At 65.4% G+C, this 44,280-nt stretch carries 43 protein-coding genes and 1 pseudogene (1 of these 44 running past the window's edge); 25 read left to right on the top strand and 19 right to left on the bottom strand.

Annotation, left to right across the window (positions count from 1 at the left end):
* The first annotated feature begins 370 nt into the window (after positions 1 to 370).
* Both QM590_RS11940 and QM590_RS11935 read left to right on the top strand, forming a co-directional pair.
* Positions 371 to 1,363 carry a type IV toxin-antitoxin system AbiEi family antitoxin domain-containing protein gene (locus QM590_RS11940; protein WP_269594990.1) on the top strand — a complete coding sequence of 331 codons (993 nt, stop codon included), beginning with the start codon at positions 371 to 373 and terminating at the stop codon, positions 1,361 to 1,363.
* A gap of 89 nt (positions 1,364 to 1,452) precedes the next feature.
* Positions 1,453 to 1,722 (top strand): hypothetical protein, encoded by a 270-nt coding sequence (locus QM590_RS11935; protein WP_068055411.1) that lies wholly within the window; start codon positions 1,453 to 1,455, stop codon positions 1,720 to 1,722.
* Here QM590_RS11935 and QM590_RS11930 read toward each other — a convergent pair.
* Positions 1,715 to 3,628: a dipeptidyl-peptidase 5 gene (locus QM590_RS11930; RefSeq protein ID WP_269594991.1), complete on the bottom strand. Its 1,914-nt coding sequence runs from the start codon at positions 3,626 to 3,628 to the stop codon at positions 1,715 to 1,717. The genes QM590_RS11935 and QM590_RS11930 overlap by 8 nt on opposite strands.
* Before the next feature lie 100 nt (positions 3,629 to 3,728).
* Between QM590_RS11930 and QM590_RS11925 the strand changes: the two genes are divergently transcribed.
* A complete protein-coding gene (locus QM590_RS11925) occupies positions 3,729 to 3,956 on the top strand; it encodes a DUF3263 domain-containing protein (RefSeq protein WP_149407371.1) in 228 nt (75 codons plus the stop codon).
* 4 nt (positions 3,957 to 3,960) lie between these two features.
* Here QM590_RS11925 and QM590_RS11920 read toward each other — a convergent pair whose 3' ends face one another.
* The gene (locus QM590_RS11920; RefSeq protein ID WP_269594992.1) at positions 3,961 to 4,665 is read right to left on the bottom strand and encodes an SOS response-associated peptidase; all 705 of its coding nucleotides are present in this window, start codon (positions 4,663 to 4,665) and stop codon (positions 3,961 to 3,963) included.
* Positions 4,666 to 4,752: 87 nt separating this feature from the next.
* On the opposite strand from QM590_RS11920, the gene QM590_RS11915 reads away from it, so the two are divergent.
* Both QM590_RS11915 and QM590_RS11910 read left to right on the top strand, forming a co-directional pair.
* The gene (locus QM590_RS11915) at positions 4,753 to 6,003 is read left to right on the top strand and encodes a pyridoxal phosphate-dependent aminotransferase (protein ID WP_094686906.1); all 1,251 of its coding nucleotides are present in this window, start codon (positions 4,753 to 4,755) and stop codon (positions 6,001 to 6,003) included.
* A gap of 225 nt (positions 6,004 to 6,228) precedes the next feature.
* On the top strand, positions 6,229 to 7,590 hold the full coding sequence (locus QM590_RS11910; RefSeq protein ID WP_269594993.1) for a YibE/F family protein: 1,362 nt from the start codon (positions 6,229 to 6,231) through the stop codon (positions 7,588 to 7,590).
* A gap of 70 nt (positions 7,591 to 7,660) precedes the next feature.
* Here the strand turns inward: QM590_RS11910 and ald are convergent, their stop codons facing one another.
* Positions 7,661 to 8,743 (bottom strand): alanine dehydrogenase, encoded by a 1,083-nt coding sequence (ald, locus tag QM590_RS11905; RefSeq protein ID WP_269594994.1) that lies wholly within the window; start codon positions 8,741 to 8,743, stop codon positions 7,661 to 7,663.
* A gap of 116 nt (positions 8,744 to 8,859) precedes the next feature.
* Here ald and QM590_RS11900 point away from each other — a divergent pair, with 116 nt between their 5' ends.
* Positions 8,860 to 9,384, top strand: coding sequence for an Lrp/AsnC family transcriptional regulator (locus tag QM590_RS11900; RefSeq protein WP_068055430.1), 525 nt, complete (start codon positions 8,860 to 8,862; stop codon positions 9,382 to 9,384).
* A 6-nt stretch (positions 9,385 to 9,390) separates the two neighbouring features.
* Here QM590_RS11900 and QM590_RS11895 read toward each other — a convergent pair whose 3' ends face one another.
* Together QM590_RS11895 and QM590_RS11890 are read right to left on the bottom strand one after the other, a co-directional pair.
* Complete coding sequence (locus QM590_RS11895) at positions 9,391 to 11,361, bottom strand: Hsp70 family protein (RefSeq protein WP_269594995.1); 1,971 nt, start codon at positions 11,359 to 11,361, stop codon at positions 9,391 to 9,393.
* Between the two features lie 175 nt (positions 11,362 to 11,536).
* Positions 11,537 to 12,937: a DUF7159 family protein gene (locus tag QM590_RS11890; RefSeq protein ID WP_269594996.1), complete on the bottom strand. Its 1,401-nt coding sequence runs from the start codon at positions 12,935 to 12,937 to the stop codon at positions 11,537 to 11,539.
* 268 nt (positions 12,938 to 13,205) lie between these two features.
* Here QM590_RS11890 and QM590_RS11885 point away from each other — a divergent pair, with 268 nt between their 5' ends.
* From QM590_RS11885 to QM590_RS11830, 12 genes are all read left to right on the top strand, one after another.
* Complete coding sequence (locus QM590_RS11885; protein WP_032396368.1) at positions 13,206 to 13,463, top strand: acyl carrier protein; 258 nt, start codon at positions 13,206 to 13,208, stop codon at positions 13,461 to 13,463.
* A 4-nt stretch (positions 13,464 to 13,467) separates the two neighbouring features.
* Entirely contained in the window at positions 13,468 to 14,622 is a 1,155-nt protein-coding gene (locus QM590_RS11880; protein WP_269594997.1) for an acyl-CoA dehydrogenase family protein, read from the top strand.
* Positions 14,622 to 15,569 (top strand): amino acid--[acyl-carrier-protein] ligase, encoded by a 948-nt coding sequence (locus QM590_RS11875; protein ID WP_149407378.1) that lies wholly within the window; start codon positions 14,622 to 14,624, stop codon positions 15,567 to 15,569. Before QM590_RS11880 ends, QM590_RS11875 begins: the two co-directional genes overlap by 1 nt.
* Positions 15,570 to 15,612: 43 nt before the next feature.
* Positions 15,613 to 17,385 carry an alpha/beta fold hydrolase gene (locus QM590_RS11870; RefSeq protein WP_269594998.1) on the top strand — a complete coding sequence of 591 codons (1,773 nt, stop codon included), beginning with the start codon at positions 15,613 to 15,615 and terminating at the stop codon, positions 17,383 to 17,385.
* Positions 17,382 to 19,079 (top strand): lipopolysaccharide biosynthesis protein, encoded by a 1,698-nt coding sequence (locus QM590_RS11865; protein WP_269594999.1) that lies wholly within the window; start codon positions 17,382 to 17,384, stop codon positions 19,077 to 19,079. Before QM590_RS11870 ends, QM590_RS11865 begins: the two co-directional genes overlap by 4 nt.
* Entirely contained in the window at positions 19,076 to 20,362 is a 1,287-nt protein-coding gene (locus QM590_RS11860) for a hypothetical protein (protein ID WP_269595000.1), read from the top strand. The genes QM590_RS11865 and QM590_RS11860 overlap by 4 nt, the downstream gene beginning before the upstream one ends.
* Positions 20,359 to 21,069 carry a DUF998 domain-containing protein gene (locus tag QM590_RS11855; RefSeq protein WP_094686911.1) on the top strand — a complete coding sequence of 237 codons (711 nt, stop codon included), beginning with the start codon at positions 20,359 to 20,361 and terminating at the stop codon, positions 21,067 to 21,069. Before QM590_RS11860 ends, QM590_RS11855 begins: the two co-directional genes overlap by 4 nt.
* Positions 21,066 to 22,046 (top strand): glycoside hydrolase family 16 protein, encoded by a 981-nt coding sequence (locus tag QM590_RS11850; RefSeq protein ID WP_269595001.1) that lies wholly within the window; start codon positions 21,066 to 21,068, stop codon positions 22,044 to 22,046. The genes QM590_RS11855 and QM590_RS11850 overlap by 4 nt, the downstream gene beginning before the upstream one ends.
* 47 nt (positions 22,047 to 22,093) lie before the next feature.
* Positions 22,094 to 23,380: a glycosyltransferase family 2 protein gene (locus QM590_RS11845; RefSeq protein WP_255183129.1), complete on the top strand. Its 1,287-nt coding sequence runs from the start codon at positions 22,094 to 22,096 to the stop codon at positions 23,378 to 23,380.
* Positions 23,361 to 25,610: a hypothetical protein gene (locus QM590_RS11840; RefSeq protein WP_269595002.1), complete on the top strand. Its 2,250-nt coding sequence runs from the start codon at positions 23,361 to 23,363 to the stop codon at positions 25,608 to 25,610. Before QM590_RS11845 ends, QM590_RS11840 begins: the two co-directional genes overlap by 20 nt.
* A gap of 84 nt (positions 25,611 to 25,694) precedes the next feature.
* The gene (locus QM590_RS11835; protein WP_269595003.1) at positions 25,695 to 25,931 is read left to right on the top strand and encodes a hypothetical protein; all 237 of its coding nucleotides are present in this window, start codon (positions 25,695 to 25,697) and stop codon (positions 25,929 to 25,931) included.
* Positions 25,928 to 26,890: a glycosyltransferase family 2 protein gene (locus QM590_RS11830; RefSeq protein WP_269595004.1), complete on the top strand. Its 963-nt coding sequence runs from the start codon at positions 25,928 to 25,930 to the stop codon at positions 26,888 to 26,890. Before QM590_RS11835 ends, QM590_RS11830 begins: the two co-directional genes overlap by 4 nt.
* Before the next feature lie 43 nt (positions 26,891 to 26,933).
* On the opposite strand, the gene QM590_RS11825 is transcribed toward QM590_RS11830, so the two are convergent.
* Entirely contained in the window at positions 26,934 to 29,354 is a 2,421-nt protein-coding gene (locus tag QM590_RS11825; RefSeq protein ID WP_269595005.1) for a glycosyl hydrolase 2 galactose-binding domain-containing protein, read from the bottom strand.
* Entirely contained in the window at positions 29,351 to 30,355 is a 1,005-nt protein-coding gene (locus QM590_RS11820; RefSeq protein ID WP_149407385.1) for a DUF1839 family protein, read from the bottom strand. The genes QM590_RS11825 and QM590_RS11820 overlap by 4 nt, the downstream gene beginning before the upstream one ends.
* A gap of 358 nt (positions 30,356 to 30,713) precedes the next feature.
* Here QM590_RS11820 and QM590_RS11815 point away from each other — a divergent pair, with 358 nt between their 5' ends.
* Positions 30,714 to 31,652, top strand: a complete 939-nt coding sequence (locus QM590_RS11815) for an endonuclease/exonuclease/phosphatase family protein (protein ID WP_149407386.1) — start codon at positions 30,714 to 30,716, stop codon at positions 31,650 to 31,652.
* Positions 31,653 to 31,674: 22 nt separating this feature from the next.
* Here QM590_RS11815 and QM590_RS11810 read toward each other — a convergent pair whose 3' ends face one another.
* Positions 31,675 to 33,033 (bottom strand): DUF7159 family protein, encoded by a 1,359-nt coding sequence (locus QM590_RS11810; RefSeq protein ID WP_149407387.1) that lies wholly within the window; start codon positions 33,031 to 33,033, stop codon positions 31,675 to 31,677.
* Between the two features lie 142 nt (positions 33,034 to 33,175).
* On the opposite strand from QM590_RS11810, the gene QM590_RS11805 reads away from it, so the two are divergent.
* Both QM590_RS11805 and QM590_RS11800 read left to right on the top strand, forming a co-directional pair.
* Positions 33,176 to 33,685, top strand: coding sequence for an arsenate reductase/protein-tyrosine-phosphatase family protein (locus QM590_RS11805; protein WP_149407388.1), 510 nt, complete (start codon positions 33,176 to 33,178; stop codon positions 33,683 to 33,685).
* 90 nt (positions 33,686 to 33,775) lie between these two features.
* Positions 33,776 to 34,174: a hypothetical protein gene (locus tag QM590_RS11800; RefSeq protein WP_149407389.1), complete on the top strand. Its 399-nt coding sequence runs from the start codon at positions 33,776 to 33,778 to the stop codon at positions 34,172 to 34,174.
* Positions 34,175 to 34,189: 15 nt separating this feature from the next.
* Here QM590_RS11800 and QM590_RS11795 read toward each other — a convergent pair.
* Positions 34,190 to 34,835, bottom strand: a pseudogene (locus QM590_RS11795) (ATP-binding cassette domain-containing protein).
* Between QM590_RS11795 and QM590_RS11790 the strand changes: the two are divergent.
* Positions 34,723 to 35,103 carry a hypothetical protein gene (locus tag QM590_RS11790; protein WP_262498563.1) on the top strand — a complete coding sequence of 127 codons (381 nt, stop codon included), beginning with the start codon at positions 34,723 to 34,725 and terminating at the stop codon, positions 35,101 to 35,103. The pseudogene QM590_RS11795 and the gene QM590_RS11790 sit on opposite strands and share 113 nt — an antisense overlap.
* Here QM590_RS11790 and QM590_RS11785 read toward each other — a convergent pair.
* Genes QM590_RS11785 through QM590_RS11775 form a run of 3 tightly spaced genes read right to left on the bottom strand, consistent with a single transcriptional unit; the run spans position 35,087 to position 36,821 of the window.
* Complete coding sequence (locus QM590_RS11785; protein WP_262498552.1) at positions 35,087 to 35,977, bottom strand: ABC transporter ATP-binding protein; 891 nt, start codon at positions 35,975 to 35,977, stop codon at positions 35,087 to 35,089. The genes QM590_RS11790 and QM590_RS11785 overlap by 17 nt on opposite strands.
* A gap of 31 nt (positions 35,978 to 36,008) precedes the next feature.
* Positions 36,009 to 36,464, bottom strand: a complete 456-nt coding sequence (locus QM590_RS11780; RefSeq protein WP_149407390.1) for an ATP-binding protein — start codon at positions 36,462 to 36,464, stop codon at positions 36,009 to 36,011.
* Between the two features lie 21 nt (positions 36,465 to 36,485).
* A complete protein-coding gene (locus tag QM590_RS11775; protein WP_410482258.1) occupies positions 36,486 to 36,821 on the bottom strand; it encodes an STAS domain-containing protein in 336 nt (111 codons plus the stop codon).
* Between the two features lie 125 nt (positions 36,822 to 36,946).
* Here QM590_RS11775 and QM590_RS11770 point away from each other — a divergent pair, with 125 nt between their 5' ends.
* Positions 36,947 to 37,351 carry a fluoride efflux transporter FluC gene (locus QM590_RS11770; RefSeq protein WP_269595006.1) on the top strand — a complete coding sequence of 135 codons (405 nt, stop codon included), beginning with the start codon at positions 36,947 to 36,949 and terminating at the stop codon, positions 37,349 to 37,351.
* Positions 37,348 to 37,713: a CrcB family protein gene (locus QM590_RS11765; RefSeq protein ID WP_149407392.1), complete on the top strand. Its 366-nt coding sequence runs from the start codon at positions 37,348 to 37,350 to the stop codon at positions 37,711 to 37,713. The genes QM590_RS11770 and QM590_RS11765 overlap by 4 nt, the downstream gene beginning before the upstream one ends.
* A 10-nt stretch (positions 37,714 to 37,723) precedes the next feature.
* Here the strand turns inward: QM590_RS11765 and QM590_RS11760 are convergent, their stop codons facing one another.
* The 7 genes from QM590_RS11760 to QM590_RS11730 form a co-directional block, all read right to left on the bottom strand.
* Entirely contained in the window at positions 37,724 to 38,299 is a 576-nt protein-coding gene (locus QM590_RS11760) for a YdcF family protein (RefSeq protein ID WP_149407393.1), read from the bottom strand.
* Positions 38,300 to 38,349: 50 nt separating this feature from the next.
* The gene (locus tag QM590_RS11755) at positions 38,350 to 38,556 is read right to left on the bottom strand and encodes a hypothetical protein (protein WP_094640793.1); all 207 of its coding nucleotides are present in this window, start codon (positions 38,554 to 38,556) and stop codon (positions 38,350 to 38,352) included.
* A 79-nt stretch (positions 38,557 to 38,635) separates the two neighbouring features.
* Positions 38,636 to 39,370, bottom strand: a complete 735-nt coding sequence (locus QM590_RS11750) for a MerR family transcriptional regulator (protein WP_149407394.1) — start codon at positions 39,368 to 39,370, stop codon at positions 38,636 to 38,638.
* An 80-nt stretch (positions 39,371 to 39,450) separates the two neighbouring features.
* On the bottom strand, positions 39,451 to 40,986 hold the full coding sequence (locus QM590_RS11745) for a flavin-containing monooxygenase (protein WP_149407395.1): 1,536 nt from the start codon (positions 40,984 to 40,986) through the stop codon (positions 39,451 to 39,453).
* Positions 40,983 to 41,903 (bottom strand): ferritin-like domain-containing protein, encoded by a 921-nt coding sequence (locus QM590_RS11740; protein WP_149407396.1) that lies wholly within the window; start codon positions 41,901 to 41,903, stop codon positions 40,983 to 40,985. The genes QM590_RS11745 and QM590_RS11740 overlap by 4 nt, the downstream gene beginning before the upstream one ends.
* 1 nt (position 41,904) lies before the next feature.
* Positions 41,905 to 42,783, bottom strand: a complete 879-nt coding sequence (locus QM590_RS11735) for an SDR family NAD(P)-dependent oxidoreductase (protein WP_149407397.1) — start codon at positions 42,781 to 42,783, stop codon at positions 41,905 to 41,907.
* On the bottom strand, positions 42,780 to 43,787 hold the full coding sequence (locus tag QM590_RS11730) for an alpha/beta hydrolase (RefSeq protein WP_269595007.1): 1,008 nt from the start codon (positions 43,785 to 43,787) through the stop codon (positions 42,780 to 42,782). Before QM590_RS11730 ends, QM590_RS11735 begins: the two co-directional genes overlap by 4 nt.
* A gap of 112 nt (positions 43,788 to 43,899) precedes the next feature.
* Here QM590_RS11730 and QM590_RS11725 point away from each other — a divergent pair, with 112 nt between their 5' ends.
* Positions 43,900 to 44,280, top strand: partial view of a ferredoxin--NADP reductase gene (locus tag QM590_RS11725; RefSeq protein ID WP_149407496.1) — the 5' end (the start) only. It continues 708 nt past the right edge of the window; the window shows 381 of its 1,089 coding nt (coding positions 1-381); its start codon is at positions 43,900 to 43,902; the stop codon falls past the right edge of the window.

Below are 44,280 nucleotides of genomic sequence, written 5' to 3'. Positions count from 1 at the left end.
ACTGCCGAGCAGGGGCGCGCACTCGTCAGTAGGGGTGTGAGGTCCACTCCCACGAAGCACCAGCTGAGGCGTCGACCACCGAGGCACCAGCCGAGGCGTCGGACACTGCGGGTGAAGCCGACGATCGCACGCCACCCAAGCCGAAGGCCGGTGGACTCGGATTCGCTCCGGGTGCCAAGGTTCCGGGTCGCCGGAAGTAACCTCACACCCCTTTTACCGACTGCGCGCCCTTGCTCACTGCCGAGCAGGGGCGCGCACTCGTCAGTAGGGGTGTGAGGTCCACTCCCACGAGTTATCCACAGGCAGCGAGTTATCCACAATCGGCCACTGGGGGCTTGTCGAATGCGATTGCGCCCGAAAGCATTTCTTCATGACCCGCATCGTCTCGCGATCCGACGCACTCTCCCGCGGAATTTCCGACGCAGAGTTGCAGCGCTACTGCCGAACGCGAGCATGGCGTCGACTCCGTCCCGGACGGTTCGTCAGCAGAGACGAATTCGACGCCCTGCCCAGGGAAGACAAGCATCGAGTGATCGCCGAGGCCGTGTTCGACGCGACCATCGCCCCCGATGCCGTTGTCAGCCATGTGAGTGCGGCTGTCTTCCACGGTCTCGATGTGTGGAATGCCGACCTGAGCCGGGTGCACATCACGCGCAATCGCGCCCGGGGCGGAGGTCGGAGCAGTGCCGTTCGCGCAGTGCACACCTCGCCGTACACCGACGAGGAAGTCGTGGATTTCGACGGCGTTCGGGTCACCGCTCTGGCGCGCACAGTTGCCGATTGCGCTCGCTCACTTCCGTTCGAGACGGCTGTCTGTATCGCGGACTTCGCGGCGAGAGCACGCGGACTCGCTGCCGAAGATTTTGTCGCGGCACTAGATTCGTGCCCGAACCATCCGGGCAATCGGCTGGCGCGTCGGGTTGCGGAGTTCATGGACGGCCGGTCCGAGAGTGTCGGGGAATCACGCGCCCGTGTGGTGCTGCATCATCTCGGCTACACCCCACAGCTGCAGGTACCGATCACGGATTCCCGGGGCTTCGTCGGGCGCGTGGATTTCGATCTGCCCGACATCGAGACTGTTCTCGAATTCGACGGCAAGGTGAAGTACGGGCGCTACGTGCCCGAGGGTAAATCTGCGGCCGATGTGTTGTGGGAAGAGAAGCGCCGCGAGGATCGCATTCGCGCAACCGGCCGTCAGGTGGTGCGAATTGCCTGGTCGGATCTCGATCGTCCCGAGCTCGTCGACCGGATGATCCGCGATGCTGCCGACAGAGCCGGCCGACGCCACCGAGCGACCTTTCTACCGACCGCGCGCCCGTCCTCGCATCGAAATGCAGGCGCGCACCCTGCACAAGCGGTGTGAGGTTCCCGCGAACCCCCCTCGGAAGTAGCCGAATCGGACATCGTGAGTATGGTCGGACGCGAAGGCGTACCGACAAGTAGGGAGCAGGCATGACCGACGACGCGGACAAGCTCTTTCGCCGCTACGACGAGTGGTGGACGGCTCTGTCGCCGGACGACCGAGCGCACGTCGAGCAGTGTTGCGAATCCGGCCGCACCGACGAGCGCCTATGTGCACTCATCCTCGAGAACGACGGTCCGTCGAAGGCAGCGTTCGAGGTGGGCAGCAAGTTGTCCGAGGGCAACAGCAAGTACTGCGCGATCCCCAGTGCACTCCTCGAGTTTCTGGAAGCGAAGCGCGCGCACCCACCACTCAGCTAGAGGGACGCCACAGCTGCAGCTCGGGGATTCCGGGCGGCGTGAACCCCATGACCTGGCCGTAGAAGGACAGTTCGGATTCGCGTGCGTTCACCTGCGTTTCCAGTTTGCGGAACCCGTGTGACTCGCCCGCATAAGCCAGGTAGGCGTGCGGTATCCCCTTGCTCACCATGGCATCTCGGAATCGTTCGGCCTGCGACGGCGGCACGATCGGATCGTCGAGCCCCTGCAACAACAGCACTGGGCAAGAGAGTCCGTCGACGTTGTTCACCGGTGCCCGGGTTCGGTACAGATCGATGGCCTCCGGCAACGGTCCGATGAGCCCGTCGATGTAGCGCGACTCGAAGTCGTGGGTCTCGGCGACGAACAGCTCGAGCTCCGCCACTCCGAAGTACGATGCGCCGCAAGCGAACACATCGGACGACGTCAGCGCAGCCAAGACCGTCCACCCGCCCGCGGAGCCACCTTCGATCGCCAAGCGATTCGGGTCGGCGAGTCCACTGTCGGCCAGCCCCTGCACCGCGGCGATGGTGTCTTCGACGTCGACCACTCCCCACTGCCCGCGCAGCCGGTTGCGGTATTCGCGGCCGTACCCACTGGAACCGCCGTAGTTCACATCGACGACGCCGATGCCGCGGCTGGTGAAGTAGGCGAACAACGGATTCAGAGCGGGTGCCACGTGCGCCGTGGGGCCGCCGTGGACGAAGGCTACGTACGGCGGCAGTTCACCGTCCAGCCCTTCGTAGTCGGGGTTGCGCGGCGCATAAGCGATGGCGTGCACCTCACGGTTCGGCCCCTGGAACGTCACCTGACGCCCCTCGGGCAGGTATGCACTGTCGGGTACGGACTCGAAACCCGAACGCACAGAAGTCAGTTCACGAGATTCGAGGTCGAGTGCGAACAGCGCGCTTGCCACGTGTGCTCCGCCACCCTTGATCAGCACGGTCGAGCCGGAGCGCCCACCGAGCCCCACCGAGGTCATACCGTCGAGCGCGATGTCGTCCAGCACTCCGGACGCAGGGTCGAGCACCGCAAGGGTGTCGGTGCCGACGGTCCGCACGGTGAGCAGTGTCCCGTCGTCCAGTACCTCGTACCAACTCGATCCCAACCGCCACAGCGGAGCACCGAAGTCCGCGTCCAGCGTCAGCAGCGGCGTGACCGACCCGTCGAGCGTGACCGAATACAGGTTCCACCAACCGCTTCGGTCACCGATGGCGTACAGCGACTCGTCGTCGATCCATTCGGGCTGCAGCACAGATTCCTCTGTCGAGCCGAGTAGAACCGTCCAGGACGACGGATCGGCCAGCGAGGCAACGCGCAGTTCGGTTCCGTCCCATGGCATCTGCGGGTGGTTCCACGCGATCCAGGCGATGCGGGTGCCGTCGGGTGACAGTCTCGGGAACGCAAGGAAGTCCGAACCCGCCACCAGCGAGCGCACCCCGCCGCCGCCGAGATCGATGGCCACGATGTCTCGGGACACCGCGCCTGCGTCGTGCATCTCGCGAACTGCGATCACGTCGGTGCCGACCACCGAGAGGTCCGCGTACCGAATGCTCGACGCCACAGCCGGTTTCGGAGTCAGCGGCACGGGTGCGCCGCCGGGGGTGAGTCGGTAGACGCGTTGATCGGAGAACTCGGCGAACACCAGGTCGCCGTCTGCCGTCGCAGTCCAGGCTCCCCCGCCGTATTCGTGGACGCGGGTGCGGGCGTTGAACGGTGCGGGCAGAACCGGCTTCACTTCTCCGTCGACATACCGGCAGATGGCCGTTCGGCCTTGTTCGGCGGGCCGCAGTTCCGACCACCAGATCTCACTGCCGACGAAGCGCCCGCCCTCGACGGGGTGGCCCGCCGACGACAGATCTGCTGCGGTGATGGGCGAGGGCCAGGATCCGAAGGCGAGAGCAGTCACGCCGTCCACCCTAGTGAACTGACGTGCACGTAACGCGTTGTTCACCGGCCCTTCAATCATGACCCGGATGATGGGAGTCGAGTAGCACTAGGGGGACACCATGCGCCGGACCACTACCCATTCGGTGGACCACGAAATTCTGACCTTCGGCCGAACCTGGCGGGGATACGGCGGTGGCAGCGACGAGGACATCTACGTGGCATTCGGCATCGACGCGCGTACCTACTTCCAGCGATTGCGTCGCATCCTGGATTCGCCGGTCGCCGAGGACCTGTCCCCGGACGAGCGGTCCGCGATCGCCGACATCTGCCGATTGCGCCTCGGCTGAGCAGCTACACCGGCACCAACAGTTCGGGACTGTTGTTCTTCACGCTGTTGACGGCGGTGCTCACCTCGTAGGGCTCGAGCCGCGGCTCGGGGATGGCCGCCAACAGATCCTGCACGTCGCCGAGATCGGTCACAGTGGGGTCGAGCCAGCTCGAGCGCAGCTCCGGCGGAAGCACCACCGGCGAGCGATCGTGAATGTGCCCGAGCGCATCGGCTGCAGGCGAGGTGAGCACGGTGACCGACCAGACCCACCGATCCTCGTCGTCCTCGGCCTTGGTGGGGTCTCGCCACAGCTCGTACAGGCCGGCCATCGCGAGCACGCCTTCCGTATGCAGGAAGTACGGCACTTTGCCGCCGTCGCGCTTCTCCCATTCGTAGTAGCCGTCGGCGGGCACGATGCATCGTCGACGGCTCGCCGCCTTCTTGAACGACGGCTTCTCGGTGATGGTCTCCGACCTGGCGTTGATCAGTCGAGAACCGATTTTGGCGTCTTTCGCCCACGAGGGGATCAGGCCCCAGCGCACCGACCGCAGTTGTCGCACGGCGTCGGCCTCGGGTTCGTCCTTCGGCGCGCGCTCGATCACCGTCCGGACCGTCTGGGTGGGGGCCACGTTGTACGACGGCGGCACCTCCGCACCGACGGTCTCGGCGATGTCGAAAACCGCCTGCAGGTCACTGTCACTCCGGGTACTGGCATACCGTCCGCACATGGAACGAGATTGTTCCACCCGCCACCGACATGTCGGACGAAACAACCTCGTGGAATTACGTGGCACCCACCTGGCACGATGTGACGGGTGACCACTCCGCAGATCCACTCCCAGCCGCGTTACCGCACGTTGCAGCAGTCGACCAAGCTGCAGAACGTGCTGTACGAGATCCGCGGACCGGTACACGCCCATGCCGCCCGGCTCGAGGCGGAGGGGCACCGCATCCTCAAGCTCAACATCGGTAACCCTGCCCCGTTCGGGTTCGAGGCCCCCGATGTGATCGTGCGGGACATGATCGCGGCGCTGCCGGTGGCACAGGGATACTCGGAATCGAAGGGCATTCTGTCCGCTCGGCGCGCCATCGTCACCCGATACGAGCTCGAACCGGGTTTCCCCGAGCTCGACGTCGACGACATCTATCTCGGCAACGGAGTCTCCGAGCTCATCACGATGACGATGCAGGCCTTGCTCGACGACGGTGACGAGGTACTGATCCCGGCCCCGGACTATCCGCTGTGGACGGCGATGACGACACTGTCCGGCGGCAAGGCCGTGCACTACATGTGCGACGAGGAGAACGGGTGGAACCCCGATCTGGCCGACATCGAGTCCAAGATCACCCCGAAGACCGTCGCCCTGCTGGTGATCAACCCCAACAACCCGACGGGCGCGGTGTACTCGAAGGAGGTGCTGCAGGGCATCGTCGATCTGGCGCGCAAGCATCAGCTGCTGTTGCTGGCGGACGAGATCTACGACCGGATCCTCTACGACGACGCCCAGCACACCTCGCTGGCGAGTCTGGCTCCCGACCTGCTCTGCCTGACGTACAACGGACTGTCCAAGGCGTATCGAGTGGCCGGTTACCGCGCCGGCTGGCTCGCGATCACCGGACCGAAGAAGCACGCCGCAGGATTCATCGAAGGTATCGACCTTCTCGCGTCGACGCGACTGTGCCCCAATGTGCCTGCGCAACATGCCATTCAGGTCGCACTCGGTGGCTATCAGAGCATCGAGGATCTGATCCTGCCCGGCGGCCGTCTGCTCGAGCAGCGCGACGTCGCATGGGAGAAACTCAACGCGATTCACGGCGTCTCGTGCGTCAAACCGCGGGGTGCGCTGTACGCGTTTCCGCGACTCGACCCCGAAGTACACGAAATCTACGACGACGAAAAGCTGGTCCAGGACCTGTTGCTGCAGGAGAAAATCCTCGTGGTTCAAGGCACCGGATTCAACTGGCCCGGCCACGATCACATCCGCATCGTGACTCTGCCGTGGGCGCGAGACCTGGCGGTGGCGATCGAGAGGTTCGGTAACTTCCTCGCGTCGTACAAGCAGTGACGCCGGAAGTTACTCGAAAGTAGTTGAAAGTGATGCACAAAACATCGGCGTGATCCCGCCTCGGCGACGAATGATCTGTACATTGGCGGACGGCACTTCGGTGCCCGCGAGCCCTGGTCGTCCCCTCCCCCCCGGGTCGGTCAGGTGGTGGCGGGGGACGCCCCCCTGCTCCCCGCCACCGAGCTCCTCGCATCTGTCACCAACCTGGCCCCGTACTAGCCTTGCATGGTGGAACCACACGGCAATCCTCCCGACGGCACCAAGCCGAGCCTCGACTCCTACGCTGGCCACGGGCACGGGCACGGCCACAGCGATACTCCGGTTCCGTTGGGACCGGTGGCGGCCAAGGTGGTCGTCGGACTGTTGGTCGCCATTGCCATCGCCGTGATCGGTGGTGCGATCGCTCTGTGGCCGAGCCAGCAGAGCGTCGACATCCCGTTGCCGTTCCAGACCTCCGGCGGTGGCGCAGTGTCCACCGAGGCGGGCACCATCACCTCGCAGAGCATCGGGCCCTGCGGAAGTCCCGACGCCGGAAGACCGTTCACCGGTGACCCGACCCCCGCGGTGAACGACTCCTACGAATGCCAGCGCAGCATCGTCGACATCACCACGGGCGAGGACGCGGGCAAGCGCACGGTACTCGAGATCGCTCCGGGGCCCGGGCAACCGACTCTGAGTGCCGGCGAGGACATCCGGTTGGTCGTGCAGACCGACCCTGCCGGTGGAGTCCGCTACTCCTTCAACGACTATTCCCGCGGGCTACCGTTGGCGCTGATCGTAGGCGTGTTCGCCGTGGTCATCTGCGTCGTCGCCCGCTGGCGGGGATTCCGCGCACTGGTCGGCCTGCTCATCGCGTTCGCCGTGCTGGTCGTGTTCATGCTGCCCGCCCTGCTCGACGGTGCACCCGCCATTCCGGTGGCCCTCGTCGCCGGTGCGGTGATTCTGTATGCCGTGCTCTATCTGGCGCACGGGGTGAACCTTCGGACCAGCTCGGCGCTGCTGGGCACCCTCACCTCGATGGCGGTGGCGGCAGTGCTGTCGTACGTCGCCATCCGCATGACCCACCTGACCGGATTGTCCGAGGAACAGAACACCGCCGTACAGACGTACATCGGCAACGTCAGCGTCACCGGTCTACTGTTGGCCGGCTTCATCATCGGCTCGCTCGGTGTGCTCAACGACGTGACGATCACGCAGGCGTCCGCGGCTTTCGAGCTCGCCTCGGTGGACGAGACGGCGTCGCGGCGCGAGATCTTCACCGCCACGATGCGGGTGGGTCGCGATCACATCGCCAGTACCGTCTACACCCTCGTGCTCGCCTACGCCGGTGGCGCACTGCCGCTGCTGCTGCTCTTCAGCGTCGCCGACCGGTCCATCCAGGACGTGCTCACCGGCGATTCGGTGGCCATCGAGATCGTCCGCTCCGCAGTCGGCGGTGTGGCGCTTGCCCTGTCGGTTCCGCTGACCACGGCGATCGCCGTGCTGTTGGCCCGCCCCATCAACGTGGGCGGGCCCTCCAACCGAGCGCAGCGCCGGGCGACGGCACCCACCCGCAAGAGCAGGCGCTCCGGCCGTCACAGCGCGTGAGCGGCTCCGCCGCATGTGAGCAGAACTTCGTAGCAGGAGCCGAACTTCCGTGCACGTGCGGCGCAGCCGCTCAGGCGAACGCAGCGGCGACGGTCTCCGACAGCAGTGCACCGTTGTGCGTGCTCAGGCCGGCTTTGAGACCCGGGTCCGCCTCGCAGGCAGCTTCCCAGCCCTTGTCGGCGAGTGCGACGACGTACGGCAGGGTGGCGTTGGTGAGCGCGTAGGTGGACGTGCGCGGTACGGCACCGGGCATGTTGGCGACGCAGTAGAACACCGACTCGTGCACCTTGTACGTGGGATCGGCGTGGGTGGTGGCGTGCGAATCCTCGAAGCAGCCGCCCTGATCGATGGCGATGTCGACCAGAACCGAACCCGGCTTCATACGCTGAACCAGACTGTTGGACACGAGCTTCGGTGCCTTCGCTCCGGGCACCAACACTGCGCCGATGACGAGATCCGCTGCGAGAACGGCCTGTTCGAGCTCGTAAGCGTTGGATACCAGAGTTTTCACCGCACCGCGGTACTGATCGTCGATGGCGCGCAGCGCCTTCACATCGAGATCGAGCACGGTGACGTCGGCGTGCATGCCGAAAGCGATTGCGGTGGCGTTCCTTCCGGACACGCCGGCTCCGATCACCACGACGTTGGCGGGGCGGACTCCGGGAACTCCGCCCATCAGAACTCCGCGCCCGCCTTCACTGGACATCAGGTGGTAGGCACCGGCCTGCGGCGCGAGGCGTCCGGCAACCTCACTCATCGGGGCGAGCAACGGCAGGGAACCGTCTGCAGCAGTGACTGTTTCGTAGGCGATGGCGGTGGTACCCGACTCGAGCAGCGCATCGGTGCACGGCTTGGACGCCGCGAGGTGCAGGTAGGTGAACAGCACCTGCCCCTTCCTCAGGCGTGAATACTCCTCGGCGATGGGTTCTTTGACCTTCAACAGCAGGTGCGCAGACTCCCAGACCTCGGCGACATCGGTGAGAATCTGCGCTCCGGCGGCCTTGTAGTCGGTATCGGTGAACGACGAACCGGCTCCTGCCTCGGTTTCGATGATCACTTCGTGTCCTCGCGAGACCAGTTCGTGCACGCCTGCCGGGGTGATGGCCACCCGGTATTCGTGGTTCTTGATCTCGCGTGGAATTCCGATCTTCATGGCGGCCTCCTCGGTGGCGGGTGATGTGAAGCCGGGGCTCCATCCGTGTAGGCCAACTATGAATTATCTACGAAATACCCGCAACGGAAGTGAATATAATTCTGTACAATCCCAGAATGGTGAGCAATAGTTCGTTCGAGACGGGTGAAGCGGGGTCTCGGTCGAACGATGTTCGGTCGGTGCCACTGGACCGAATCGACCACATCCTGCTCGACGAGCTCCGCCGCGACGCCCGTACACCAAACAACGCGCTCGCTGCCGCGGCCGGGATCGCACCGTCGACCGCACTGGCGCGGGTTCGTGCTCTGGTCGAACGCGGCGTCATCCGCGGCTTCCACGCCGAGATAGACCCCGAGGCACTCGGCCAGGGCATTCAGGCCATGATCTCGGTTCGGCTGCAAGCAGATGCTCGACGACGCATCAGCGAATTCGGTTCGAAGATCGCCTCACGGAAGGAGACGCTGAACATCTACTTCATTGCCGGTGCGGACGACTTCCTGGTGCATGTGGCAACCGTCGACACCGCCACTCTTCGCGACTTCGTCGTCGAGAATCTCAGCGCCGACCCTGCTGTGGCCGCTACCGAGACCATCCTGATCTTCGAGCACATCAGGCCGCGAAACACTCACGGAGAGAAGTGAATCGGGTCAGGGAGCGGGCGGAGCGATCGGCGGGAAACCGGGCAGCGTGAACTCCGGGAAGCCTGGTATCAGCGGTGGTGGCTGCTGCGTCGTCGGAGGAACGGTCTCGACGGGTGGCAGCGGAGCAGGCTCGGCCGTGGTCGTGGTCGTCGTCGGCTCCGGCGTCCACGGCTCCTGGTAGACCTCGGTCTCCGGTGGCACGGTGGTCGGTTCGACCGTGGTTTCCGGTGCAGGTGCGGGCGGCGGCAACACCGGCGCTGGTGTCACCGACGTGGGCGGCACCGTGGTGGTGGCAACGGGAGCTTCGGTCTGGTTCCGACTGACCGAGGTGTCGACCACCTGCGGTGTGTTCTGCTGGGTGATCATGAACGCGGAGCCGCCCACCACCAACGCGAGACCGAGCGCGAGAACACCTCCGGTGCGGAGCTTGCGCCGAGCCCGGGTGCGGTCGTCCTCGCCGTCGTCGTCGTCGTAATCGGCGTCGAGCCAGTAGACGTTCTTCAGCTGGAACGGAACCGGCTTGCCGTCGTCTGCTGCCTCGGGCCTGGCAGCAGAGTTCTCGGCAGACGAATCCCCCGTGTTCGCGCTCAACGCAACGACCTCCCCGTCGACCCGCGCCCCCTGCACGTGGCCGTCGAGAACATCTTCCACCACCGGTGAGGTCTCCGGAACCGAATCGACTGCACCGGATTCGGCGGAGTCGGTGAACCTCGAGGAAGCGAATTCTCCCGAGGTACCGGCGGAATCGGCCGGGACTTCTGACGCCGGGCCTTCTGACGCCGGGCCTTCGGACACCGGCACTTCGGACACCGGCACCTCGGACACCGTGTCCTGCGAGTGCGCGCCGACCGCTCCCGCCGCTATCCAGGGACGGGCCGGAACAGGACGCGCCGGCGAGGGAGCGGGGACAGGCACACCGGGCGCGGCGTGCTGGGACTCGGTATTCGCCGGAACCGGACGGACCGGCGCGGGTAGCGGCGGCGGCACCGGCACGGAAGCCGGTTCCGAGCGGACCCGCGACGTGGGTTCGGTGGTCATCGGCGCAGCGGACGTCGCCGGCCGATTCGGTGCCCGTCTCGTTCCGGTTCGCGTGCGTGAATGCGGCCGAGCGGCCAGTGCCGCTCCACGTGCAGCGACGGTCTCGGGCTCGGTCGGCACGATCGACGGGAGTTCGAGCAGTGGTCCGACGCGTTTCTGCACGATCGGCATGCGAGCTCCACCGCCGATCAGTACGACGGCGTCGATCGGAACGTTGGCACCGATCATCACGTCGCGCGCGAACTCGATGGCCTCGTCGAGCAGGTCGGTGATGAGCAGCTCGAAGTTCTCTCGGGAGAGCAGGATCATGCCGCTGGCGTCGGGCAGACATACCGCGTCCTGAGTGGACAAGCGTTCCTTGGCAATTCGGCAGCGCTTCTCGAACAACGCCATGTCGGGGTCGGTCGGCTGCTTGCCGAGGCGTTGGAGCTGATTGTTGCGCACGTAGGCGTCGAGCAGATCTCCGCTGTACGCACCGGATCGCTGCGAGGCGATGACGGTGCGCTGGACCAGGTCCACGACGCTGACGGTCAGTCCGGAACTTCCGAGGTCGAAGAGGGCGACGGAATTGCAGTTGCGGGCTTCGCCCGTTGCCGCCAGGTACTCGACGACGGCCTCCACCTCGGGGACCAGGTGGTAGTTGTGCAGGCGCGCACCGCTGAGGGCAGCATGCAGCGCGTCGGCCTGGCGGGGGTCGCGGTAGGCGACGCCGGTGGCCAGTTCGGGCTCGCTCTCGGCTGCGGCACCGATCGATTCGGCGGCCAGATGCGGAAGGTCTCCGCCGACGCTGTCGATGAGTTCGTTGCGGAAGAACAAGGGCCGGTCGATGTCGGTGACCAGGCCGGATGGGTCGCCGACGGGTGACCCGAACTGTTCGGCTCGGGGCTGCGCCGTGCGCACGGCTCGGGTCCCCATGGACACCCCAAGCAGCACAGTCACAGTTGTCGGCCTCATTTCGATCGGCAGTTGTCTTCGGACGCGGTCCACCTCGTCCAGAGCGCCAGGCTACCGCTTCGGCCGAATCGGCGGGGCGCGCGCCCCGGCGGTGGGCGGAGCCGGGCGCAGTGAAACCGGTCGCGCTCCCCACCCGGTTGGCTCGAACCGGACCCGAGGTCTATTCCGGCAGCTCCGGATCGACAGTCGGTAGGTACAGCTCGCCGGCGTAGGTGAACTCGCGCTCGTACAGGTCCGCGTCGGACAATCGAGCGGGCCCGAGCACCGGCAGCTCGGCGGGTCCCGGATCGACCCCGTCGGCCGGACCCGCGACGGCAGAAAGCGCAGCGGCGAACGTGGAATCGGTGGGAATCTGCTGGTCGATCAGCGGAGTGGGCGGCGGTGTGTTTCCCCGGGTGAACACCAGTCCCATTACCGCGACGATCAGCAGACTCACGGCGGCGAGCACGGACGCATCCCGAATCGACCAGGTGCGTCGGCCGCGGCGAACCGGCTCGGCGACGACCCCCGGCTCGGGTGCCGCGGGTTCGAGCACCTCGGGCTGCAGGAGTGCAGGTTCGTCGAGGTCGATGTCTGCCGGGGCCGTGTCGAAGGTGGTCGACGGGATCGTCAGATCCTCGGTCGCGAGTTGGTCGACGGTGAGGCCGTCGACCATCCACTCCTCGACGGTGTCGAAGTCCAGCATCTCCGGCTCGGCGAGCATCTCGGGCGCATCGAGCAGTTCCGATGCATCGTCCGGGACGGTGATGATTCCCACATCGGCATGAAGAGAGCCGTCGAAAGGGGTTTCGGCGGGCCTTTCGTCGAGTGCCGCGCCCTCGGCGATGGCCATTGCAGGGTCGTCCGGCACGTGGACGGGAACGTTCCACTTGTCCTCGATGATGGTGCGCACCGCGGGGATGGCTGCACCGCCGCCGATCAGCAGTACGGCATCGGGTGCCTGCTTGGAGGCCCAGTCCAAGGCGTCGGAGACGAGCGGTGTGATCTCTCGCTCGAATTCCTTTCGGCTGAGCAACATCGGGCCGCGGTTGGGTGCCCGGACGCCGACCGACGAGCTCACCAACTCCTTGAGCTCGCGGAAGAAGGCCTGGTACTCCTGATCGCCCTCGGGGCCGACCGGAGCCGGCAGAATGCCCTTGGCCATCACGATGCCGCGGACCACCTCGTCGAAGCGGTCACCGCTGATGTCGACGGTGCGTGCGGTCCACTCGACGTACTCTCCCGCGACATCGAGTGCGGTGGCCGAAAGCCCCTTCTTTCCCAGGTCGACGACCAGGACGTAGTCCTTGTCGGCCAGTTCCGGAACGGTGCGGGCATAGGCGAGCAGGGCGCGGGACTCCTCGACCATGCGAGCTTTCGGCACGGTGCCGTCGCCGAGGGTCTCCAGCAGCGCCGTCACGGCTGCGGTGTCCCATCCTGCGAGGACGATGTCCTCGAACGGCCCGAGGTCGACGAGCTTGCCGGGCAGCAGGTCGTGTGCACCCTCTGCGTCGATGGAGTCCTCGACGCGGCGGCCGTCGGCGATGTACGCGATGCGCACGGCACCGGTACCCACTGACACCCCGCAGACTCCACCCATAGACCAGACAGTCCTTCACAGATTGTGTTTCGACGCCCGATCCGGCGCCCGTACGAGCCCCCGCTCCACTCGAAGTGTACGGCGGCTCGGATACCCGATGCGGGCATCCCGGTAACGCTACTAAACAATCTGCGATATTGTTTAAGAGGGTCTGGGGAGACTTTGGGTCGAAAAGGCGCACTGCCAGCCGACCCTGAGTCGACGACGAGGCCGTCCGGTCTCGTGGTTAACGCGATCGGTGGAGGTTTCGATGCAGACGCTCAATGCTCACGACGTGGTTCGAGTGCGAACCGTTCTGGAGAAATTCGGAAAGCTGCCGGTTCCCGTTGAGGGCATCGACGAAGCTGCCGATCTCTACGACAGCGGCCTCACCTCGCACGCCAGTGTCAACGTGATGATCGCGCTCGAGGACGAGTTCGACGTCGAATTCCCCGACACCATGTTGCAGAAGTCGACCTTCGGCAGCATCAACGCGATCGCCGCGGCCATCGCTCAGCTGACGGACTGAGGCCATGACCACCGTCTACGAGAGCTCGATCGACCAGTCGATCACCGACGTGCTGGCCGTGCTGCGGACCTACGCCGACGAAGTCGATCGCGATGCCCGTTTCCCCACCGAATCGGTGGATGCGCTGCGCGACGCCGGCTTGCTCGGGGTCGGAATTCCGCGGGAGTTCGGCGGAGGCGGGGCAACACTGAACGACATAGCCCGGATCTCGCGCGCCCTCGGTGCCGAGTGCGCATCGACGGCGATGATCTTCGTCATGCACCAGTCACAGGTGCTCAGCATCGTCCGCCACGGCAAGTCCGACGCCATGGCAGACCTGCAGCGTCGGATCGTGACCGATCGCATACTGGTGGCGTCGGCCACCACCGAGATCAACATCGGCGGCGACGTCCGCTCGAGCAGTTGCGCGGTGGAGTACGACGGTGAGCAGATCACGCTCAGCAAGAACGCACCGGTCATCTCCTACGGCGAGTACGCGCAGATCGTGTTGGCGACGGCGCGGCGCAGCGTCGACAGCCCGCCGAGCGATCAGGTGCTCGTGGTGTGCGAGAAGCCCGACGTGACGCTCGTCAAGACCGGCACCTGGGACACCCTCGGCTTTCGCGGCACCTGCAGCCCCGGCTTCATGCTGGACGCGCGCACGACGACGTCGAACATCCTGGGCGACAACTACGGCGACATCTCCGCTCAGACCATGCTTCCGGTAGCGCACGTGCTGTGGGGATCTGCGTGGCTCGGCATCGCCGACGCGGCGGTCACCAAGGCGCGCAAGTCGGTGCAGAAGGCCGCACGCAAGACTCCGGGAACGCCGCCGCCGAGCGCGCTGCGTCTCGCGGAGCTGATGGTGGTGCACGAGCAGTTGGTGGACACGGTGTTCGGTGCCGCAGCCAAGTTCGAGGCCGTCTCCGACAGCCCTGCCGAGCTCGGAGCCATCGGTTTCGCACTCAAGATCAACAACGTCAAGGTCACCGCGTCGACGCTCGTCATCGACATCGTCGGCAAGGCACTGCAGATCTGTGGCATCTCCGGCTACCGCCAGGACGGCGAGATGAGCATCGGCCGTCATCTCCGCGATGCGCACGGGTCCGCGATCATGGTCAGCAACGAACGCATCCTGGGGCACAACTCGCAGCTCTCCCTCGTCTACAAGGGAAAATGATGACCACCACACACTCCGCACCGGAGACAGACATCAGCGAACTCGACTCGGCCCGAGCCGCTTTCCGCGCCCAGCTCGTCGACGCCGGCTTGCTGGTTCCCAGCTCGATCCCCGGATTGTACGGGCGCAGTGGCGAATTCGAGGACATCATCGAGTTCGTCGATGCCCGCGTCACCGAGGCAGGCGTCGCCGAACACGGCCGTCAGGCCACTCGATTCCGGTTCGCTCCGGTCTTCCCGCGGGAAGCCTTCGAGCGCACCGACTACATCGCGTCGTTCCCCAACCTCACCGGTGCCATCAACACGTTCGAGGGCGACAACAAGGAACACGCGGCGCTGTTGGCGGAACGATCAGACGGTAAGGACTGGGATCACTTTCTGCACTCGGCGGGCACCATGCTGGTCTCGGCTGCCTGCCATCCGTCGTACTCGATGCTCACCGGCACGCTGCCCGACGAGGGCACGCTGATGGACATCTACGGCTACTGCTTCCGGCACGAACCCGCGGTGGATCCGGCTCGGATGCAGGCATTTCGGATGCACGAGTTCGTTCGAGTCGGCACCCCCGACGACGCGATCGCACACCGCGAACGCTGGGTACCGCGCGGTCTTCAGGTGCTGGCAGATCTGGGGTTGGAAGCCGAGGCGGTCATCGCCAACGACCCGTTCTTCGGGCGCGCCGGACGCATGCTCGCGGCGAACCAGCGCAACGAGAACCTCAAGACCGAACTGGTCGTCAAGCTCTACGGAGATCTCGACGAGGGCACCGCGGTCGTCTCGTGCAACTGCCACCGCGATCACTTCGGGCACACCTTCGGCATCGAGACGGTCGATGGTGAACCGGCCCACAGCGCCTGCGTCGGCTTCGGCATGGAACGCATCGCCTTGGCGATGCTCCGCACCCATGGACTCGATCGATCGGCCTGGCCTGCCGCACTGCGCAACTGATCGATACCGCTTCACCCGTGTACGTACACGAAGGACCAAACCTGTGAACAGTTCCCGCACCGCTCCCCGGCGCATCGGCTCAGTTCTCGCCGAGTCCTCTTCGCGTACGGCGGGCGGCAAGTACCCGATGTGGTTCGGCCCGGCCGACTCACCGCTGTTCGGCACCGTCCATGTGCCGTCCGGCGGTCGGGCGCGCGGCGGTGTGGTGCTGTGCCCACCATTGGGCAAGGAACAGGTCGATTCGTATCGCGGCATGACCCTGCTCGCGCAGAAGCTGTGTGCGCAGGGACTTCTGGTGCTGCGGTTCGACTATCGCGGCACCGGGGATTCGTGGGGCGAGCAGGATCAGCCCGACGCGGTGGCGCACTGGCAGCGCAGCATCGTCGAAGCCGTCGCCTACCTTCGTGGTTGCGGGGTGAACGACGTCGGCCTCGTCGGTCTGCGCGTCGGTGCCTTGTTGGCGTGTTCGGTCGCCGCCGAGTGTGGCCCGCTCACCGCGATGACGCTGTGGGATCCGGTGGTCAGAGGACGGTCGTATCTGCACGAGCAGCGCGCGCTGTATTCGGTGAGCGTGACCACCGACTCCGAAGCAGATCCCAGGGTGTCAATCATCGGCGCTGTGCTGCATCCTGATTCGGCTGCCGACTTCTCCGCGCTCGATGCCGCGAAGACGAGAACGGACGCACCGGTGCTGGTTGCCACGCGCGCCGAGCGAGCCGATACCAAGCCCGTACGCAGGGTCGTCGAGACTCTCTCGGCTCAGGAACACATTCTGACCGCGCACGACGACTTTCTCGAGCCGAGTGATTTCGAGGTCGTCATCCCGACGTCCGACATCTCCTACCTCGCGACGTGGACGGCGTCGAAGTTCCCCGCGACGCCCGCGGCCGACGTCGCGGTGGAGCGTCGATCGCGATCAGTGGTCGAGGGAATTCAGGAGAGCATCGAATACCTGGGCGCACATCAGCTTTTCGCGATTCGGTCGTCCTCGGATCTGTGCCTGCCCGGTGGACCGACCGTGGTGTTGTATCCCACCGCCAACGAGCACCGTGTCGGTCCGGTCCGTATGTGGGTGGAACTGGCGCGGCTACTGCCTCGCTTCGGAGTGGCCACGGTGCGTTTCGATCGTCGCGGCACCGGCGAGAGCGGAATTGTGTCCGATACGGAGTTGACCCGGCTCTACAGCGACGAGGGCAACGAGGATGCACTCACCGCCGTCCGGCAGTCGGGGTCGACCCCGGACAATGTCCTGGTGGCCGGAATGTGCTCGGGCTCCTGGTATTCCAGCTTCGCCGCCCGAGAACTGGGGGTTCGTGCCGCAGTACTGCTCAACACCCTGGACTGGACCACTCGTCGACTCGAATTCGTCAAGCGTTCCTCGATGCACATCGAGGAGACGGGACTGAAGGCTCGCGCACTCGACCGTCTGCACCACTGGGGTGTACGGACCAAGAATGCACTGCAGCCGCGAATTCCGTATGCCCTGTGGATCTGGCTCGGCCGGCGCGGATTGATCCAGGTTCCCGAGATATCGCTGCGGATTCTCAGCGACCGCCGGGTGCAGACACGAGTTCTGCTCTCCCCCAGCGACACCGCCTGGTTCGAAACCAATCGTGGCCCGGAGGGAATGCGCCGGCTCCGACGCCGATCGTCGGTGCCCACCGTCACCTCGTTCGAGTCCGGTGATCACTCGCTCTACGGCCGCGACCTGCGCGAGAACGTGCGAGCCGAACTTCTCGCGGCCACTGCTGCTGCATTCGACCTCGAGATCACTGCTCCGTCGCCTCCCGTCGCAGTGGGGCGGGTTCGATTGTGAAGCACCGCGCTCCCAGAATCCTGCCGCCCAAGCACGAACAGCTCGAACAACTTCGGTGGTATCCGGTCGAACCGGCTCGGTTCGACCTGGGTCTGATGAACAGCCCGACGATGCCGGTGCAGACCGTGCCTCGGCACGATGCCGTGCATTCGGTCGATGCTTCTCCGATCGCCGACCCCGTCGAACATTCGACACCCGAGACGGGACCGGGTTCGAAGGCCTCCGACCGCAATCTCGCGCTCAACTCGATGGCTCTGATGCTCTCGACGGCCATAACAGGCGCACTCGGCCTGCTGTTCTGGGCTGCGGCCGGTCGGCTCTATCCCGTCGCCGAGGTGGGCAGCGCGTCGGCGGTCATCACCTCCGCGGTGATGCTCTCCACGTTGTCCAATCTGAGCCTCGGTTCGATGTACGAGCGATTCCTTCCGATCTCGGGCCGGTTGGCCAAGTCGTTCATCGTGCGCGGCTACCTCACCGTGACCGCGTTCGCGGTCGTGCTCGGCGGCGGCTTCCTGCTGGTTGCGCCGGTGGACGAGATGTTCACCAACACCGCTGAAATCGTCTCGTTCCCGTTCTTCGTCGCAGTGCTGGCGGTGTTCGCGCTGCAGGATCAGACCTCCTCCGGCCTGGGCGTTGCCCGATGGGCGGCCGCCAAGAACGTCTTTCACGCCGTCTTCAAGTTCGTGTTGTTGTTGGCGCTCTTCTCGACCGAGCGCAGTACCTCGATCATCTCCGCCTGGGCTGTCCCCGCGATCGTGGCGTCGATCTTCGTCTTGCGCGCGATCCTGAAGAACGTCCGCACCGAACAGCGGTACGCCGGCAAGCCGGATCTGCCGCCCCGGCGTGAGATGTGGGCCTACTTCGGTTCGGCGTACGGCATCACCGCGCTCGGCTCGCTCGCTCCGCTGCTCGTGCCGATGATCGTCGTCGCCACCCTCGGTGCCGAGCAGAACGCCTACTTCTCGCTCACCTGGTCGATCGTCAGTGCTCTGTACATTCTCATCAGCGTGTTGATCGGACCGTACGTCGCCGAGGTCGCCGCCCACCCCGAACAGTTCCACCGCCTGACGAAGCGATTCATGAGCCTCGTGTGCATCGTCGCGGTGGGTGGGTCGATCTTCCTGGCGTTCGTTGCACCGTTCGGACTCGGCCTGATCGGCCAGGGCTATCGCGATCAGGGCACCATCATCGTGCAGTTGGCCGCGCTGACCATCCCGCTCTCCGTCGTCGGTTCCCTGTACGACGGTTTGGCTCGGGTCCGTCGGCGCATGCGACTGGCCGTGATCGTGCAGGTGGTGGCCACCTCGATCATCATCGGCGGCTCGGTGGCACTGTCGTCGTCGATGGGCATCGCGGCCGTCGGCTGGGCGTACCTCGCCGCGGAGGCGTTCGGGGCAGTCGTTCTGATCGTGCCGCTCGTCCGATGGATTCGTGAGCTGTCCGCAGGCAGCAACGGCGAGTCCGGTGACGACCAGGGCCCGTCGGGCTCTCCCGGACCCCGCGGGCCGATCGACGACAGCGACGCCCGCCCACCTCGATCGCGTCATCGCGAGCCCCGCCACGGCGAGCCACGCCACGCCGAACCCCGCCACGCGGAACCGCCTCGCCGCGAGCCACAGGACGGCCGGCCGCAGCTCGACGAACCGTCACCGCGTCGCATCCCTGTCCACGCTCAACACAGGACGGCACCATGACTCAGACCTATCGCGCCAGTTCACTGGACATGCTTCGGTCCGATTCGCGCATCGTGACCGTGCTGGGACCCGCGGACTTCGGTGATCTCGCACGAGTGCGGAGCCGGGTACTCGCACTGGCCTCGATCGGTCCTGCGACGCGGCTGGGCCTGCGCGCCGACCAGTCTTCGGCCGGCTGGGTCTACGAGCCGGAGCGGGTGGTCGAGCACATCGTCGAGGGACCCGCCGTCGATCACGAGCAGTTGGCCAAGGAGCTCACCGAGTTCTCGCACGCGTCCGTTCCCGAGATCACTCTGCGGATCCGTCTGGCCGGTCGCTACCTGTTCCTCGATCTCAATCACGGTATCGGCGACGCTCTGTTGCCGGTCGACCTGTTCGCCTACTTGGCCGACGCACGTCCCGACGCCCCGCTTCCGGCGTGGGCGAGCAGAGCCATCGACGGTCACCCTCTCCGAAAAGCACTGTTGCGCTGGATCGTTCGAAATCCCAGGAAAGTCTTCGACACGATCCTCGACCGCGTCCGTCCCGGTCCGAACCCGGAATACGCAGCCACCACCGACACCGCCGCGCCGGACACCGCATCGCCGACGGCATGTCGGCCGTGGGCACCGTCCGCGGCGGTGGCCACCGTGGTGACGCAGTCGGGTACCACCGATGCGATCCGGCGGTGGCGGGAATCCCACCTGCCCGGCGCGAGCGTCAGCGCCGTGATGTGTGCCGCCGTGGCTTCGGCGTTCGCGCGCACGTCGTTGTCGCTCGATCGTTCCGCAGCGTTTCTGTTCGACTGCCGCCGCTACCTTCCGCCGTCGACGGTGGTGCTCGGCAACTTCGCGGCCGGGATCCGTTTCTCCGACATCGATCCCACCTCGGCCGGGGAGGTGCACGGGGCATTGTCCGGTGCCATCGCCAAGGGCCGTCCCATCGCATCCGCGACGATCAGCACCATCAAGTACAAGCGTGAACACAAGGCCGTCTCCGGGGTGTCAGCAGACCGAGTTCCGGTTCGACCCAGAGTTCAGCTCATGTACTCCGATCTCGGTAGAGTCAGGCAGTTGGAGCAGGTCTCCTGGGTTGCCGAGCCCGCCGACCGTGCCTTCTTCGTGATCGCCGATCCGGGACTACCGGAGTCGGTGATGATCACGATGGAGACCATCGGTTCGGTCGTGTTCGTCTCGGCGTCGTTTCACGACAATGTTTTCGACCGCCACACAGTGCAAGCCGCACTCGATCTCGTAGCAGCGAACCCCCTCGCATTGCTGGCCCCTCAGGAGAAGACTGCATGACCATCGAAGCGAAGCGCCCCACCGAACCCGAAGCGAACAGTCCGACGTCGAGCACCGTTGCGCCTGCAACGAAGCGATCGGTCTTCGTTGCCCACGTCGCTCGGTGGGCGGGCTTGTCGGTGGTGCAGTTCGTTCTCGTCGAGTACATCGTCTCGGCCACCTGGCGGGGTCTCTACAGCTACCGGAACAACTACATCAGCGAGCTCGGCGTTCCCTTCTGCGGGCCTACCGGCAACTGGCCGTGCAGCCAGCTCTACGTGCTGCTCAACGCCTCGATGGTGCTGTTCGGTGTGGCGATCGCCGCGGTGGGGGCATCCTGGTACATCGTTCGCCGGATCGACGGCAGGGCCGCGTCGTTCTTCCTCGTGGCCGGCGCGGGTGCCATGACCGCCGGCTTGGTCAACCAGGGCGTGAACTACCCCATCCACTCGTTCGGAGCCACCGCGTTCTTCATCTTCGGAAACTTCGGCCTCGTCGTCGCAGGCGGGCACCGGAGTCTGCCGCGCGGTATTCGCATCGTCGTGACCGCGCTCGGTGCGGTCGGTCTGGCCGGTTACTTCGCCTACATGAGCGGTCACGAGTTCGGTCTCGGTATCGGAAGCATGGAACGCATCGCCACCTATGCGCTTCTCGTGGGCATAGTCGTGCTGTCGGTCTCGCAGTTCAACGCGACGCGAGTTCCGAAGAACGTCGACGAGACCGCGTGAGTCGTCATGCCGCATCGAGCCACGAGTCCGGAACGGGGACCGTCGAGGTTTCGCGGCTACCAGGAACCGGGCTCATCGTCGAGCCTCCACGTCGACGCTGGCCTTCCGTTATGGCGTTCCTCGTCGTGCTGGGTCTGGTCGTCACCGGAACCGTGTACGGAATAACGCAGCGCTCGGACGGAGCCGACCCCGACTCCACTGCGCAGGGCACCGTCGACGCCACCTCCACGACGTCGGCGTCCAATACCGAAGCCGCCAAGCCCGGATTCACCGTCTACGACGACTTCTCGGGCACGGCGGGCGATGCCATGTCGGACGACCGTTGGAGTCACGATGTCGGGCAGACCGGTTGGGGCAACAACGAGAAGCAGGACTACACCGATTCGACCGAGAACTCGTCTCTCGACGGAGACGGCCACATGGTCATCAATGCGATGCGCAACGGTGACGGGTACACCTCGGCCCGAGTGACCACCAAGGACAAGTTCGAGTTCACCTACGGCCGCATCGAAGCTCGGATCAAGATGCCGGCCGGAGCCGGATTGCATCCGGCGTTCTGGATGCTCGGTACCGACCTGGACTCGGTCGGCTGGCCGCTGTCCGGCGAGATCGACATCATGGAGACGTTGAACCAGGCCGACCAGTACCACACCGGAATCCATGCCCCCCAACCCGATTCGTTGACGAGCCAGAAGGTGGACGCAGGCGGGATTCCGCCGGAGCCGCTGTCCGAGAACTTCCACACCTACTGGGTCGAGCGCTCTCCCGGCCGCGTGACCACCGGCATCGACGGCACCACCTTGGCCACGATCACTCCGGCAGACCTCACCGGCGGCAACGACTACTGGGTCTTCGACAAGCCGTTCTTCCTGCTGTTCAACGTCGCCGTCGCCGGTGACTGGCCCGGCCCCACCGACAACTCCACGCCGTTCCCGGCGACCATGGCGGTCGACTGGGTGCGGTATCGCGCCGACTGAGACCCCGCCCCACCTGCCCGTACGTGTCACTCGAAAGGACCCTCCCCGTGTTACCTCCCGCGCTCCCCAGACTGCAGTCTCCCGAATGGGACGGTGCCGTGTGGATCGGTGACATCGACCTGGAGCAGGATCTTCCGGACTCTCTCGTCCTCGACGGTTCCGACGGTTACCACCGTGCCCGGTTGCTGATCCGACGCGGACCGGACCCCCTCGGCTTCGTCGAACTCGATGTCGTCGACGGCGCGGTCGCGGCAGACGATGCACGGAGGGCGGCGATGTCGCTCGCCCAGGTTCCGATGCCCGATGCTGTGCCCGAGACCGATCGAGCGTTGCCGCCGATCACCGTGGTGATCTGCACTCGTGACCGAGTCGATCATCTGCAGGGCGCGCTCGCGTCGGTGTCCGCTCTGGACTACCCGGATTTCGAGGTGGTCGTCGTCGACAATGCGTCTCCGACCGATGCCACGCAGCAGTACGTTCGGGGGTTGGACGACTCCCGTGTTCGCGTCGTGTCCGAGCCGACGGCGGGTCTGTCGAGGGCCAGGAACACGGGTTTACGGGCAGCGCGGCACGACATCGTCGCCTTCACCGACGACGACGTCGCCGTCGACGCGAGGTGGTTGCGCAGCATCGCGCGCGGCTTCGGGCGGGCCGAGCGGGTCACGTGCGTGTCCGGCATCGTGCCGAGTGGGGAGATCCGCACTCAGGCGCAGGCGTACTTCGATCGCCGCGTCGGGTGGGCGAGTTCGGTGACGCCCCGGGTCTACGACCTGAAGAACCCTCCGGCCGACGTGCCGCTGTTTCCGTTCCAGGTCGGAATGTACGGAACCGGAGCCAATTTCGCGGTCGACCGCGGCCGGATGTTCGATCTGGGAGGATTCGACGAGGCATTGGGAGTGGGATCGCCGACCAACGGCGGTGAGGATCTCGACATGTTCTTCCGGGTGCTGATGGCCGGCGACAAGCTGGTGTACGAGCCTGCGGCCATCGTGTGGCACCGTCACCGCGCCGATCCCGAGGCGTTGGCGGTCCAGGCGCGCGGGTACGGGCTCGGGCTCGGCGCGTGGCTGTACACGGTCGCCACCGACCGCAGATCCGCGAGCCTCGCGGCGAAGGTTGCCGCCCGCCGACTCGGCAGTGCAATTCGGTTGTCGGCCAAGATGAGCAAGGTCGCCTCCCCTCCCGACGATCTCGCTGCCGACCTGCCCGACGGCATCGGCCGGATGGAACTGCTCTCCATCGCCAAGGGCCCCGCGGCCATCCGGCGCAGCAGGCGCGAAGGTCGCGAACGCACTCCGCTGGCGGGGGTGAGCCGTGAACCCGTCCTCGACTGATTCCAGATACCGGTCCATCGCGGATCTGCGGCACAAGCTGTTCGTCCCGTCCGACTGGACCGACTGGCCCATAGGCACCACCGACTTCGCTGCAGGCACGCGGCGGCGCGCGGGTAGCCGATTGCGCTACTCGGACATCAGCGTCCTCGCCGCCCTGTCCGGCCTGGCCTCGATGATCGCGCTGCCGACGCTGGTTCGCGTCGTGCTTCTGACGGTCCTGCTGTTCTTCGGACCCGGTGCCGCGATCCTGTCGTGGGTGCGCATCCCACGCACCGCGGTTCCTGCCGCCCTGCCGATTCTGAGTATCTCGGTGGTGACACTGATGGTGTCGGCGGCGATGTGGGGCTACCGCTGGTCGCCCCGGATGTGGACGTTGTGGCTGTGTCTGGCCCTGATCGGCTCGTCGGTGCTCTGGTACCGCAAGCACGGCCGTCCCGACCTGCCGGTCTGGGTGGCGCAGGCACGTGAGGTCGTCTCGCCGTCGTCGCGAACGTCCGCCCTCGCTTCCGTGAAATTCGCTCTGACCGACCGAGAGACGTTGCGACGCAATGTTGCCGGCCTGATTCTGGCGTTGGCGTTCTTTCTGTGGCTGCCGTTGTTGCCCGGTCTCGAGCGCGCAACGTACTCGCAGTTCGGGCTGCTGACCGCCGGAACCGGCCCTGGTTTGGTGCTGTGCATGGTGCTGATCATGGCGGCGTTCCTGATCGCGCTGCGTCGTCATCAGCTGCGCACCATGCTGGTCGCCATCGGCCTGGCCATCGTGGTCCAGCGATTCACCGTCACCCTCGTCACCTCCGCTCCGATCTACGACTGGACGTACAAGCACGTCGCCGTCACCGAGTTCGTGCTCGATCTGAACCGACTGGCTCCGAGCGGCGTCGACATCTACAGCGAGTGGCCCAGCTTCTTCCTCGTCTCGGCCTGGTTCCAGCACGTCACCGGATACGACACGCTGGCTCTGGCGCACGTGTTCGCGCCGATGATCCACGTGGTGCTCGCGGCGGCCGTCTACGGACTGGCGCGGGTCATGAAGTTCGACAAACGCGCCGCGATCACCGCGGCGATGCTCGCCGAGGTCATCAACTGGGTGGGCCAGGACTACTACTCACCGCAGGCGTGGGCCGTTCTGCTCGCCGTGGGCTTCCTGGCGCTGCTGATGTCCTCCTCGCTCACCCGGTCCGCGGCGTTCCTGTCGATCGTTCCGTTCGCGGCCCTGGTCCCGACGCACCAGCTGACGCCGTACTGGCTGATGGCCGTCACCGGCGTGCTGCTGGTGACGCGGCGAGCCAAGCCGTGGTGGTTGATGATTCCTCTCGGGATCATCCTGCTCGGATACCTGTATCCGCGACTGCCGATCGTGGCACCGTACGGACTCTTCCAGGGGTTCGACCCCGTACAGAACGCCGCGAGCAACGTCGAGGCGGAGGGCGTGCTCGGCAAACAGATCACGTCCCTGGTCTGCCGCGCACTGTCCGGCGGGGTGTTCGTGCTGGCGTTCGTCTCGGCGATCTACGCCTGGCGTACCAAGAAGACGTTCTGGGCACCGATGGTGATGGCGTTCGGATCGATCATGCTGCTCGCCGGGCAGAGCTACGGCGGCGAAGCGATCTTCCGGGTGTACCTGTACGCGATCCCCGGCTGCGTGCTGTTGATCACGCCGCTGTTCCTGGCCCTGTTCGATCGCAAGCCCTCCCAGGATCGCCCGTCCCGGGCCCGCAGGCTCACCGCCCGGACATCGGTTGCGGTCGCCACGGCCGGGGCACTCGGCAGTGCCGTGCTGGGCTTGCAGAGCTACTTCGGCCTGTGGCCGATCGTGCTCGAACACCGCGACCAGATCGACGACGCCCGCGCGGTCGCCGCGCAGTCACCGTCCGGCACCGCAGTCACGATGCTGTACTCCTCGGGCTACCCGGCCCGGTCGACGTCGGACTACGGGCGCCTGACGGAGGCCAACGAGTACTGGGACGTCCCGCTCTACGCGCTGGGCCCCGAGTACATGGAAGGCTTCCCGACGCCGGAGAAGCTCGGCCAGATCGACTACAACGCGTCGGTCAGCGACACACCCACCTACATGGTCCTGACCCGTCAGTCGCTCGAGGCGATGCAGTACTACGGGTTCGTCGCCGACGATGCGGTCGCACGTTTCCGGCAGTGGCTCGCCACCAACTCGGCGTGGTCGGTGCGGTATCAGGACACCAACACGATCGTCTACCAGTACCGATCACGTTGATCTCGTCACAAACTATGACGTGTATCTCCAAACAATCTCCCAGTTGGTTTGTTCGCGGCTTGACAAACTCGTAGCTTCTTTTAAGTGCCGAGCGTCGAGTTGGCTCGCATCTACGGTCAGAGCAATCTGCGCACCTTCTCCGACGGCTTCCGGGTGCTGCGCACCCTGATGACCGAGCGCATGCGTGCCCGCAAGATCAAGCGCAAGTCCATCGTTCGGCCGTTGCGAGAGTCGGTCGACGCCCGCACCGACATGGACCTCGAGTTCGAGGCCCTGGAGTCGTACAACGAGGTTCTCGAACTCCGCGAGAAGACGGCGTGAGTCTGCCGACTTCCTCGGTCGTCATCTGCGCGTACACCCTGGCTCGGTGGTCCGAACTACAGGCTGCCGTGCGTGCCGTCCTCGATCAGGTCGTTCCGGCGGACGAACTGATCATCGTCATCGATCACAATGCGCAACTGGCCGAACGTGCGCGCGAGGAGTTCTCGCCGCTGCACCGGACCGTGAACGTGGTGGAGAACAACCACCCACGTGGCCTCTCCGGAGCGCGCAACACCTCGCTCGACCTCGCGACCGGTGAGATCGTCGTCTTCTTGGACGACGACGCCTCACCGCGCACCACAGAGTGGCTCGGAGCCATTCTGTCCCATTACTCGGACGATGCCGTGTACGCCGTTGGGGGCTCTGCATACCCGGTATGGCCGGACAAGCGTCCGGCCTTCTTGCCGGCCGAGGTAGTGGGTGAACCCGGCGAACTCGATTGGGTCGTCGGGTGCACCTACCGCGGGCAGCCAACGGAAACCGCTCAGGTCCGCAATCTCATGGGCGCGAACATGTCGTTCCGCCGTGAGCCCGTCGTCGCACTCGGCGGGTTCGTCTCCGGCATCGGCCGGATCGGTCGAGTGCCGCTCGGTTGCGAGGAGACGGAGCTGTGCATCCGTCTGCGTCAGACGCATCCCGACGCCCAGATCGTGTTCGATCCCTCGATCGTCGTCGATCACACCGTCAGCGCAGATCGCACTCGTCCGCGCTATCTCATCACGCGCAGCTACGCCGAGGGCGTATCGAAGGCAGCGATCGCCCGGTTGATCGGGGCCGAGGACGCACTGTCCTCCGAGCGGGCCTACACCGCCAAGATTCTTCCTCGCGCGGTCGGCCGGGAGACCAGCGCAGCGGCCCGCGGCAATCCCGCGCGCGCGTGGGGTGCGATGGCCGTGGTGGCCAGCGTCGGTGCGGCCGGAATCGGCTATGCCCGAGGAAAACTCAGCACGAGCCGCTAGCGGCACGTGCACAGCTTGGGCCATCGACTGAATTCGTAGTCCACTACGAGTTACCGCTCACGACCTTCGGTGCCACCGAGGCCCGCTCCACGGAGTTCAAAGCGCGCACGTGTCCGCGCGGTGCACCCCCGCCGCGACCGACGAGCGTCAGCGTACGAGGTTCGTTCGGTGCCAGGTGGAACCACGAGTCGGATACCTCGAAGCCGTCGATGTCGACGCAGACGTACTGCGCCGGCCAGTCGGATCGGACGATCAGTTCCCATGTTCCAGAATCTTTTTCGACAACATTCGCCGTGAGGCCCACCGTGTTCTGACGACTCTGCGCGCCGACGAGCGCGGTGGTTCGTGCCGCCTCGACGCCGCTGTCGTCCAGAAACAGGACCGTGACGGCGGAGTAGGTGCGGCTGCCGAAGCGGTAGGCGTGGTTGACGTCGGTGAACGTGCCGACGATGGAATCCACCGTCAGTGCGATGGATCCGTTCGCCGGGGCGCTCACCGTGCGTTCGAACTCGTGGCTGCCGCGGGAGGCGTGCAGCACCACTCGAACAGTGCCCGATCGAGCCGGTCCGTCGTTGACCAGTTCCACCGAATAGCCGTCGAGTCCGTTGTCGGACAACAGCAGTGCCACCGGGGCACTGGCCCGCGCCAACGCGTAGAAGGGTGCCTTGGGCACACCGGCGGTGTCGACGATGCCCCAGCCCGCACCGGGGACGGTGTCTCGTAGCGTCAGCACGAGGGCTCCGGCGCACCCCGAGGATGCTCGACGCCAGTGGCCGAACGCTTCGGTGAACGCTTCGACGATCGCCGCTCTACCGTAATCGAGATACAGCTCTGCATCGTCGCGCCGGATCAGGTGTGGGTCGACGCCGAAGATCGTGCGTACGTAGTGATCGCGCACGTCCTCGAAGTCCCAGGACGAGCCGCGGTCGCGTGGGACGGCGGCTTTCCAGTCGGGGTGGTGACCGGCAACGGCCGCGGACCCGAAGAACTTCTCCACCTGCGCCCGTTCCGGGGGAACTGCGAAGGCCAGGCACTCCGCCGCGAAACGTACTCCGGCAGTGCGGATATCGGACAGTGGTCGGAGATAGCCGCCCACCCCGAAGTAGTGTGCGATGCCGTCGCCCACGTGAGTGTGCAGTTCGCCGCTCACGCTGGACGGACTCGAAGTCACGTAGGCGACGCCGGGTAGACGATCGGCGAGAAAGCTGGGAACGACGCTGTCCAGCATCACCATTCGCTGGTCCTCGGCTGCGAGTCCCAACATCGTGGGTTGCTGCTGAGTCTCGCTTCCACCACTGACGACCATCAGGGCGGGGTTGGCGGAGACCGTGTCGGCGAACGCGTCGAGCTCGCGGGTGACCGCTGCGGTGTACGTGTCGTCGGTGGGCGGGTCGACGGTGCCGAACATGACGTCCTGCCACACCATGATGCCCAATTCTGCACACAGGGACCAGAATTCGGCCTGCTCGTACACCAGGGTGCCGACGACGCGCACCATGTTCAGACCCGCCGATCGGAGCTGCTCGAGCGCCGCCCGCAGCTCGGGCTCCGGCGACCACAACCGCACCGGCTCCAGCGGGGTCCACGTTCCTCCGCGGCAGAAGACGGTCTCGCCGTTGACCGTCAGTACTGCGCCGCCTGCCGTACGGTCCAGCTCGACCGTGCGAAAGCCGACGACGCCCATGGGATGGACGGTGCCGTCGACCTCGAGCGTCACGCGATACGTTCGCGGTCGGCCGTGCGTATGGGGCCACCAGAGTTCGACGTCGGGCAGCGTCACCGCGCAGTCGACGCGCTCGACCGTGCCGAGCTCGAAGGCCCTGTCGTCGATCATGATTCGAGCCACCCCTGGAGCGCCCAGGTCGGCGCGCAGCGTGACGACGCCGTCGGTGCCCGATACCGCCGTCGTCAGGTCGACGCGGTGAACGTCGGGGATGGGGGTCATCGTCACCGGACGCCACGGTCCGACGGGTACCGGAAGGGGCCCGTACACGGGTGCGCGACCGAGCATCGTCGTTCGCTCGTGTCGCAGCCCCTGTGCGGCGATCAGCGACGATCGCCACCGACCGCGGGGGCGTCGGGACTTCAGTTGAGCTGCAAGCGATTCGATGTGGATGGCGATGGTGACGGTGTCTTCGCGGTCCGTCAGATCGAGGGTCTCGGGAACGAACATCGACGTCACGGTTCTGCGATGGACGCCATCGATCCAGATCCGGGCGCGGGTCGCGATGCCGCCGAAGCTCACTCGCACCCGGCGATGGTCACCGGTGGAGACGTGAGTGACGAACCACCAGTCGTGCTCGTCGGGATCCACTGCGAGTGAGTGTCCGAGCGCAGTGGCAACCGTGCCCGGCACCACCGCGTCGACCCAGTCGAGATCTTCCCGTAGATCGGCAGGGTCGAGAACAGAGCCGGCGTCGGTTCGGGCCAGCCGCCACCGAGCGCCGTCGAGCAGATCGATCACGTGCCCAATGCACCTGCAACGATGTCCATGGCGGCAGCCCAGTTCTTGCTCATCTCGATCAGCGGCTCGTCGAGCACCACATCCCGACCACGTGCGGCGCGCGCCATCCGGAATTGGACGGCCTTGGCACCGGAGGCGGCATCGAGGAAGTGCGGCGCTGCCGCAGCGGCTCCCGTGATGCCACGACCTTCGAGGTAGTGCACGTAGTTCGCAGCCAGTTCCGCCGTGGCACCGAACTGCCGGAGCAGGCCGAACGACCAGAGGTGGAATGCGTCGGGTCCCGCAGTCTGTACGAGCGGGATATCGGCGACGATGCGGCGAGCCAGCGCATCGACAGGGTTGCCAGAAGCTCGACGCGCCAGATGAGCGCGAGCGACGTCGAGGTCTCGATCACCGAAACCCGCGTCGAGTACCGCGGGATCCACTCGAATCTGCTCGACGTAGGGCAGCAGCACCTCCGCGTGCGGCTCGGGGGCGAGATTGAATATCCCGTCGAAGTCGGCTCCGGTGAGCTCGAAATAGCCGCGGTTGTGGAAGTACCCCATCACCTTGCCGTCGCGATCGACGAGATTCGGCACGATGGTGGTTTTGGTGTGCTGGTTGCGATAGCTGGTTCCCGCCGTATCGGGCAGCCAGAAGCCGTCGACCTCCACGGTGACGTGGATGCCGTCTTCCAGGCCTTCGACGACGTGCTCGAGTACGGGACGCCACACGTTCATCTCGGCAACGCCGATGCCGTACAGGCTGCGTAGGTCCTCGGGAGCGATCTTCACGAAATCCCACTGTCGCCCGTCGCATCCGGCGCTCAGCACGAAGGCGAGAGCCGGAGTGGGATCTGCACCGAACGAGTGCAGAACTTCGATCCACAGGTCGACGTAGCAGTTGGTCTCGGTCCAGATGCGGTCGTGATTGTGTATCGGGTGTGGTCGGTAACCGATGGGTTCGAGTTCGAGGACTCGTAGGCTGGTACCGAGCCTGTCCAGCACTGCATCGTTCGACATGAAGCCTCTCCTACCGGATCGAATGTCGGACGGTCCCCGAGCCGCATTTGTCCGTATTGCCTGTATCCAGGCCCCTAATCCTAACGAATCGGTTTGTTCTTCGCATTCGATCGGACGGTAAGATTGTTTTTGCCCGGGCAAACTATTTCCAGGGCCACCATCTCGACAGCAGCGATACCCGACTCCGGTAACGCGGACAATCGCAGAGCGAGCAGTCGGTTCCGCGCCGGTAATGCCGGTGCGCAGCTTGTTCATGATGACACTTGCACAATGGCTCTGAGCTGGGCACATGCCGAGTGTAGACAACACCTGACACATCCATGCCCAACTCGGGCAGGCAAGAGGAGGCACGAGCGCGATGCGCCGTTTCGCATCCAGCGCGCCGCTGGCCATCGGCTGGGCCCTGCTCGCAGGCGTCGCCGGAATGTTCCTCGTTCGCCAAGTCGGTGTGACCGAGATCACTTTTGTTGCGTTCGTCGTGGGGGCTCCGTATCTCGGGGTCGCCGCGATAGTCGCCGTGATCCTGTTCGCCGTAGCGCGCTCGCGCATCGGATCGGCCGTCGCAGTACTGATCACCGTTGCCGTCGTCGGCGTCCAGGTGCCGATGTTCCTCGCCGACGGACCGGACAACACCGGCCCGCAACTGTCGGTCCTGACGGTCAACGTCGCGCACGGCGACGCCGACGCAGCGTCCATCGTCGACGCGGTGCGGCGCAACGACGTCGACATTCTCGCGGTCCAGGAATTGACCCCGGAGGAAGTGGACGACCTGCAGGCCGCGGGCATCGACGACCTTCTGCCGTTCTCCTTCACCGCTGCGCTCCCGGTGGCCGATGGCACCGGGCTGTGGAGCCGTACTCCGCTGACCGACGGCACCCGCCTCGACAACTTCGGATTCGTACCGGTACAGGCGAAAACCACCGTCGACGGACAGGATCTGACCGTCGTCTCCTTCCACGCGATGTCGCCTGCCACACCGCGCCACACCACCGAGTGGGCCGCCGACCTGGCCAGGATGCGGTCGATCATGGAGACCTACCAGGGCACAGTGCTCGTCGCGGGCGACTTCAACGCCACCAACGACCACCGGCAGTTCCGCACGTTGGCGTCGTCCCCGTTCTCCGACGCGGCAGCCGGCGCCGGTGCGGGCCTGTTCCGCACGTTCCCGTCGGAACGTCCACTGGCGCGCTTGGATCACGTCGTGACGAGCGAGAACGTCCGCGCCCGGTCTGTCGAGCCGTTGCCGATCCCGGACAGCGATCACCTGGCGGTTCTCGCGCAGTTGCAGCTGCCCTGATCCGGGCGGCCGCGGATGCCGGTCAGAACCGCGGCAACTCGAAGACCGGTGCAGGTGGCAACTGAATCTGCGGCAGCTGAATCTGCGGCAGGCCGGGAATCAGTGGCGGCGGCGCGGGAGCCGGTGCCGGTGCAGCGGGCGGTACGTATTCCGGCTCGGAATAGGTGCGAGCCGGGGCCTGAGCGGCCTCGGTGGTCGGCGGCACAGTGGTCGTCGGTGGCACGGTGGTGGGCGGTGCGGTGGTCCTCGGCGTCGTGGGCACCGCGGTGACGGGCGCGCTGGTCTCGACCGGTGAACTCGTCGGCTCCGTCGAGCTGCCGCCGTACCCCAGGGACAACCCGAGTGCGGCGATGGCAACGAGACCCCCAGCGACGAGCACTGCGCCGCGCACCTTGCGCTTGGAGTCGGCGGGCTTGTCTCCGGTGGGCTCGGGGCTCAACCAATCCGGAGCCCCGGTCAACGACGCGGGATCGGACGGAGACTGCCGAACGCCCGGTTGTGGGCTCGGTCGACGCGGCGCATCGGCCACCGGGGTCGCGAGCAGAGCTGCACCGCGTGCGGCCACCGATTCCGGGTCCGCCGGGGTCACGACGGGGAGGCCGATCCACGCACCGAGAATGGATTCCACCAGAGGAATGCGCGCTCCGCCGCCGATGAGGAAGAGAGCGTCGACGTGCTTGGGCGAACGACCGATCACGTCACGCACCAGCCGCGCCGAGTACTCGATCGGGACGGTCACCAGAGACTCGAACGACTCACGCGAGATCAGGATGACGCCGCCGTCACCGGGCAGGCACACCGCGCCACTGGTCGACAGCTGCTCCTTGGCCACCCGGCACCGCGCGGTGAACTCGCTCAGCTCCTGGTTGTCGGCAATGTCGACGCCCTGCTTGGCGAGCTGATTGTCCGAGATGAGCCGATCGAAGTCGTCGCCGCTGATGTCGATGGTGCGTTCGGCGAGCAGAACCTGACCGGTACCGCGGTCGATAACGCTGATCGTCAATCCGGAGCTGCCCAGATCATAGAGGGCGATGGTGCCGAAGTGGCCCAGCTCGCCCGAGGCCTCCAGGTACTGCAACGCCGCTCGTGCCTCGGGAACCAGTCGGTAGTTGTAGAGCCGCTGGCTCGCCATGGCCTGCTGGATCTCGCCGAACTGTTGCTGGTCCCGATACGCGACACCTGTCGCTTGCACCGGTCCGCCGTCGCCCGGCTGCGAGAGCACGACTCCGATCGACTCGGCGGCCAATTCCTCCGCGCGGTCCCAGTAGGCGTCGACGGTGTCGTGATGGAAATCGAGGCGACCCGAATCCTGAGGGCGCGCGTCGGGACGAGCCATGCGCACAGCACTGGCCCCCACCGACACACCGAGAACTTCGGTCATTACCCGCCTTCGGTCGACTTCCCCGTGAACACACGCCGAGACTGGATGTCACGAACCAGTCTCGATCCCCCGCCAATGGCACACTGTAGCGCGTCCCTCGGTGCTCAGTGCGGCACCCGAGCACAGCACTAGAGTTGCGGGCATGCGCGTTCTGTTCGTCTGTACCGGGAACATCTGTCGATCGCCCACAGCCGAGCGCCTTGCGGCTGCATTCGCGCGAGAAGGTGGCTTCGAGCTCACCGCGAGCAGCGCCGGAACGCAGGGCTTGACCGGGCACGCCATGGATCCGACGGCGGCGACGGTGCTGACTCAGCTCGGCGGCGATCCGGACGGTTTCGTTGCCCGACGCCTCACGCCCGCGATCGCGTCCGACGCCGATCTCGTGCTGACGATGACGGCGGCACATCGTGACGCCGTCCTGGCTCTCGCACCGCGGCAGATGCGTCGCACCTTCACTCTGCTGGAGGCGTCGGGCCTCGTCGCCGCATCGGGCGCGCAGTCCATTGCGACCCTGGCCGACGCACGGGCGGTGCACCGTGTCGACACACTCGACATCGGCGATCCGTACCGGCGTGACCATTCGGTGTACGAGCAGGCCGGGGAGTCGATCGCGGAGGCGCTGCCCCGTGTTCTGCGGTTGTCGACGCAGTGAACGTCCATCTCTCACCGCCCCGCCCGCTGAGGTAACGTTCTCGCATCATTGCCGACCATCCGGGTCCGGCCACGGCGTTAGGGTCTGTGCATGCGCGACAAGGTCATCGCGTCGGCAGCAGTGGCGAGCGCCGGAGTGGCAGTCGCAGTCGGCTTGACCATCGGTGCTCTCGGTGGCGCGTTCGACGATACGAGCCAGACCGTTCGTCCGCCCGCTTTGAAGTCGGACAGTCTGAGTTCGGTCGAGACGACACCGACGTCGACGATCGTCATCGTGCCACCCTCGCCCACCTGGCAGGTCGCGGTACCCACCACTGCTCGTCCCACGACGACCACTCCAGATCGGTCCGAGACCACGACGCGAAGCCCGCGCCGAACCCCGTCCTCGGATCGGACGACCACCACCACCTCCGCCGAAAATTCCGACGATTCCGACGATTCCGACGACGAGAGCGGCACCACCGAATCCGAATCCGACTCCGGGCGCTAAGGCACCGGCCGGGGGTTATCGGCTCGGCTTCGTCAGCGCGGCGTTGTCGCCGATTCGCAACGCGGCCACCAGTTCTCGGTAGAGCGAGTCGGTGTTCATGAGCTCGGAGTGCGTGCCCCTGGCGCGGACCACTCCGTCCTCCATCACCAGGATCGTGTCGGCGTCGAGCACGGTGGACAACCTGTGCGCGATGGTCACGACGGCGGAGTCGGTCGCGATCGATCGGATCACCTCGTGGATTGCCGCCTCGGTGCGGCCGTCGACCTGCGCTGTGGCCTCGTCGAGCAGAAGGATTTCCGGACGACGAACGATGGCTCTGGCCAACGCAATTCGTTGACGCTGCCCTCCGGAGACGGTCGATCCGATCAGGTCGGTGTCCAGCCCGTCGTCCAGCGCGCGGATCGCCGAGTCCAGGTGCACCGACTCGAGCGCCGCCCAGATGTCGGCTTCGCTGGCCTCGGGATGGCTGAACAGGAGGTTCTCGCGGATCGAGCCGGGAAGCACCGGCGTCTCCTGCTCCGTAGGACAACCGCGCTCGCACCTCGTCGATGGTCAGCTCGTCGTACGGGGTTCCGCCGAGCCTGATCTCGCCGGACTCGGGGGTCAGGAAGCGCAGAATCAACGAGAAGACGCTGGTCTTGCCTGCTCCCGACGGTCCCACGATCGCGGTGTGTCCACGCGCAGGCACCGCGAGGTCCATACCGCGCACGGCCGGCTCCCTACCCGGTGCGTATCGGGCTGTGACGCTGCGGAATTCGAGAGCCGGCGCGGGCGCTTCGGTCCTCGCCGACCTCGCGGGACCCGTCTCACCCTTCTCGGTGACCAGGTCGTCGATCTGGCGGATACGGGCGGCCGCGGCCATTCCGGCCTGCAATGCGGTGATGTTCGTGGCCAGGGTGGACACCGGGCCCATCACCTGGAATGCGTAGAGCAGAAATGCGATAGGCTTGAGACGGCCAATGCCCCGGTACTGACGCGATAGCCGCCGAGACCGAGGATTCCGATGATCGCCAACTGCACTCCGCCCCCGGCGAACGTCCAGGCCAACGCGGAGATCTTGACCGCTCTGACGCTGTGCTGGGCGGAGATTCGCGCCTCGGAGATGACCCGCTCCGATTCGCGGGCCTCGGCCCTGCTGGACTTGACGGTACGAATCGCCCGCAGAGTGCCGTCGAGAATTCCACCGAGGCGGCCCACCGCTTCCTGGGACTGCCGCTGCGCGACGGCGATAGGAGGCATCAGGCGAGCGAACAACACTGCGATCGCAATGATGGCCGAGGCGATCGCGCCGAGCATCACCAGATCCAGCACAGCCATGAGAATCAGAGCGCCCACGAGGCCGACCACACTGTTGACTATGGCCACCAACGCATTCGAGGTGGCCTCGCGCAGCAGAACGGTATCGGAGGTGACCCGGGTGACGAGCTCTCCGGTGGGCCGAGTGCCCAGACTTCCCACCGTGGCACCGAAGTACTTGCGCACAATGGATTTGCGGGCGTCGAGGACCACGCGCTCGGCGAGGACCCCCAGCACGATCCACTGCAGGTACAGCACCAGCGAACCCACCACGAGCAGAGCCACCAGAATCAGCACCGGCTGGATCAAGGAGGCGTCGGTGCCGAGGCCGTCGAGCACTCCTTTGGCTACCATCGGCGTCGCCAGTGCAGCTCCGGTGCCGATGAGGCCGAGGGTCAGGCCGAGCGACAGGGTGCGACGGTGCGGGCGGACGAACTGCCACAGCACACGCAGATTCGGGACCGTTATCTTCTTCTTCTCTGCGGTAGCGATCTGCACGTCGACCATGGCACCAGTGTGCCGGATGTAGGCGGTCGGTCTAGGTCGCGTCCCAGATCATGTGCACGGTCGTACCGTTCTGGTCCGAGGTGACGGCGGCGCTGTCGGCCAACGCCCGCATGAGCGGCACACCCCGCCCGCGGTTGGGATCGGAGTTGTGCGATGCCCAGTCTCCGCGATCGGTCACTTTCACTTCTATTCGACCCTCCGCGGCACACGAGACTCGAATGTCGAGTGTTCCGCGGTCGGTGTGGTCTCGATATGCGTGCTCGACGCTGTTCGCTATCGCCTCGTACGTGGCCAGCACCACGTCGTACGCGCGATCGGGGTCGACGCCCACTTTGCCCAACCAGTCACCGAGCTCACGACGAAGCTCCGACGCTCGATGGGCGTCGGCAGGTTCGCCGGTGAACAGCAGTTCTTCCATTCGCGCACCTGCCGTCGAGATCGAACTGTCGGTACGTGAGTCGTCACCTCCGAAGAGAGTCGCCATCATGAATCCTGTCTACCCAAAAGTTCAGGATCTACCCGCATGAAGTGCAACGAATGCTTCGTCGACCGTTGCATAGATTCCGAACACCTCGTCCAGACCGACGAGAGTGAGGGGACGACCGGTGGCCGGACCGTCCGCGACCACGGCAAACCCGGCCGCGCCGCCGAGTTGGTGATGCGTCGACGCCAACAGGGACATGCCGGCGGACGCGAGAAATCCCACATCACTGAGGTCGATCACCACAGCCGTCGGCGATTTCTCGAGCACGAGAGCGACCGACTCGGACAGATCGGGAGCAGTCACCAGATCCAGTTCACCGGACACCGCCAGAACCACGTCCTGGTCACGCCATTCCACGATCACATCGAAGTGCTGGGGCCCGAGGCCCGTGTCGTCCGCAGTCACATGCCGACTTTACCCCGGCCCACACTGGCCGACCTTCTTCCACTCGGCCGAGTGGCCCGTCTCCCACTAGGCTCGCTTCGATGATCGAGGCACTGCAGGGAGCGGCCCGTCGTCGATCGTTCGGTGAGTACCTTGCGGTCACCATCGGTGGCGGGGTCGGCGCGGCGTTGCGGTACGAGGTCTGGACGTGGCGAGGATCGCCGAGGTGGCTGTTGATGAGCACGTTCGGCGTCAACGTGTTCGGGTGCCTCGTCGTCGGCGCTGCCCTGGGCTACCTGTGGGGACGGCCAGCCCCGGTTGCCCGCGCCGCCGTGTTCGGGCTGGCGTGCGGGTTCACCACCTTCAGCCTGTACGCGTTCCAAGCCGTGACGCATCGCGGTGCGTGGAATTCGGTGGTGTATCTGGTGGGAACGCCGATCATCGCGTTGATCGCCATGGCACTCGGCGCGGCGATCACCAAGCCGAGGCCGAGCAGCATTCGATGACGACCATGATTCTGGTGGCCGTCGGGGGTGGGCTGGCTGCGCTCGGGCAGTTCGTGTTCTCGTACGCCATCAGGTCCAGGCGACGGTTGTCCGCGCTCAATCTGCTGGCGTGTGCGGCGTTGGGGTTGGTGTTCGCTCTCGATCCACCGGACCGATTTCGTTCGCTGGTGGGCATCGGATTTCTGGCGTCGGTGGCCCCGCTGGCCAGTGTGGCGCTGGCTACGCTTCGGCTCACCAGAAACCAGGAGTATCGCAGCGCAACAGTATTTTTCGCTGCCAATGTGGTGGGCGGAATCGCTGCCGTGATGTTCGGATTTCTGGCGTGGAAGTCCGGCATCACGCTCTATCACAAGATTTTCTGACCCGCTCGGATCAGTCGTCCGTCGAGTTCTCGCACGGTCCCTGTACGCCCGCCTTGACGAAGCCTGCGATTTGGTAGAGGTAGGTGAACTCCCATTCGACGAGGGAGAAGTCGTAGGCACGTGGCGTCGGACGCATCGTGACGGTTCCGTCGAAGCACTGGTCGAATATGTACCGGGCGCGGGGTAGGTGGTAGCGCCACGTGACGACGATGACGTGATTCCACCCTCGCTCGCGGGCGAGTTCCTCGGTGAACATCGCTTCTCCGCGTGTGGTCGACGGAGTCGGCGGAATGCACAGCACCTCGAACTCGGTCGTCGATGCCGCGCAGTACTTCTTCATGGTCGGATCGCGGGAACCGTAGGGATCGGAGAGCACCACCGTCTTCGCCAGACCCTGCTCGGCGAGCGAGATGCCGTAGGCCTCGCGGCCGTCGTGTTCGCCGCCCAGTACGACGATGGCGTCGGCCGTGGTCATCGGATCGACGCGGGCCTTCGTGAACGCGACGTAGCCGCCGACACCGATCGCAGACACCAGGACAACCGGGATCGCGAAGGCCAGAAACAGCAACAGACGTCCGCGGAACACCTCACCAGGTTAGGGAAGGTGCACCGCGGGCGCGCGGTCAGAGACTCGGATCACTCACTGGGCTGAGGCACAGTGACGTTGCAGTCGGTGACCTCGGGGTTGATACCGAAGTAGTTGAGCGGTCCTGCGACGACAGTGAGGGCGATGGTGCCCGCTCCGCCGCAGTTCTCGGGTGCGCTCTCGAAGTATCCACGTTGGTACGACGCGAATGCGCCGATGATGAGCCAGACCAGAACGATCAACGTAACGAATCTCATGGTGCCCCCTAAGGCGGTCAGCCGCCGTTCGGCTGTCGAGAGTGACGTATGTCCGATTGTCGCAGTGTTCAAACCGCGGTCATTCGCTCCGCCTGGACAGTGTCTGCGACAGGTAGTCACTCAGTGCCTGTTCCTGGACGCGATCGAGGGCACGCGCCAGCTCCGCCTGTGCCGATTTCATCGCCAGGCTGCGCATCTTCTCGAACATCTCGGTGGTCTCGGCTACCTCCCCCGACTTGGGGAGCCATCCCGGACCGTGTTTCGCGGCCAGATGGTCGGTCACGCTCCCCACCATCGATTCGGCGATGGCGTTCATCTTCGATGCGGTTCGCTCGTGCTGGTCGAGCAGTTGCTCCAGGGTGAAGCCGTACTGGCTGAGATCGACGAACACCTCGAGGAGAGTGGGATCGAGTATCTCGGCCTGATCTCCGTCGATTCTGATCAGTTTCGCTTCGATGAGTCGGGCAACGATGTCGTCGTTGTCCTCACCGAGAAATTGCGCAATCAGTTCGACGGGGATGACCGTGGTCTCGGCCGACGACCACTTGCGGGTCACGATTTCCTGCAGGCCGAGGATTTCTTCCAGGTCCTTGCCCTGCTCCCAGCCCGAGAGGAAATCCGCGATGTGCGCCGAGGTGAACCCTCGTTGCAGCAGCGAGTCGATCACCTTGAGTCGAGTCAGGTGATCGTCGTCGTAGATACCGACGCGACCGCGGAGCGTGGGCGGCGGAAGCAGTCCGCGTTCCTGGTACGCCCGCACATTGCGAGTGGTCGTCTTGGCCTCTCGGGCCAAGTCGTCGATTCGATACTCCACCGATCTCCCTACCTCCGCCGCGCGTCGACCCACAGGATATACGTCGACCACGCGGCGGAAGGCGGACCCGAAGCCGAACGTCATCGCAACGGAAGCGTGCTCTCGTGCACCCGCAGCGGTTCTCGCGGCCGTTCGACGCGGCGCGGAGTCATGGTGAAATCGCCCTGCTCGACGCTTCTGAGCTGGTTGACGTACTGGGTGGCGAAACCGGGGAACATGGTGGCGTTGAAGCCGTCCTCAGTGAGATACCAGCTGCTGCAACCGGAATTCCAGGTCGTCTTGGCGAGTTTGCGCTGCATCTCCTCGTTGTAGGCATCCTGAACGTCCTGGCGCACATCGGCGCTGTGCAGGTTGCCGTCGAGCACCAGGGAGATGGCCTCGACGAGGTAGTCGATCTGGGCCTCCATGTACACCAGGGCCGAGCTGTGTCCCGGCCCGGAGTTCGGGCCGAAGGTGAAGTACATGTTCGGGTAGCCCGATACGGCAATGCTCTTGTACGCCTTGGCCCCTGCGCTCCACTCGTCGGCCAGCACACGGCCGTCGCGCCCGGTGATCGGGATGGGGGTTCCGGTGTTGGAGACGTCGAATCCGGTGGCGAACACGATGGCGTCGAATTGATGCTCGACGCCTTCCACGGTCCGAATTCCCCTGGGCGAGAGCGTTGCGATCGGCCACGTCACCAACGTACAGTTCGGCTTCTGCAATGCCGGGTAGTAGTCGCTGGTCATCAGCAGTCGCTTGCAGCCGGCTCTGAACCGAGGAGTCAGCTGACGCCGCAGCCACGGATCGCGAACCTGACGACGCAGATGCGCGCGACCGACCAGTTCGACGATGCGCGTCAGCGGCGTCTTCCAGACGACTCCGAGGGCGACGGACTCGTGGCCCCAGAACCACAGCGAACGCGCCAGGGTCTGGGCCTGCGGATATCGGGCGTACCGACGCTTGGTGCTGCCCTGTGTCTTTCGGTTCATTCTGGGCAGCGTCCAGCCCGGCGTGCGCTGGAACACCTTGACCGTATCGGCGACCTTCACCAGTTCCGGAACGATCTGCACCGCGCTCGCCCCGGTTCCGACCACCGCGATCTTCTTTCCCTCGAAGTCGTAGTCGTGGTCCCACCGAGCACTGTGGATCTTGTGTCCCTCGTAGGTGTCGATGCCCCGAATGTTCGGCAGACTGGCATTGGCGAGCGGCCCCGACGCCATCACCACCGTGCGCGCCCGAACGTCGGCGTGCCCGTCGATGCTCAGGTGCCAATGCCCGGCCGCCTCGTTCCAGATGATGTCGATGACGTTGTGGCCGAATCGAATACGCGACTCGATGTCGAACTCCCCCACCATCGTGTGGATGTACTCGAGAATCTCACCGCTACCGGAATAGGTGTGCGACCAGTTGGGGTTGGGCGCGAAACTGTATGAGTACAACCTGGACGGGATGTCGCAGGCGGCGCCCGGATAAGTGTTGTCTCGCCAGGTTCCTCCGACTGCGCTTCCGCGTTCGAGGATGACGAAGTTGTCGATACCTTTGTTGCGCAGTCGGATAGCAGTACCGATTCCGGCGAACCCTGCGCCGACGATCACAGCATCGAGTACACCGTCGCGCACATCGAACTCGCTCATGCGACGGGCTCGTAGGTCAGTTCCTTGGCCCAGGTCGGCTCGGAATTGAGAGTCTTCGTGGGGTACCGGCGCGTGAGTTTCACCAGGCCGTCCGCCAGCAGGTGGTACGGGTGCTTGCGATTGATCACGATGCTGCCGTGCCATTGCACAATGCGGTACATGGGAACCCGCAGCGCAACGGGATTGCGCTGACCGACACTCTTGAACCGCTTCATCGCGGTGTACAGCCGCTCCTCGTCGACGCCCATCTCGACGATGTTGTCGCGCATCTTGTTCAGCAGCGGGATGTACCGCAGCGTTCCGACGATGAGTGCCGGGTTCATCCACGCGCCGACGGTGTCGACCAGAATCTTGCGCATACGCGAATGCCCGAGCAGCTCGATTACCGCGAAATCGACTGCAAGATGCCGTGATTCGTCGGAGTTGATCTTCTTGAACACCGCCTGACACACCGGGTCGTCGATCTCGTCCATGATGAACTTCACGAGCGCACCGTCCAGCGCGACCTCGAGCATCGGAATGACGGTGCCCAGTACGGCCAGTGACAGTCCGTCCGAGTGCTTGTCCAGCCAGTCGATGACGAGCTTGACGTTGATGTTCGGTTCGGGCATCTGGTCACCGTCGAGCATCCCCCACCGCCGCATCAGAGCGAGCTCGGCGTTGGCGTGCTTCTGCTCCTCGGCGTGGAAGTAGCGGTAGATCTCCGCCAGCGTCTCGTTCGGTGCCTTGAGCGCCATGGCGGCGAAGCCGCGAGCGCCCACGTTCTCGATCCACATCAGATCGGACATGAAGGGCTTGAGTTTGGCATGCAGTTCGGGGCTGATGGTCTCGGCTCCCGGGCCGTCCCAATCGATGTCCGCCAACGCCCACTGACGGTCCTTGATCTTGGTCAGCATGTCTTCGAAGTCCATTGCCATGTCAGGCTCCTGTGGTTGTAGTAGTGAGGGATTCGTTCTTCGCCGTGTCCTGGTCGGCGGGCATCACCCGATTGAGCAACCCGAGGAAACGCACGTACACCGCGGGCAGCAGTCTCTTGAATCGCCATACGGCCTTGGCGTCGAACTGGGGGACGACGTAGAGCCGACCCCTGTCGAAAGCATCGAGTGTTCGGGCAGCGATCTTGTCCGGTGAGCGTCCGGTCCAGCGCATGGCCATCTCGGCCAGCCGGGACGAACTCGCGGTGATGCGGCCGTCGACGGCCACGTTGGTCTTGACGAACGTGGGGCACAGAACCGAGATGCGCACGCCGGTACCCGACAGTTCCGCCGCCATCGTTTCCGACAGCGACATCACGGCCGCCTTGCCGACGTTGTACGGACCCATCAGAGGCGCGGCGGCAAAGCCTGCGGCGGACGCGACGTTGATGATTCCGCCCTCACCGGCGGCCCGCAGCGCAGGCGTGAACACCTCACAGCCGTGGATCACTCCCCAGAGGTTGATCCCCAAGGCCCAGTTCCAGTCCTCGAAACCGATGTCTCCGACGGGCTTTCCACCGATCCCGACGCCGGCGTTGTTGATCAGCACCGTCGTCGGTCCGTCGAATTCGATGCCGGCGCGCAGGGCCAACTCCTCGACGTTCTCGCGTATCGACACATCGCACTCGACGGCGTATCCGGTGGCACCGAGGGCGTTCACCATCGCTACCGTCTCCTGCGCTCGCGGCAGAGAGATGTCGGCGCACATGACGGCTCCTCCGCGACGAGCCAGTTCGAGTGCGAACGCCCGGCCGATGCCGCTGCCCGCGCCGGTCACTACCGCTCTCGACCCGTACGAGGGTTTTCCGTTCTTGCTTCTCATCGACTTACCTTTTCCTTCGAATCATGTTGTACAACTGGATTGTCGAGTGCATGCGCGATGAATTCGGCGGCATGCTCGAGCGCGTGGCCGGCCTCGGGAATCAATCTGGGGAGAGCTTGGAACACGTGCATCTGGTCGGGCCAGATCTCGAGTTCGCTTCGTCCCCCGGCCCCATCGATCATCGCGTGCATCCGCCGCGCATCACCTCGCAGCATCTCGGCTCCACCCACTTGGATCAGCGTGGGTGGCAGGTCACGTGCGAGTGCGAGATCGAGCCGCAGTCGCGGCAGATCGGCGTCGTGGCCCTCGGTGTACAGCGCCACGAGCCCTCGCGCTGCCTTCGCCGAGATCATCGGGTCCTTGCGCGTGCGCTCCATCCGGGCCGACAGCTCGAAGTCGAGGTCGATCAGCGGTGAGAACAGCACCATCGCCCCCGGCTGCGGCGTCCCGGTCCGGTCGTTCTCGATGAGCAGGTCGGCAGCGAGGTGGCCGCCGGCCGAGTCCCCGGCGATGACGATGTTCGCAGCGGTGTACCCCTGGCCGAGTAGCCAGCGGTACGCGGATTCGAGGTCGTCGGCGGCGGCGGGAAACGGGTGTTCCGGGGCCAACCGGTAGTCGACCGTGAACACCGGCAGGCCGGTCGCGGAGGACAACCGCGCGGTCAGACCACGATGCGTCCGTGCCGAACAGATGACGTACGCGCTGCCGTGGATGTAGAGAATCACCCGGGGCCCAGGGGTCAGTCCGGGCGCTCGCACCCATTCGCCGCGCACCGGGCCGTCGCCCACGATGTCCACTCTCGTCCCCTTCGGCACCGGACCGAAGAGGTTCATCGACGTAGCGACGAGGCGTCGGGAGAACTCGATGCCGCTGCGGGACGTCGGAAGCAGGTTCGTCATCGGGCGCAGCGTCAGCCGAGTCATCAACGCTGCCAGTCGGGTTCGCCGAGACCCGGCACCGAATGCGCCGCGCGGCAGGTAGTGGTCGTTCGTGGTCGAAGTCACCTCGTCACCTTCACCCGCTATTCGCCATTTGTCAATGGCCTATTAATTGGTGGCGAAGTGTGCGACAGTGACGACCGACACGCAACGAGCCCGAAAGAGGGAACAAGTGACGATGTTCAGGAGCGCACCACCGGCAAACCTCGGTACGTCGACCAGTAATCCCGAGGCGGGAATCTTCGAGTTGGAAATTGCCGAGGTGACCCACGAGACCGAGGACGCCGTCTCGCTCGGATTCGCGGTCCCCGAGCACGCGGAGACACACTTTCGATACGCGCCGGGACAGTTCCTCACCCTGGAGATCCCCTGCACCGAAGGCGGATCGGTGGCCCGCTGTTATTCCTTCTCGAGCTCCCCGGTACGCGACCCGTTTCCCACCGTGACCGTGAAACGAATCCGGGACGGGCTCGCGTCACACTGGTTGCACGACAACGCAGTTCGGGGGATGCGACTGAAGGCGCTGAAGCCGTCGGGCATGTTCGGCCCGGAGAACTGG

Source organism: Rhodococcus sp. IEGM 1372 (assembly GCF_030056835.1).
Lineage (GTDB): Bacteria > Actinomycetota > Actinomycetes > Mycobacteriales > Mycobacteriaceae > Rhodococcoides.
Note: the sequence above shows the minus strand (reverse complement) of the source record. Positions and strands in the feature narration are given on the sequence as shown.

What these genes read in the sequence shown, in the direction of transcription:
- QM590_RS11940 (WP_269594990.1), top strand. Translation starts at nt 371, where the DNA reads ATGACCCGCATCGTCTCGCGATCCGACGCACTCTCCCGCGGAATTTCC.
- QM590_RS11935 (WP_068055411.1), top strand. Translation starts at nt 1,453, where the DNA reads ATGACCGACGACGCGGACAAGCTCTTTCGCCGCTACGACGAGTGGTGG.
- QM590_RS11925 (WP_149407371.1), top strand. Translation starts at nt 3,729, where the DNA reads ATGCGCCGGACCACTACCCATTCGGTGGACCACGAAATTCTGACCTTC.
- QM590_RS11920 (WP_269594992.1), bottom strand. Translation starts at nt 4,665, where the DNA reads ATGTGCGGACGGTATGCCAGTACCCGGAGTGACAGTGACCTGCAGGCG.
- QM590_RS11910 (WP_269594993.1), top strand. Translation starts at nt 6,229, where the DNA reads ATGGTGGAACCACACGGCAATCCTCCCGACGGCACCAAGCCGAGCCTC.
- ald (WP_269594994.1), bottom strand. Translation starts at nt 8,743, where the DNA reads ATGAAGATCGGAATTCCACGCGAGATCAAGAACCACGAATACCGGGTG.
- QM590_RS11900 (WP_068055430.1), top strand. Translation starts at nt 8,860, where the DNA reads ATGGTGAGCAATAGTTCGTTCGAGACGGGTGAAGCGGGGTCTCGGTCG.
- QM590_RS11885 (WP_032396368.1), top strand. Translation starts at nt 13,206, where the DNA reads ATGCAGACGCTCAATGCTCACGACGTGGTTCGAGTGCGAACCGTTCTG.
- QM590_RS11880 (WP_269594997.1), top strand. Translation starts at nt 13,468, where the DNA reads ATGACCACCGTCTACGAGAGCTCGATCGACCAGTCGATCACCGACGTG.
- QM590_RS11875 (WP_149407378.1), top strand. Translation starts at nt 14,622, where the DNA reads ATGACCACCACACACTCCGCACCGGAGACAGACATCAGCGAACTCGAC.
- QM590_RS11860 (WP_269595000.1), top strand. Translation starts at nt 19,076, where the DNA reads ATGACTCAGACCTATCGCGCCAGTTCACTGGACATGCTTCGGTCCGAT.
- QM590_RS11855 (WP_094686911.1), top strand. Translation starts at nt 20,359, where the DNA reads ATGACCATCGAAGCGAAGCGCCCCACCGAACCCGAAGCGAACAGTCCG.
- QM590_RS11820 (WP_149407385.1), bottom strand. Translation starts at nt 30,355, where the DNA reads ATGTCGAACGATGCAGTGCTGGACAGGCTCGGTACCAGCCTACGAGTC.
- QM590_RS11815 (WP_149407386.1), top strand. Translation starts at nt 30,714, where the DNA reads ATGCGCCGTTTCGCATCCAGCGCGCCGCTGGCCATCGGCTGGGCCCTG.
- QM590_RS11810 (WP_149407387.1), bottom strand. Translation starts at nt 33,033, where the DNA reads ATGACCGAAGTTCTCGGTGTGTCGGTGGGGGCCAGTGCTGTGCGCATG.
- QM590_RS11805 (WP_149407388.1), top strand. Translation starts at nt 33,176, where the DNA reads ATGCGCGTTCTGTTCGTCTGTACCGGGAACATCTGTCGATCGCCCACA.
- QM590_RS11800 (WP_149407389.1), top strand. Translation starts at nt 33,776, where the DNA reads ATGCGCGACAAGGTCATCGCGTCGGCAGCAGTGGCGAGCGCCGGAGTG.
- QM590_RS11790 (WP_262498563.1), top strand. Translation starts at nt 34,723, where the DNA reads ATGGTCAGCTCGTCGTACGGGGTTCCGCCGAGCCTGATCTCGCCGGAC.
- QM590_RS11785 (WP_262498552.1), bottom strand. Translation starts at nt 35,977, where the DNA reads ATGGTCGACGTGCAGATCGCTACCGCAGAGAAGAAGAAGATAACGGTC.
- QM590_RS11780 (WP_149407390.1), bottom strand. Translation starts at nt 36,464, where the DNA reads ATGATGGCGACTCTCTTCGGAGGTGACGACTCACGTACCGACAGTTCG.
- QM590_RS11770 (WP_269595006.1), top strand. Translation starts at nt 36,947, where the DNA reads ATGATCGAGGCACTGCAGGGAGCGGCCCGTCGTCGATCGTTCGGTGAG.
- QM590_RS11765 (WP_149407392.1), top strand. Translation starts at nt 37,348, where the DNA reads ATGACGACCATGATTCTGGTGGCCGTCGGGGGTGGGCTGGCTGCGCTC.
- QM590_RS11755 (WP_094640793.1), bottom strand. Translation starts at nt 38,556, where the DNA reads ATGAGATTCGTTACGTTGATCGTTCTGGTCTGGCTCATCATCGGCGCA.
- QM590_RS11745 (WP_149407395.1), bottom strand. Translation starts at nt 40,986, where the DNA reads ATGAGCGAGTTCGATGTGCGCGACGGTGTACTCGATGCTGTGATCGTC.
- QM590_RS11740 (WP_149407396.1), bottom strand. Translation starts at nt 41,903, where the DNA reads ATGGCAATGGACTTCGAAGACATGCTGACCAAGATCAAGGACCGTCAG.
- QM590_RS11735 (WP_149407397.1), bottom strand. Translation starts at nt 42,783, where the DNA reads ATGAGAAGCAAGAACGGAAAACCCTCGTACGGGTCGAGAGCGGTAGTG.